46 protein-coding genes and 1 pseudogene (1 of these 47 cut by a window edge) are annotated in these 53,001 nt (G+C 46.2%); 41 read left to right on the top strand and 6 right to left on the bottom strand.

Going from position 1 to position 53,001, the window contains the following annotated elements; all coding sequences use genetic code 11:
- The 31 genes and pseudogenes from DW033_RS16775 to DW033_RS16625 all read left to right on the top strand — a co-directional run.
- On the top strand, positions 1-987 hold a 987-nt coding region (locus DW033_RS16775), incomplete at its 5' end, for a transcription termination/antitermination protein NusG (protein ID WP_233554224.1).
- 31 nt (positions 988-1,018) lie between these two features.
- Positions 1,019-1,408 (top strand): hypothetical protein, encoded by a 390-nt coding sequence (locus DW033_RS16770; RefSeq protein ID WP_041525567.1) that lies wholly within the window; start codon positions 1,019-1,021, stop codon positions 1,406-1,408.
- Positions 1,409-1,954: 546 nt separating this feature from the next.
- Entirely contained in the window at positions 1,955-2,101 is a 147-nt protein-coding gene (locus DW033_RS24720; RefSeq protein ID WP_172580097.1) for a hypothetical protein, read from the top strand.
- A gap of 8 nt (positions 2,102-2,109) precedes the next feature.
- Positions 2,110-2,754 carry a sugar transferase gene (locus DW033_RS16765; RefSeq protein WP_011966417.1) on the top strand — a complete coding sequence of 215 codons (645 nt, stop codon included), beginning with the start codon at positions 2,110-2,112 and terminating at the stop codon, positions 2,752-2,754.
- A 51-nt stretch (positions 2,755-2,805) separates the two neighbouring features.
- Entirely contained in the window at positions 2,806-3,567 is a 762-nt protein-coding gene (locus tag DW033_RS16760) for a DNA-binding domain-containing protein (protein WP_011966416.1), read from the top strand.
- A 239-nt stretch (positions 3,568-3,806) separates the two neighbouring features.
- A complete protein-coding gene (locus tag DW033_RS16755) occupies positions 3,807-5,246 on the top strand; it encodes a lipopolysaccharide biosynthesis protein (RefSeq protein WP_011966415.1) in 1,440 nt (479 codons plus the stop codon).
- Positions 5,243-6,469 carry an EpsG family protein gene (locus DW033_RS16750; protein WP_011966414.1) on the top strand — a complete coding sequence of 409 codons (1,227 nt, stop codon included), beginning with the start codon at positions 5,243-5,245 and terminating at the stop codon, positions 6,467-6,469. Before DW033_RS16755 ends, DW033_RS16750 begins: the two co-directional genes overlap by 4 nt.
- Before the next feature lie 70 nt (positions 6,470-6,539).
- On the top strand, positions 6,540-7,229 hold the full coding sequence (locus DW033_RS16745) for an IspD/TarI family cytidylyltransferase (protein WP_122382957.1): 690 nt from the start codon (positions 6,540-6,542) through the stop codon (positions 7,227-7,229).
- Entirely contained in the window at positions 7,226-8,269 is a 1,044-nt protein-coding gene (locus tag DW033_RS16740) for a galactitol-1-phosphate 5-dehydrogenase (RefSeq protein WP_011966412.1), read from the top strand. The genes DW033_RS16745 and DW033_RS16740 overlap by 4 nt, the downstream gene beginning before the upstream one ends.
- Positions 8,262-8,933, top strand: coding sequence for a ribulose-phosphate 3-epimerase (locus tag DW033_RS16735; protein ID WP_122145806.1), 672 nt, complete (start codon positions 8,262-8,264; stop codon positions 8,931-8,933). The genes DW033_RS16740 and DW033_RS16735 overlap by 8 nt, the downstream gene beginning before the upstream one ends.
- A gap of 6 nt (positions 8,934-8,939) precedes the next feature.
- Positions 8,940-10,118 carry a CDP-glycerol glycerophosphotransferase family protein gene (locus DW033_RS16730; protein ID WP_011966410.1) on the top strand — a complete coding sequence of 393 codons (1,179 nt, stop codon included), beginning with the start codon at positions 8,940-8,942 and terminating at the stop codon, positions 10,116-10,118.
- 7 nt (positions 10,119-10,125) lie between these two features.
- Positions 10,126-10,800 carry a hypothetical protein gene (locus DW033_RS16725; RefSeq protein ID WP_147423681.1) on the top strand — a complete coding sequence of 225 codons (675 nt, stop codon included), beginning with the start codon at positions 10,126-10,128 and terminating at the stop codon, positions 10,798-10,800.
- Between the two features lie 810 nt (positions 10,801-11,610).
- Positions 11,611-13,068 carry a B12-binding domain-containing radical SAM protein gene (locus tag DW033_RS16715; RefSeq protein ID WP_122145807.1) on the top strand — a complete coding sequence of 486 codons (1,458 nt, stop codon included), beginning with the start codon at positions 11,611-11,613 and terminating at the stop codon, positions 13,066-13,068.
- A gap of 15 nt (positions 13,069-13,083) precedes the next feature.
- A complete protein-coding gene (locus DW033_RS16710) occupies positions 13,084-13,836 on the top strand; it encodes a glycosyltransferase family 2 protein (RefSeq protein WP_057326348.1) in 753 nt (250 codons plus the stop codon).
- Positions 13,837-14,066: 230 nt separating this feature from the next.
- Positions 14,067-14,246, top strand: a pseudogene (locus DW033_RS16705) (AAA family ATPase); the annotation flags it as partial.
- 185 nt (positions 14,247-14,431) lie between these two features.
- Positions 14,432-15,550 (top strand): acyltransferase family protein, encoded by a 1,119-nt coding sequence (locus DW033_RS16700; protein WP_121773229.1) that lies wholly within the window; start codon positions 14,432-14,434, stop codon positions 15,548-15,550.
- Positions 15,551-15,557: 7 nt separating this feature from the next.
- Positions 15,558-16,694 (top strand): acyltransferase family protein, encoded by a 1,137-nt coding sequence (locus DW033_RS16695; RefSeq protein ID WP_122382955.1) that lies wholly within the window; start codon positions 15,558-15,560, stop codon positions 16,692-16,694.
- A 27-nt stretch (positions 16,695-16,721) separates the two neighbouring features.
- The gene (locus DW033_RS16690; protein ID WP_008771936.1) at positions 16,722-17,933 is read left to right on the top strand and encodes an L-serine ammonia-lyase; all 1,212 of its coding nucleotides are present in this window, start codon (positions 16,722-16,724) and stop codon (positions 17,931-17,933) included.
- Between the two features lie 39 nt (positions 17,934-17,972).
- A complete protein-coding gene (locus DW033_RS16685) occupies positions 17,973-18,977 on the top strand; it encodes a glycoside hydrolase family 43 protein (RefSeq protein ID WP_036614350.1) in 1,005 nt (334 codons plus the stop codon).
- 132 nt (positions 18,978-19,109) lie between these two features.
- Positions 19,110-19,739, top strand: coding sequence for a TetR/AcrR family transcriptional regulator (locus DW033_RS16680; protein WP_005856435.1), 630 nt, complete (start codon positions 19,110-19,112; stop codon positions 19,737-19,739).
- Positions 19,740-19,776: 37 nt separating this feature from the next.
- Complete coding sequence (locus DW033_RS16675; protein ID WP_122382958.1) at positions 19,777-21,063, top strand: TolC family protein; 1,287 nt, start codon at positions 19,777-19,779, stop codon at positions 21,061-21,063.
- Positions 21,064-21,090: 27 nt separating this feature from the next.
- The gene (locus DW033_RS16670; protein WP_048927395.1) at positions 21,091-21,981 is read left to right on the top strand and encodes an HlyD family secretion protein; all 891 of its coding nucleotides are present in this window, start codon (positions 21,091-21,093) and stop codon (positions 21,979-21,981) included.
- A complete protein-coding gene (locus DW033_RS16665) occupies positions 21,959-22,879 on the top strand; it encodes an ABC transporter ATP-binding protein (RefSeq protein WP_226768337.1) in 921 nt (306 codons plus the stop codon). Before DW033_RS16670 ends, DW033_RS16665 begins: the two co-directional genes overlap by 23 nt.
- A gap of 185 nt (positions 22,880-23,064) precedes the next feature.
- Positions 23,065-23,799, top strand: a complete 735-nt coding sequence (locus DW033_RS16660) for an ABC transporter ATP-binding protein (RefSeq protein WP_005856443.1) — start codon at positions 23,065-23,067, stop codon at positions 23,797-23,799.
- Positions 23,800-23,802: 3 nt separating this feature from the next.
- Positions 23,803-24,888 (top strand): ABC transporter permease, encoded by a 1,086-nt coding sequence (locus DW033_RS16655; protein ID WP_122379722.1) that lies wholly within the window; start codon positions 23,803-23,805, stop codon positions 24,886-24,888.
- A 3-nt stretch (positions 24,889-24,891) separates the two neighbouring features.
- The gene (locus DW033_RS16650) at positions 24,892-25,983 is read left to right on the top strand and encodes an ABC transporter permease (protein WP_008771944.1); all 1,092 of its coding nucleotides are present in this window, start codon (positions 24,892-24,894) and stop codon (positions 25,981-25,983) included.
- A gap of 63 nt (positions 25,984-26,046) precedes the next feature.
- On the top strand, positions 26,047-27,366 hold the full coding sequence (locus tag DW033_RS16645) for a gluconate:H+ symporter (RefSeq protein ID WP_057318793.1): 1,320 nt from the start codon (positions 26,047-26,049) through the stop codon (positions 27,364-27,366).
- Between the two features lie 18 nt (positions 27,367-27,384).
- The gene (locus DW033_RS16640) at positions 27,385-27,906 is read left to right on the top strand and encodes a DUF4833 domain-containing protein (protein ID WP_005856451.1); all 522 of its coding nucleotides are present in this window, start codon (positions 27,385-27,387) and stop codon (positions 27,904-27,906) included.
- A 40-nt stretch (positions 27,907-27,946) separates the two neighbouring features.
- Positions 27,947-28,420, top strand: a complete 474-nt coding sequence (locus DW033_RS16635; RefSeq protein WP_005856453.1) for a RidA family protein — start codon at positions 27,947-27,949, stop codon at positions 28,418-28,420.
- 3 nt (positions 28,421-28,423) lie between these two features.
- Positions 28,424-29,527: a D-TA family PLP-dependent enzyme gene (locus DW033_RS16630; protein WP_008780489.1), complete on the top strand. Its 1,104-nt coding sequence runs from the start codon at positions 28,424-28,426 to the stop codon at positions 29,525-29,527.
- Positions 29,528-29,574: 47 nt separating this feature from the next.
- A complete protein-coding gene (locus DW033_RS16625) occupies positions 29,575-30,657 on the top strand; it encodes a dipeptidase (protein WP_005856457.1) in 1,083 nt (360 codons plus the stop codon).
- 116 nt (positions 30,658-30,773) lie between these two features.
- Here the strand turns inward: DW033_RS16625 and DW033_RS16620 are convergent, their stop codons facing one another.
- Entirely contained in the window at positions 30,774-32,318 is a 1,545-nt protein-coding gene (locus DW033_RS16620; RefSeq protein ID WP_036614327.1) for a HAMP domain-containing sensor histidine kinase, read from the bottom strand.
- A gap of 196 nt (positions 32,319-32,514) precedes the next feature.
- On the opposite strand from DW033_RS16620, the gene DW033_RS16615 reads away from it, so the two are divergent.
- Positions 32,515-34,386: a glycoside hydrolase family 127 protein gene (locus DW033_RS16615; protein WP_122382954.1), complete on the top strand. Its 1,872-nt coding sequence runs from the start codon at positions 32,515-32,517 to the stop codon at positions 34,384-34,386.
- Positions 34,387-34,401: 15 nt separating this feature from the next.
- On the opposite strand, the gene DW033_RS16610 is transcribed toward DW033_RS16615, so the two are convergent.
- Entirely contained in the window at positions 34,402-35,289 is an 888-nt protein-coding gene (locus tag DW033_RS16610; RefSeq protein WP_005856470.1) for an AraC family transcriptional regulator, read from the bottom strand.
- Positions 35,290-35,383: 94 nt separating this feature from the next.
- On the opposite strand from DW033_RS16610, the gene DW033_RS16605 reads away from it, so the two are divergent.
- The 7 genes from DW033_RS16605 (at position 35,384) to DW033_RS16575 (ending at position 46,672) form a co-directional block, all read left to right on the top strand.
- Complete coding sequence (locus DW033_RS16605) at positions 35,384-36,805, top strand: rhamnulokinase family protein (protein ID WP_048927389.1); 1,422 nt, start codon at positions 35,384-35,386, stop codon at positions 36,803-36,805.
- Between the two features lie 38 nt (positions 36,806-36,843).
- Positions 36,844-38,103 carry an L-rhamnose isomerase gene (locus DW033_RS16600; RefSeq protein WP_122382953.1) on the top strand — a complete coding sequence of 420 codons (1,260 nt, stop codon included), beginning with the start codon at positions 36,844-36,846 and terminating at the stop codon, positions 38,101-38,103.
- Positions 38,103-39,128, top strand: a complete 1,026-nt coding sequence (gene rhaT, locus DW033_RS16595; protein ID WP_085931216.1) for an L-rhamnose/proton symporter RhaT — start codon at positions 38,103-38,105, stop codon at positions 39,126-39,128. The genes DW033_RS16600 and rhaT overlap by 1 nt, the downstream gene beginning before the upstream one ends.
- Positions 39,129-39,139: 11 nt before the next feature.
- Positions 39,140-39,940 carry a rhamnulose-1-phosphate aldolase gene (rhaD, locus tag DW033_RS16590; protein ID WP_005856479.1) on the top strand — a complete coding sequence of 267 codons (801 nt, stop codon included), beginning with the start codon at positions 39,140-39,142 and terminating at the stop codon, positions 39,938-39,940.
- Positions 39,941-39,943: 3 nt separating this feature from the next.
- Entirely contained in the window at positions 39,944-41,692 is a 1,749-nt protein-coding gene (locus DW033_RS16585) for an alpha-L-rhamnosidase C-terminal domain-containing protein (RefSeq protein ID WP_122382952.1), read from the top strand.
- A 20-nt stretch (positions 41,693-41,712) separates the two neighbouring features.
- Positions 41,713-44,310, top strand: coding sequence for a family 78 glycoside hydrolase catalytic domain (locus DW033_RS16580; protein ID WP_122382951.1), 2,598 nt, complete (start codon positions 41,713-41,715; stop codon positions 44,308-44,310).
- A gap of 142 nt (positions 44,311-44,452) precedes the next feature.
- Complete coding sequence (locus DW033_RS16575) at positions 44,453-46,672, top strand: alpha-L-rhamnosidase C-terminal domain-containing protein (RefSeq protein WP_122382950.1); 2,220 nt, start codon at positions 44,453-44,455, stop codon at positions 46,670-46,672.
- 8 nt (positions 46,673-46,680) lie between these two features.
- On the opposite strand, the gene DW033_RS16570 is transcribed toward DW033_RS16575, so the two are convergent.
- Genes DW033_RS16570 through DW033_RS16565 form a run of 3 tightly spaced genes read right to left on the bottom strand, consistent with a single transcriptional unit; the run spans position 46,681 to position 48,473 of the window.
- A complete protein-coding gene (locus DW033_RS16570; protein ID WP_233554222.1) occupies positions 46,681-47,409 on the bottom strand; it encodes an esterase family protein in 729 nt (242 codons plus the stop codon).
- Positions 47,309-47,785 carry a hypothetical protein gene (locus DW033_RS24955; protein WP_233554221.1) on the bottom strand — a complete coding sequence of 159 codons (477 nt, stop codon included), beginning with the start codon at positions 47,783-47,785 and terminating at the stop codon, positions 47,309-47,311. The genes DW033_RS16570 and DW033_RS24955 overlap by 101 nt, the downstream gene beginning before the upstream one ends.
- A gap of 46 nt (positions 47,786-47,831) precedes the next feature.
- Entirely contained in the window at positions 47,832-48,473 is a 642-nt protein-coding gene (locus tag DW033_RS16565; RefSeq protein WP_122382949.1) for an HU family DNA-binding protein, read from the bottom strand.
- 411 nt (positions 48,474-48,884) lie between these two features.
- On the opposite strand from DW033_RS16565, the gene DW033_RS16560 reads away from it, so the two are divergent.
- Complete coding sequence (locus DW033_RS16560) at positions 48,885-50,165, top strand: ATP-binding protein (RefSeq protein ID WP_122382948.1); 1,281 nt, start codon at positions 48,885-48,887, stop codon at positions 50,163-50,165.
- A gap of 72 nt (positions 50,166-50,237) precedes the next feature.
- Here DW033_RS16560 and DW033_RS16555 read toward each other — a convergent pair whose 3' ends face one another.
- Positions 50,238-50,651 carry a hypothetical protein gene (locus DW033_RS16555; RefSeq protein ID WP_122382947.1) on the bottom strand — a complete coding sequence of 138 codons (414 nt, stop codon included), beginning with the start codon at positions 50,649-50,651 and terminating at the stop codon, positions 50,238-50,240.
- Positions 50,652-50,990: 339 nt separating this feature from the next.
- Here DW033_RS16555 and DW033_RS16550 point away from each other — a divergent pair, with 339 nt between their 5' ends.
- On the top strand, positions 50,991-53,001 hold the 5' portion of the coding sequence (locus DW033_RS16550) for a hypothetical protein (RefSeq protein WP_122382946.1). It continues 1,346 nt past the right edge of the window; the window shows 2,011 of its 3,357 coding nt (coding positions 1-2,011); it begins with the start codon at positions 50,991-50,993; its stop codon lies off the right edge, out of view.

Here is a 53,001-nt window from a genome sequence, read left to right as displayed (position 1 = left end):
GACAGGATCAGCCCCGCTAAAAGCTTGGATGCCGAGCTTTCCCGGCGCAAGCGTCGTGGGGAGACGTTGTTCGAGTATTTCGCCCCCTCCTATGTGGAGGTGAGGAAAGTGGATGGCAAGATGGTCAACACGAAGCGGCCCCTGCTGTTCAACTACGTGTTTATCCGGTCCTCGGTGGAGGAGATCTTCCAGATGAAGCGCACGCTTCCCCTATACAATTTCCTTCCCCGGGTCTCTTCCGGAGGCATGACTCATTTCCCTTATCTCTCGGATAGTGAGATGGGAAACTTGCGTTGGGTGGCGGAATCTTATTCCAACGAGCTTCCGGTGTATGTGCCGGACAGCAATCGCCTGCTAAAAGGTGATCGCGTGCGTATCACGTCCGGTTATTTTACCGGTATGGAGGCGGAGGTGGTGATCCAGCCGGGTGGCGGGCATAAAGATGTCATGGCGCGTATCCTCGATTGCATGTGGGTCCCCTTGTTGGAGGTGAAGCCGGGCGAGTATGAGCTGATCGAGCTGAACACCAAGGGCAAGCACGCCTATACGCACCTGGACAACGACCGCTTGCGGGAGGGCTTGCACGACGCATTGGGCCGTTATCACACCTCCGGTAGCGTGGCTGAGGAGGATACCCGCTTGGCGTGTGAGGTATTGAGATCCTACGGTTCGCTCCGTGCGGAGACGGACGTGATGCGTTGCAAGATCTACTCATTGCTTCTTTCTGCCTACAAGTTGTTGGGCGATGAGGAGGAGTTCACACGTTTACATGACACGATGCGTGGTATGCTCCCGGTGGTGAAAGCTCCGCAATCCCGTGCCTTGTTGCTGGTGACGCTCTACGGTTGCACGGACAGCGCCCTTTACCGGCAGATGGCGCATGAGGTGGTGGATCCTTGGCGGGGTGAGTCCTCGCCCAAGAAAAGCAAGTTATCCTTGATCCGCCGGCTGGACGATTGCGATCGCTGGCTGAGACATAATGAATAATGAATAAGGAATAATGAATAATTCAAAAACCATGTCTTCCCTTCCTTCTGGCGTTCGTTTGGTGGCGTTGCTGAACGAGCATTTGGGTGATATCATGAGCCGCGAGCGAACGAACACTGCTTCCATCCATTTGTATTGCACGGGTCCTTATTGGGTGGCGTTCGAGTGCTCAGCCTATCAGTTGCGCCGTGCGTTCCCGGACAGCGAGGTTACGCCGATGCGCTTGTTCGGCTACCCGTTTCCTGTGGTGATGGTTTCCGTGACGGATCGTTCGCTCCGTGCGTATGCCCGCAAGCACATCTTGCGAAGAGACGATAAGGATTACAAACAGTTGACCGTCCCCGGGTTTTCCCTGTCTGATTACCAAGGCTGGCATAAGAGAGAGGTGGAGGGATTGCCATTGCTAAGCGAGACCGTATGAGTGTGGCATACGTATAAGGGCATCGTTTTACACGTATATCGACGTCGCCCCACACATATATCGGTGTAGGCCTATACGAACGTAGGCGTGAGTCGATGCCGATATACGTACGGGATGGAACCGATGCCGGGGAAAACAGGTGCAAGTAATGCAAGTAATGCAGCACCTTTTTCCCACACACGCACGTGTACATTATATATGTCGAATCAAACTTTCATACGGCTATCCAGCGTTTCTCATCCGGATCGTTCCATGCCTTGTTTGCGATCGTTTAGTGTAAAATTCTTGTTCTATATCTTGTTTTATATAATGTACGCACGTGTGTGGGAAACAGGTGCTGCATTACTTGCATTACTAGGGCCTATCCATAAGGACATAGATGTATAAAAATAATAACAAACCAGACATGTATCACAGACAATCATTTCCCCGTTTGGGCGATTACATCGCCACGGTTTTACAAGTCACCAGACTGACCAAGTCCATTATCCGCATAAGCGGAGGCATTGGCAGTGACACTTACAATTCTTTTAAAAAGGCAAGGACATGCACTTTAGCGTTTACTATCGTTTGGTAGATCTCCTTTGGGACCATCTGTCGGACGAGGAACTTTTCCGCCGTCTGGCACGTGAGGCCTTGGAGCGGTATATCGATTACAAGAAAGAGGAGGAGAAAAATAGAGGAAAGGAATAAATTAAGCCATGCTTATAAAAGAGAGTGTTGATAAATCTACTGATTTTATCCCGGATGGGATGACCGCCTTCGAGCGTAACGTGAAGCGTATAGGGGATTGTCTTTTGGCCTTTATCGCCTTGGTCGTATTCTCCCCCTTGTTCTTGATCTGCTACATCGCCGTGAGGCGCGAGGATGGCGGCCCTGCCATTTTCAGGCAGGAGCGGATTGGCCGTTTCGGCCATCCGTTTCATATCTATAAGTTCCGCAGCATGCGTTTGGACGCAGAGAAGTTCGGCCCCGCCCTTTACAAGGGAGGCGCTGATCCCCGTATGACGCATGTGGGCAAGTTCCTGCGCGAGCATCATTTGGACGAGCTTCCCCAATTATGGAATGTATTCATCGGTGATATGGCCTTCATCGGTCCCCGTCCGGAACGGAAGTTCTACATCGACCAGATCATGGAACGTGATCCCCGCTATCGTTTCTTGTACCAGATCCGTCCAGGGGTGACCTCTTACGCCACGCTCTACAACGGCTATACGGATACGCTGGAGAAGATGCTCCGCCGCTTACGCTATGACTTGTTCTATCTGGAGCACCGCTCGTGGTGGTTCGATTTCAAGATATTGGTGAAGACGTTCTTGAACATTGCGTTCGGGAAGAAATTCTAGATAAGGATAACCGAGGAGAGCAATTCTGCCCTCCTTTAAATCAAGAATACCATGAAGAAAGTATTGAAAGGCTGGCTTATCGACAATTCGGTGACCACTGACAATAAGACCGATAAGATCTTGTTATTGGCTTCGGCCGGAAGTTTAACTTTGGATGATGTGCTGGAGGAGATGTACAAGCAAGACACGGGGTTGCGCCCGGAGACGCTTCACCATTCAGTGACGCTCTATCACCGTGTGCTGATGGACTTGATTTTGAACGGTTACAGTGTGAACACGGGCCTGTTCCGTGCCGTTGCCCAACTGACCGGCGTGATCGAGGGCGGTGTGTGGAACAAGGAGAGAAACTCCATCTACGTCTCTCTCACGCAGGACAAAGTGCTGCGCGAGGAGATCGCCAAAACCTCGGTTGAGATCCTCGGCGAGAAGTCGAACATCATGTACATCCTCGAGACTGAGGATAAGAAGACGGGCTTGAAGGATGGTAGCGCTACGGCGGGCCGCAACTTCTTCGTGCGCGGCGCCATGCTAAAAGTGGTTGGCGACGACGAGTCGGTAGGCGTTACGCTGACCAATGCGGCGAAGGCTGTCACAAAATTAACGGACGATCTGATCACGATCAATAATCCCTCCTCGCTCACGTTGCTCCTGCCGGCTGATCTGGCGGAAGGTGAGTATACGCTGACGGTGACGACGCAGTATTCCACATCAAACCGTCTCTTGAAAACGCCCCGTAGCGTAAGCGTGCCGGTCTGGATCGGTGGTCGCCCTGCTGATGGCGGTAGTGATAGCGAGAGTCCGGACGAGATTTAAAGGAAGGGGCACGGCGAGCCTTCTCTCTTCATAAAAAGGGATTGGCTCGCTGTATGATCCCTTCTCCAGCCTTGTATAACCATCTTATGCAGTGCTGTATGAAGCCCTTATGCAGGGTTGAATGATGGGATTATACAAAATAGGTTGGTGTAGATGTTTCAAGTAACTTGCTCTAAATAAAGAAGTGCTTTATGTTATAAGGTGTTTTTATTGGAACAAATAGGAGATATAGTGATTATATGTCAGAATCCATAAAAAAGAAAGCATTGCGAGGTGTCGCATGGAGTGCTGTAGAGAAATTCCTTCGGCAAGGTCTCATGACATTGTTCTCAATCCTTATTGCTCGTCAATTATCACCGTCTGATTATGGTTTGGTTGCGATGCTTACAATTTTCTTGGTGGTGGCGCAGGTCTTTGTGGATTCTGGTTTCGTGGAGGCTCTTATTCAGAAACAAGACAGGACAGAGGTTGATTTTTCCACGACGTTTTGGTTCAATATAGGGGTATCATTATTGATATATGCCGTATTGTTTTTGTGCTCACCCTTCATCGCCAGTTTTTATGATGAGCCTCTATTGGAGGAATTATTGGTATGGATGGCCTTGATATTTGTTATCAATGCGTTCCGTACGGTGCAACAAGCGAAATTGAATATAGCGATGGATTTTCGTAGACAAGCTTGGATTTCTATTATCGCCATATCTGTGAGCGGATGCGTGGGGATTTGGATGGCTTATCATGGTTTCGGTGTCTGGACATTGGTGTGGCAACCGCTTTTACAGAATTTCTTGAATGTGGCGTTGCTTTGGGTATCGGCGGGTTGGATGCCCTCATTCGTTTTCTCCATCCGTTCCTTTAAGGGATTATTCGGTTTTGGATCGAGATTGTTGATGAGTCGGACTTTGCATGCTATTTATGCGAATGGAAGTTTTTTGTTGATAGGAAAGTTTTATTCATCAGCAGCGACAGGTTTGTATAGCCAGTCCACACAGATGACAAGTTTTGTCCCGACGGCTGTTAACGATGTTGTAGCCCGTGTAGCCTATCCGATAGAGTGTGAGCTGCAAGATAATGAAGAGGAGTTGCAACGGCGTTTTTTCCAGATGCTGCGCATGACTTGTTTCGTCCTTTTCCCGTTGATGATGGGATTGGCTGCCCTGGCGGAGCCGGTGGTGCGATTATTGTTGACGGACAAATGGATAGAGACTGTTCCCTTGATACGTATTCTTTGCTTCGCTTGGATTTGGTGGCCGGCCTCGAACATGAGCTGGCAGTTGTTGAACGCAAAGCACAGGAGTGATTATTGTCTGAAGGCAGAGATAATAAAGAAAGTGATCGCTATCTCTATCTTGGTATTTTCCCTCTTTTGGGGTATCAAGGTGGTTTGCATAGGAATGTTGCTCTATTATGTGGCAGATGTCTATGTGATCACTGTATTTTCGGCACGTGTACTGCCCGGAGTGACCTTCGCATCTGAAATGAAGTCCATGCTGCCGATACTGGCGTATGCGGCGGTCATGGGTACGGGCGTTTACCTGTTAGACCATATGATAAGCTCCGATGCGGTGTCGCTCGCCGCGGGAACAGCCGCAGGGATCGTGCTTTACATGGCGGTAACGTTGCTTACCGGATCCCGGGAGGCTTGGTATCTATTGGAAATGATAAAGAAAAGGCGATGATATACCTGATTGTTTTCATTTACCTGCTGTATCTGTCTGTCCGCTATGATATTCTTGGGCGGGAAGATTATAGGTGGACGCATTACAGGATAGCTGTAACTCTGCTGATACTGGTGGCGGGGCTTCGCTGGAGGGTAGGCTCAGATACGGTTTCGTATGCGTCTGATTTTTATTTTAGTCATGACTTGTTCCATTTGGAATGGAGCGATTTTGAATCAGTGATGAAAATGCCGCTATGGGTTCTGTTGCAAGCGACCTGCAAGACGATTTGGAACGATTTTTTACTGTTCCAATTTGTTGTGGCGGCTTTCGGTATAGGGATGATAGCATATTTCATAAAAAAAGTGTGTCCCTCTCTATGCTTTTTCATACTTCTCTGTTTTTTCATAGGCCGTTATACGGCTACGAGTATGGAACATATGAGAGGATCCTTATCCATCATTTTTTTCTTGTTGGGTATATTAGCCGTCAATGACGGGAAAACCAAGAAGTTCCTGCTATATTTCTTGGTTGCAGTCCTGTTTCACGTGTTCACGATTTTCGCGGTTTTCCTGTTTGTTATCGGTTACTACCTAATTCCACGAAAGCCTGCTATTTACTGGCTCCTTTGTGTAGCGATGATTGTCCCGATACTTGTCGGAAAGGATTTTATGACTCCTATAGCAGAGGGTGCGTCATTGTTTCTCCCCAGTGAAGATATGGCTTCACGTATAACAGCGTATGCCACAAGTGAGTGGTTTGGAAACAAAGACTTGAGTATAATCAACTATGTGTGGATGGTTGCGCAGTTGATCGTTTATGTATTCATGCTTCATAAAACGCAGGTGATATATCCCCAGTATATCCGCTTGAAGCAAGATCTGTTTCAAACGTGTGTATGTATAGCTCTCCTATTGGTATGTGCAAGATACAGCCTTATGATCCTGTATAGAATGGTTGATTATTTCTATTTCTTCACGCTTTTCTTATCCGTCATGTTCGCCAAAGGGATATTGATCGACCGTATTGTACGCAGACAGAAAATCCTTGTTTTCTGTGTATTACTCCTATTCCCTCTGTTTTTTGGAGCTAAAGCTTGGTTGAATGAAGATATTATAGGAGGAAGCTACACTTATTCACGTTATTATCCATACAGTTCCGTATTTGATAAGTCCCTTGATCCTGAAAGAGAAAAACATCATCAGTTAAGAGGGAGTGGATGGTCGGTGGAAAATGATTATTAGATTATTTTTTAATAATGTTGCGTTTTATTTTATTAGATAGTGTTGTTCTTGTATTTATTATAAAGTGATTATGACTAGAAATGTTGCGATAATATTATCCGGTGGATCTGGATCTCGTATGGAGTGTGATATACCTAAACAATATTTGAAGATACATGGAAAAATGATAATATCTTATAGTTTAGAATGTTTTGTGTGTAATAAGCACATAGATGGCCTTATTATCGCTATAGATCCGAAATGGAAACGAATTCTGGAAGATGAAACTAATAGTTTTGATATCCCTATTCATTTTGCTATTTCAGGAGAAAGTCGGCAATATACGATATTCAATGCGTTAAAGGTGGCAGAAATGTTTTATGCCCCATCTGATATTGTTATTATTCATGATGCAGCACGCCCACTTGTAACAGATGTACTTATTGATGAATGTATCAATGTATGCCAAAAATATGATGGGGCTATGCCTGTTTTACCAATGAAGGATACGATATATGAAAGTTATGATGGGCTGAGCATATCTTCTGTCCTTAATAGAGATATATTATTTGCAGGACAAGCTCCTGAAGCTTTTAAATTAGGGAAATATATAAATGCTTGTGAGTCTATGAATAGGGAAGAATTGTTACTGGTGAGAGGAAGTGCAGAAATAGCTTATAAGGCAGGAATGAAAGTAAAGTTAATAAAAGGTGATGAACGAAATTTTAAAGTAACGGTACCGGAGGATTTAGTTCGTTTAAAATTATTGTTGGAAAAATGAAAGCAAATGTGTTATTTGGTATAGGTGATTTAAAGTATACGAATATACCACTGCCTAGATTAAAATCAGATGAAGTATTAGTTAAAGTTAAGGCGGCTGGGATTTGTGGATCGGATATTGCTAGAGTATTTAAAACTGGAACATATCATTTTCCTACTGTTATAGGTCATGAATTTTCAGGTGTAGTTAGTGATATTGGAAGTTCAACATATTTATCTTGGTTGGGTAAGCGAGTGTCTGTTTTCCCTTTGAAACCTTGTTTTAAGTGTAATAATTGTAAAAATAAGGAATATGAATTATGTTCGAATTATGATTACTTAGGATCAAGATGTAATGGGGGTTTTGCGGAATATGTTGCTGTTCCTGTTTGGAATCTCTTGGAGATTCCGGATTGCGTTTGTTATGAAGAAGCGGCTATGCTAGAACCAGCAGCGGTTGCCTTACATGCATTAAAACGATCTGGTTTTAAAAAAGGAGATACAGTTGTTGTTATCGGTCCAGGAACAATTGGGATGATATTATCTCAAATGGTAAAACTTTTGGGAGCATCAAAAGTGGTATTAGTAGGTAGGACTCAAACAAAGTTGGATTTTGCAAAGACTTATGGGGTAGAGAATATCTGTAATTCTACTACTTCAGATGTATCTGAATGGGTATCAAGGAATATAGATAGCTCCGGAGCCGATATTGTTTTTGAGGGGACTGGGGCATCTATGTCGTTCAATACTAGCTTGAAAATAGTGAAATCTTCGGGTACTATTGTTGCTTTAGGTAATCCAATTGATGATATGACTTTAGAGAAAGATTTTTATTGGAAACTATTGCGAAAGCAATTGCAGATTTATGGTACTTGGAACTCTAGTTTTGGCATCAATGATAATGATTGGACTCAAGTTTTATATTGGTTGGAGAATGAAAAATTGGATCTCAAAAGATTGATTACCCATCGTTTGGATTTTAGCCAGTTAATGGAAGGCTTGATGCTTATGCGTGATAATTCTATTTATTCAAATAAAGTAATGTTGGTAGATCATGAATAGAATATCTAAATTATCCGTTTCGCTTATGTGTGCTGACTTGGTAAACTTGGAGCGTGACATCCATATTTTAGAAGAAAATGGAGTTGATTATTTACATGTAGATATAATGGACGCTGCATTTGTCCCAAATCTTACATTTGGTCCTGATATGGTTAATTCTATTCGAAAGATTACGAGTCTTCCAGTTGATATTCACTTGCTTATGGAACATCCTCGTACAATTATCCGTTCAATGGACATTAGAGATGGGGATATTGTATCTATTCATAGTGAATGTAAAGAAAGTGTTTTGGAGAATGCGGCTTTTATTAAACAGAGGGGTGCGAAATTTGGATTAGCCTTAAATCCGGATACTTCTATAGATGAGGTACGTAAATATCTCCCTTATGTTGATGTTATATTATTGATGCTTATTGTACCCGGATTTGCTGGAACAATGATGATTCATGGAATGATGGAAAAAGTAGGTGAAACTCGTCAATATTTGGATCAACATAATTATGGAAATGTAGAAATATGTGTAGATGGAAGTGTCAGTACTGAGAGAGCGAAATATATGCGTCAATTGGGAGCCTCTATTTTCGTGGGAGGAACAGCCGGAATTTTTAAACAAGGATGTATTCTACAAGATACGATTCCTTTATTTATGTCATATATAAAATAGTAATTTATGATACTTAAGCTTTGTGTAAAAGAAGTCTTACGATTTCTCTTGCGTGTATTCTATGTGTTTAGAGTAAAGTCAAATAGGGTGTTATTTGAAAGTTATTCAGGTGAAAGAATTTGTTGCAATCCATTTTATATTTATGATAATATTGAGAAAATAGTAGGTAGTAATGTTGAGATTGCTTGGAGTGTTAAGCCGAAATGCAATAATGAATATGCTGATATTAAGTGTGTTAAGAGATTTTCTTTAAGTTATTTTAAATATTTAATGACTGCAAAAGTTTATATAACAAATATTGGAGGATATGATTATATTCCTTTTCGAAAGACCCAAATAGTTATTAATACTTGGCATGCAGGAGGAGCGTATAAGAAAATAGAAAAAGATTTTTATGACATTGGAAGATGTCAGTGGTTATATAATAGATCAATTTTGCATTTCTCTAAGGCTACTTCTTATTTTTTATCATCGAGCTATTCTACTACAAAATGTATGAGTTCTGCGTGGAATTTGCATGAGGATAAATTTGTTAAATTAGGATTACCTAGAAATGATGTGTTTTTTAGTGCTCAAAAAATGAATGAATTGTCAAATTGTATTCGTGATAGATTTAATATTAAACAATCTGATTTTGTCGTATTGTATGCACCAACTTTTAGAAACACGACATCAAGTCCGTCTTATGATTGGAGTTTGAAAGAAAATGAATTATTGGAAGCTGTAAAAAAACGCTTTGCTGCAAAAAGAGTCATTCTATTTTTAAGATATCATATGTGTTTATTTAATAGTCTTTCGTTTAATTCAAAAATGCATGAATATACGTCCACTGTAAGAGATGTTTCAGACTATCCAGAAATGCAAGATTTGTTATGTACTGCAGATATGTTAATAACAGACTATTCATCGAGCGTTTGGGATTATTCATTTACCTATCGCCCTTGTTTTCTTTTTACTCCTGATTTAGAAGAATATAAGAAAAAAACAGACTTCTATACACCTATAGAAGAGTGGGGATTCCCTATTTGCAAGACAAATGAGGAATTGAGAAAACAGATAGAGGCTTTTGATGAGAATAAGTTTAAGCAAGCTATGATACGACATCATGAAAATCTAGGTTCTTATGAGAAAGGGACAGCCACAGAGGAGGTCGCTAAAATTATACTTTCACATATTGATCACTAACTTTATTATGAGAGTTAAAGAATTATTACAAAGTGTCCTTTGTAGATGTGTGATAGAATCGGATCTGAATCGGATAAAGAAAGCGATCAATAAATACTCTGTGATTTCTTTTGATATTTTTGATACTCTTTTACAAAGGAAAGTATCAACTCCTTCAGATGTATTCGACCTAGTGGAAAAAGAATATAATAAATTGAGTTCAATTCCGATTCGGGGCTTTAAGCAAATAAGAATAGAAGCTGAATTGAAATCCAAAAAACAATCTTTAACTGAGGAAACGAATATCTATTCCATTTATAATATGCTACCTTACGATAAAGAGGTAAGAGATTTGTTGCTCCAATTGGAATTGAAGATAGAACGCATTGAGCTTTCAGCAAGGCAGGAAATAAAAGCCTTATATGATTATGCTGCCTTTTTAAGGAAAGAAGTTATTATTATTTCGGATATGTATCTTCCTGTTGGTTTTATAGAAGAAATATTATATGCCAATGGTTACCGGTATCATTCTAAATTATATGTTTCATCTGCTACTGGTGTATTGAAATCTACAGATAATATGTTTCGGTTTGTTTTGAAAAATACAGGCTATAGAACTCAGGATGTTCTTCATATAGGAGATAATATATTGGGAGATTATATTTGTCCTAAATCATTAAAAATTAAATCTATATGTATTTAAAGTACTTTACGTTGTTCTGCGTCCCCTTGGTCTATTTGTTTCGGACAAGGCCTCATGCGGTCGTATCGTTGTTTTTTACCCATCTGCTGCCCATCGTCTTTTTGTACGGAATGCAAACGGGTTTTACCGTTCAGACGTTGGCTTTGTCATTATCAACGCTGCTAATAGTAGAATGTGTGTATGAAATAGGCTATATTCAGAATGATACGGAGACAGTCAAAAGGGATGACAGTCCGACATGGAGACTCAACGGGACGGAACTGGATTTTTATTATCAGCATAAGCGAGTGGTGTATATTTCCCGTATTATCCAGACAATTGCATTTTTAACGATGCTCCATTTCTTTTTCCCCCATGCGCACACTATCTATTTTGCCGTGGGGTTATTGGTGTTGCTCATCTCGTTCTTGCTGTACAATAGTCTTAGTGGATATGTAAAGATGTTTTTGTACTTCATTCTTTCAAGTTTGCGTTACATTATCCCTTTCCTGTTGTTTCCCGAGAACATATCCGTTTCTCTATTAGTGTTATTATTGCTGATACATTCATTTGTACGAACATTAGAGTTTAAATCGTCCAAGCCTCCTTATATAACAACCAATATTTGTTTTCGGAAATATATTATCCGCTACGATGTATCCAGATTGTATGGATTCAGAGTCATCGCTTATTTTCTGCTGCTTTTGGTTTCAGCTGTTTTGTATAGAATCTCATTCTTCCCTTTTTACTATTTACTGATTATGCTTTATGTTCTGTCATTCAGAACAGCGATATATATGTTTAACAAACTAAGAACCCGATAGATTTATTATGAACATCTATTTCATCAATCCCCCTTTCAAAGCCGAATTCGGGAAGTTCTCCAGAGAATCCCGTAGTCCGGCAATTACGAAAAGTGGGGCTTTATATTATCCTCTATGGCTGATTTATGCGGCTTTGTATTCAAGCAAACAGGGACATAATGTCTCTTTTTTGGATGCTCCAGCTAAACAGTTAAATGAGGAACAGTCTTTAAACATTATTCGGAAGACGGATAATGAGCATTCATTGTTTGTTTTAGATACAAGTACGCCTTCCATTAAAAGTGACGTTGCTTTTGCCGGGAAGCTGAAGGCATTGTATCCTCACTCGTTTGTCGTGCTTGTGGGGACTCATCCTTCGGCTTGCGCAGAAGAGACGTTGGGTTATTCGAATGCGGTGGATGCGGTCGCTATTGGGGAATATGATTGTATCGTGAATGAGCTAGCGAATGTTCTGGACGCAGGAAAGGATCTGCGGGAGGTTCGAGGGCTTTGTTTTTGGGACGGGAAGGAGTTTGTACGAATTGCGCATATGCCACCGATGAAGAATTTGGATGATCTTCCTTTTGCCTCACAATTTATCAAGGAACATTTAAATGAGAGGGATTACTTTTTCGCTGCTGCCACATATCCCTCTATCCAGATATTTACCGGGCGTGGATGTCCCTTCCGTTGTAATTTCTGTGTCTATCCGCAAACGATGCATGGGCATGTTTTTCGGGCACGATCCGCAGAGAATGTGGTGGCCGAGTTCGAATACATTGCCGCTAATTTCCCAGATGTGAAGGAGGTAGTAATCGAGGATGATACATTTACAGCCAATAAGAAGCGAGTATTGGACATTTGTCGTTTGTTAGTGGAAAAGAAATTGAATAAACGGTTGAAATGGTTATGTAACGCTCGTGTGGATCTTGATTTGGAAACGATGTTGGCTATGAAAAAGGCCGGATGTCGTTTGATTATTCCGGGTATAGAGAGTGGTAGCCAAAAGATATTGGATAACATCAAGAAAGGAACGAAGGTGGAATATTTCTATCAGTATGTTGCCAACGCTAAAAAGGCGGGCTTGTTGATACATGCTTGTTATATGGTCGGTAACCAAGGCGAAACCCGGGAAACCATGGAAGAGACTCTTCGGTTAGCGTTAAGGTTGAATACGGATACCGCCCAGTTTTTCCCGTTGATACCTTATCCCGGTACGGAGGCTTATCAGTGGGCGAGGGAAAATAACTATATAGAGACGGATTATGAGAAGTATTGTTTGCCGGATGGTACACATAACACCGTATTGTCTTTACCGGATCTTTCCGCAGGGGAAATGGTTGATTTCTGTAATAGGGCACGGAAGAAATATTATTTACGTGCCAGTTACATTTTACACAGGCTGAGAGTCGGTTTGCGTAATCCTTCAGACTTGAAACGTTCGCTTAAGGCATTCGCTAAGTTGAAACGTTATTTATTCAAATAATCATTTGTATTTAACGTGTTGCCTCTTGTATCCATTATAACCCCGTGTTATAATGCGGCTCCTTTTATATCCCAAGCGATTGAGTCCGTATTGGCTCAATCGTTTGGGGATTGGGAGATGATTATTGTGGATGATTGTTCTAGTGATGATTCACTCTCAATCATTCAAAAGTATGCGAGAATAGATTCCCGTATTCGATATTTACGGACGGATAAACCATCCGGTTCGCCTACGTTACCCCGTAATATGGGAATAAAGGAAGCGAAAGGACGGTATATTGCTTTCTTGGATAGCGATGATATATGGTTACCGAATAAGCTAAGCGATCAGTTAAAAGTCTTTGAGAAATCTGAGGTCGCTATTGTTTTCTCTAACTATGAGAAAGTAAGTCTAGGCGGAGAGCGATGCGGGCGTGAGGTAATAGCTCCTTGTGAGGTTGATTATCCTTTGTTATTGAAAGGGAATTGTATAGGATGCTTGACAGCCATGTATGATTCAGCCTTGACGGGAAAGATATTTTTCAAGGAAATTGGGCATGAGGATTATGTATGTTGGCTTTCTATCTTAAAGCAAGGGTATAAAGCGCAGAACACAAATACGGTGACGGCTCTTTACCGAGTTAGTGACCATTCGGTCTCTTCGAATAAATTAAAAGCCATGCGTTGGCAGTGGAACATTTTGAGAAATGAGATGGATTTGCCGGTGTATAAGGCTGTTTATTATTTTATTCATTATGCGATTAGAGCTTTTGCTAAGGCTATGAGGTGATCTTACTCAGTGAAATATTTGTATGCCTTAGATCTAGTGCTTACTCATAGACAAACTGTCTTGTAAAATAGAGGGCGATATTCTACTTCCAGCTTATGGAAAGTAAAATATCGCCCTCTATTAGTGTAGAAAAAATTGAGTATTTCATAGAATGAAAACTATAATCGGAGACTTGTTCCGGAAAAAAGTTCTATCTTTGTTCAACAACAGGTGTGGTAAGAAAAAAGGTTATGACGACTATGCGTAAATTACCGATAGGAATACAGAGTTTCGAAAATATTCGGAATGAGAACTATTTATATGTGGATAAGACTGCCTTGATTTACCAATTGGTGACGAAAGGTAAGCCTTACTTTCTGAGTCGTCCTCGCCGTTTTGGGAAAAGTTTATTGATATCTACGTTAGAAGCGCTATGGTTTTCTGAACTTTATAACTCCTTTTTATTCATCTATATCTGATGAGGAAAGAGGCGTACGCTGAAAAACTGGAGGCTAAATGCGAGGGGAAAGATTAGGAGCGTCTTTTATGTCAAACCCCATTCGTATGTAAGTGAGTTTGAGTATATTTGTGTTGACTTTAAATGTAAATAGATTATATGGAAAAACAAAAACAACAACCCCAGCGGTTGCAATCATTGGATGCCCTTAGGGGTTTTGACATGCTCTTTATTATGGGCGGTGCTTCTTTATTTGTCGCTTTGGCGACATTGTTTCCGAATCCTTTTTTTCAGGCGATAGCCGGGCAGATGGAACATGTGGAATGGAACGGATTGGCGCATCACGACACGATCTTCCCATTGTTCCTTTTTATTGCGGGTATCTCGTTTCCGTTCTCACTAGAGAAGCAACGAGGAAAAGGTATGACGGAAGGGGCGATTTATAAGAAGATCGTCCGTCGGGGGATTACCTTGGTTTTCTTGGGATTGGTATATAACGGGCTATTGTCGTTTGAATTTGACCACCTGCGTTGCGCAAGCGTGCTGGCGCGTATCGGGTTGGGATGGATGTTCGCGGCCTTGTTGTTTGTCCGTTTCGGTTGGAAAGCGCGTGCAGGGATAACGGTTCTTATCTTGGTTGGCTATTGGCTGGCGATGGCTTTTGTGCCTGTGCCGGACGCCGGTGGAGCGGGGCCGTTCACGCTCGAGGGAAACTTGGTAGGGTATATTGACCGCCTGTTTCTTCCCGGACGTTTGCACGAGACTGTTTTTGATCCGGAGGGTTTATTCTCCACCGTTCCCGCAATTGCCACGGCAATGTTGGGTATGTTCACCGGTGAATGGATTAAGTTACGGAAAGAGGGGCTGACCGACCGAAAGAAAGTGCTTTGTTTAGTAGGAGCGGGAGCTGTATTGTTGATCGTCGGCTTGTTATGGAGCTTGGTCTTCCCTATCAATAAGAAGCTATGGACAAGCTCTTTTGTCTGTGTGGTAGGTGCTTATTCCGTTTGGATGTTTGCTTTGTTCTTCTATATCATAGATGTATTGGGGTGGCGTAAATGGACCTTGTTTTTTACCGTGATCGGCATGAACTCTATTACGATCTATTTGGCACAGCGTTTCATCCGTTTCTCCTATACTTCCGAGGCTATATTCGGAGGGTTGGCGAAATTGATGCCCGAGACCGCCCAGCCTTTGGTTAGCGCTATCGCATATATCGCTGTTTGTTGGGGATTCTTGTATTTCTTATATCGCCAACGTATTTTCTTGAAAGTATAATAGACGGATGGAGAAGAAGAAATTAAATCGGTTGGAGTCATTGGACGTACTCCGTGGCTTCGACCTTTTTTGCTTAGTGGTGTTGGAGATGGTGTTGCATCCGCTGGCCCATGCGATCGATATGTCTTGGTTTAATTCTTTTATGTGGGGATTCTCGCATGTGGAATGGGAGGGATTCTCTACGTGGGATCTCGTGATGCCCTTATTCTTATTCATGGCGGGAGTTTCCATGCCTTTCTCTTTGTCTCGTTATAAGGATATGCCCGATAAGATGGCGGTATATCGGCGGATCGGGAAACGGGTGCTACTGCTTTGGGTCTTCGGTATGATGTGCCAAGGTAATTTATTGGCTTTGGACCCGGACCGGGTTTATTTGTATTCAAATACTTTGCAGTCGATCGCTATGGGGTATTTGATTGCTTCTTTGTTATTCTTGCATGTAGGGATACGGGTACAGATCGGTATAGCGGCGGCTCTTTTATTAATCTTTTGGGGAGCGATGGAGTTTATTACAGTCGGTAACTATGGGGGAGGTTCGTGCACACCGGATAGTAATTTGGCCGAATGGATCGATCGCACCGTACTGGGACGTTTCCGGGATGGGGCGACGGTGGAGAACGGGGAGGTGATATTCGCTACTTGGTATCGTTATACATGGATACTGAGCAGCTTGAATTTCGGGGTAACCGTCTTGACCGGGTTGTTCGCCGGATATATCCTAAAGAACAAATTATATTCCGAGCGGCTCAAATTACGGATGTTATTCGGTATTGGTCTGGGTATGGTTATCGCCGGATGGCTTTGGGGTATCGAGCTTCCTGTTATTAAGAAACTGTGGACCAGTTCGATGGTATTGGTGAGCAGTGGGTACTGTTTCTTGCTTATGGGGTTGTTCTATTATTGGATCGACTATAAAGGGCATCGAAAGTATACGACTTGGCTGAAAGTGTACGGCATGAATTCAATATTGGCTTATATGCTTACTAACGTGGTAAGTTTTAGGTGTATCGGCGAATCCTTGTTTTTCGGAACCCAGCAATATTTAGGAAATTATTATCCGGTGCTCATTGCCATGTGCAATGTATCGGTAATTTATGTACTTTTGTATGCGTTTTATAAACATAATATTTTCCTTAAAGTATAGAAACAAGAAAACTTAGATCGAAGAAAGATGGAATCAATCAAACAAATATACCGGATGGGTCATGGCCCTTCAAGTAGTCATACTATGGGGCCGATGCGTGCGGCACAAATGTTCTTGGAACGTAACCGGGGCGCTGTTCGTTTTAACGTAACCTTATATGGTAGTCTGGCGGCTACGGGAAAAGGCCATATGACGGACGCAGCTATTCTTGAGGTATTACAGCCGGTCGCGAAGACAAATATTACTTGGGAACCCAAGACTTTCTTGCCGTTCCACCCGAACGGGATGTTGTTCGAGTCGTATAATGAGAGTGGCGAGGAGCTGGATACGTGGACCGTATATAGTATCGGCGGGGGAACCTTGGCGAACGAGTCTTTCAATGAGTTGAGGACGGAGCAAGTATACGATATGCATACGATCAAGGAGATACAGGCTTGGTGTGAGAAGACTGGCCATTCCTATTGGGAATATGTCGAGCAGCACGAAGGCCCTTCTATCTGGGATTATCTGGCTGAGGTATGGGAAGTGATGCAGGATGCGGTTCGTCGTGGCCTGGAAGCGGAAGGCATCTTGCCGGGAGGTTTGGGCATTCGTCGTAAGGCTTCCGATTATATGATCCGTGCGAAAGGTTATGGCAGCAGTATCAAGAGCCGGGGAATGGTGTATGCCTATGCCTTGGCGGTGTCTGAGGAGAATGCGTGCGGTGGGAAGATCGTGACCGCTCCGACTTGTGGTTCTTGCGGTGTAATGCCTGCGGTCCTTTATCACTTGAAGGAGACGCGTGAGTTCCGTGATTCCCGTATATTGCGTGCGTTGGCTACGGCAGGCTTGTTTGGAAATGTGGTGCGTACGAATGCCTCCGTATCGGGGGCAGAGGTAGGTTGCCAAGGTGAGGTTGGCGTGGCTTGCGCTATGGCTGCCGCTGCCGCCAGTCAGTTGTTTGGTGGTACGCCCGCGCAGATCGAGTATGCCGCCGAGATGGGATTGGAGCATCACTTGGGATTGACTTGCGATCCTGTTTGTGGCTTGGTACAAATCCCTTGTATCGAGCGAAACGCTTTTGCTGCTGCCCGTGCGCTTGACGCGAATACGTTCTCGAACTTCTCCGACGGAAAACACCGGGTAAGTTTTGATCAGGTGGTTGAGGTGATGCGCCAGACAGGTAATGATTTGCCCAGTCTTTATAAGGAGACCTCGGAAGGTGGTTTGGCGAAGAACATGGAGAACTCGAATAATTAAAAGATACTATTTGATTTACTAATAAATAATCTACTATTGATGATAAACGGAAAGAAAAGCCTGTTTTACACAGTATTGATGGCCGGTGCCTTGATGTCCTGCGGCGGTCCTAAACAGGCTCCAAGCGAAGAGGTAGCGAAGAGTGGTAATCCTGTATTCGAGGGTTGGTACGCCGATCCGGAGGGAATTATTTACGGGGATACCTATTGGATTTACCCGACTACGAGTGATTTATATGAGAAGCAAACCTTCTTCGATTGCTTCTCTTCCAAGGATTTGGTGAATTGGACCAAGCATACCGCCATTCTTGATACGGCAGAGGTGAAATGGGCGAAGATCGCTATGTGGGCTCCTTCGGTAATCAACAAGGACGGTAAGTATTATCTTTTCTTTGGGGCGAATGACGTGCACGAGGGAGAGATCGGAGGCATCGGTGTTGCCGTGAGCGATCGTCCGGAAGGGCCTTATAAGGATTTGCTGGGTAAGCCGCTGATCAACGAGATCGTGAACGGGGCGCAGCCGATCGATCAGTTTGTTTTCCACGACGCTGACAATGATGAGTATTATATGTATTACGGTGGTTGGAAACACTGCAACATGGTACGCTTGAATAAAGACTTTACCGGACTTATACCGTTCGAGGACGGAACGATTTATAAAGAGGTAACTCCCAAGGATTACGTGGAAGGCCCGTTTATGTTTAAGAAGAATGGTAAATATTACTTCATGTGGAGTGAGGGTGGTTGGACCGGACCGGATTACAAGGTCGCTTACGCCATCTCCGATTCTCCTTTTGGCCCGTTCAATCGTATCGGGGAGGTCTTGCGGCAAAATTTCGATATCGCCAACGGAGCGGGTCACCACTCGATCATGCATGTGCCGAATTCGGAAGATTACTACATCGTGTACCATCGCCGGCCGGCCGGGGTCAAGACACGTGACCACCGGGAGACTTGTATTGAGAAGATGACGTTTAACGAGGAGGGATTGATCAATCCTGTGGAGATTACGACCGAAGGAGTTGAGGCTCGCACGATCCAATAATTATTTAAGAAGGATTACATAGCAAGAAAACTTAGGTTTTATTTGCTATGTAATTTTTTTATACTACTTTTGACGCATGTGTCAAACTATAATGACAAACGATAGTGACAAAACAAAAAATAACATTTAATTATGGAAGCGAAAGACATGAATGAGATGGAGCCTCGCATCATAGAAGCGGCGAAGCGAGTGTTTGTCCGAAAGGGGTACGAGGCGGCTACCATGAGTGACGTGGCGGCAGAAGTGGGTATTGGCAGGACGGCCTTACATTATTATTATAGGACGAAAGAGATTCTGTTCGACGCTATTTTCGGACAATTGCTTTCTTCATTGTTGCCGAACATCGATCGGGTTTTGGATGAGAAGAGTACGATGCTGGAGAAAATGCCGGTGATCGTTGATCTGTATATGGGAATTGTTCGTGCGAACCCGATGTTCCCGAATTTTGTGGTGGGCGAGTTAAACAGAGATCCGGAACGTTTATTCCAGACCGTGCTGAAAGATCCGAAAAAAATACAGCCCATCTTGCGTCTTCGTCGTCAGATAGAGGAGGAGATGGACAAGGGGCTTCTACGGAAGATGCCGGTCATAGATTTGGTTTCGACCTTGGTGAGCCTAGTGGTCTTCCCGTTGTTGATCCGCAAGCCACTAGCGGCGGCTTTTTTGGATAACGATATGGGGCGGTTTGAGGAATATATGGATAGGCGCAGGGATTTGATCGTCGAGGTAATAACCCAGCTGATGGTCCCGGATGCCAGATGATGGATTTGTTCAATTTAATAAACATATCATAGAGTATATGAGAGGTGTATATGTATTATTGTTAATTAGCCTGTTGGGTTATGCCGGAAGGGTTAGCGGACAGGAATCGGTCACGATCACCCAATGTTACGAGTGGGCGAGGGCGAATTATCCGCAGATTCATCAAATGGGTTTGATCGATCAGACGGAGCGTTATAGCTTGAGTAATGTGGGCAAGGCTTGGCTTCCCCAGCTTTCGGTAAGCGGTAAGGCAAGCTATCAGAGCGACGTGACGAAGTTGCCTTTGGATGGCGATAAGATCTCCTCGCTTCTTCCCGGCTTTGAGATCCCTAGCTTGAGCAAGGATCAGTATCAAGTCGTGGCGCAGGTGGACCAGACGATTTGGGACGGCGGTAGCACCCGTTCGGCCCGTGCCTTGACTCGTGCCGAGGCGATCGCCAACCGGGAGCAGTTGGAAAGTGAGTTGTATGCGCTGAACGACCGGGTGAATCAAATCTACTTCGGTTGCCTGCTGCAAGACGAGTTGATACGTCAGAACGCTTTGCTTCAAAAGGAGTTGCAGGTCAATATCGAGCGTATCAAGGCGATGATGGACAATGGCGTGGCGAATCAATCGGATCTGGAAAGTATGGAAGTGGAACTGCTGAATGCCCGCCAAAATGAGATTGAGCTAAGAGCGTCTCGCACGGTATATCGGCAGATGTTGGCGACCTTTATCAATAAACCGTTGACGGATCAAGTCGTCTTGAAGACTCCGGAGTCACCCGAGCGTTCATTGTCCACGCAAATCAACCGTCCGGAATTACGGGCCTTGGATGCTAAGAGCGAATGGATTGAGACGCAAAACAAGCAGGTAACGGCGGGCTTGATGCCTCGTATCGGAGCTTTCGTACAAGGTGGTTACGGACGGCCGGGCTTGAACATGCTGGAGGATAGTTTCGAGCCTTATTATGTGGCCGGTGTCCGTCTTTCTTGGAATCTGGGGAAGTTGTACACGCTGAAGAACGACCGGAGGAAGATCGAGGTAAGCCGTCGCCAGATTGATGTGCAACGGGAGACCTTCTTATTCAATACCCGCCTGCAACTTTTGCAGCAAAACACGGAGATAAAGAAAATGACGGACCTGATGCGTGCCGATGACGATATCATCCGTCTGAGAACAAGCATCAAGCAGGCGGCGGAGGTGAAGCTGGAGAATGGCGTGATTTCTGTCACGGACCTAATCCGGGAGATCAACGCCGAGGACATGGCCCGGCAAACCGCCGCGGCGCACCGTGTACAGCGCTTGATGACTATTTATAATTATATGTATACAACGAATTAAATAGAGTATGACAAATACAATTGATTTATGAGACATTTGATTTTTATCAGCTTATGTAGCCTTCTATGGACGGCTTGCGGTAATACAGACAATGATTTTGACGCTTCCGGTACCTTTGAGGCAACCGAGATCTTGGTATCTTCGGAAGCCAACGGAAAGATCATGGAACTGAATATCGAGGAGGGCGATCGCTTGGATGCCGGCGCCATCGTGGGTTACGTGGATAGCACCCAGCTTTTTCTGCGGAAGATGCAACTCTCTGCCAGCCTTCGCTCGGTAGATATTCGCAAGCCGGATATCCGTAAGCAGATCGCTGTCTTGGAACAACAAATCGCCACGGCTAAGACCGAGCAACAGCGACAGGAAAACTTGGTGCGTGCGAAAGCGGGTAACCAAAAGCAACTGGACGATATCGTGAATAACATCAAATATCTCCAGAAACAACTGGATGCCCAATACTCCTCCTTAAGCAAGACGACGGGAGCTGCCGACGCCGAGGCGGAGGGCCTGCAATACCAGATCATGCAATTGGATGATCAACTGATGAAAAGCCGTATCCTCAATCCCCAGACCGGTACGGTATTGGTGAAATACGCCGAACCGGGAGAGGTGACGGCGGCAGGCAAACCGCTTTACAAGATCGCCGATACGGACTTGCTTTATCTCCGTGCCTATGTGACGGCGGATCAGTTATCCCACCTGAAACTAGGGCAATCTCTCAAGGTCTTCGCCGACTATGGGAATGATCGCCGGGAATACCCCGGTACGATCACGTGGATCTCCGATAAATCCGAGTTTACCCCGAAAGGTATCCAGACGAAGGACGAACGGGCTAATTTGGTATATGCCATCAAGATCGCCGTCCGCAACGATGGTTATCTGAAGATCGGGCAATATGGGGAGATTAAATATGAATAACGAGATTCATATAAATCATATCACCAAGCGTTATGGCGATGTCGAGGCCTTGCGGAATCTGTCGCTGGAGATCGGCTCCGGTGAGTTGTTCGGGTTGATCGGTCCGGATGGGGCGGGAAAGACCACCCTGTTTCGTATCCTGACCACGTTGTTGCTGGCCGATAGCGGTACCGCCTCTGTCTGCGGCTTGGACGTGGTGAAAGACTTGAAGGAGATCCGTCGGCGGGTAGGATATATGCCCGGCCGCTTCTCGCTCTACCAAGACCTGACAGTAGAGGAGAACTTGAACTTCTTCGCTACGGTCTTCAATACGACGATCGAGGAGAACTACGATCTGGTACGGGATATCTATAGTCAGATAGAGCCGTTCAAGCATCGGCGGGCGGGGAAGCTGTCCGGTGGTATGAAGCAGAAGCTGGCTTTGAGTTGCGCCTTGATCCATCGTCCGGATGTCTTGTTCTTGGATGAGCCTACGACGGGGGTCGATCCTGTCTCCCGCTCTGAGTTCTGGGATATGCTGGATCGTCTGAAACGGCAAGGCATTACGATACTTGTCTCTACGCCTTATATGGATGAGGCCTCCCGTTGCGACCGTATCGCTTTGGTGCGTTCTGGGGAATGCCTGTCTATCGATACGCCGGTAGGTATCCGTACCTCATTCGATAGGCGGCTATACGCGGTGCGATGCGCATCGATGTATAAGTTGTTGGGAGACTTGCGGGAGTTCCCGGATACAAACTCGTGTTTCGCTTTTGGAGATGCTCATCATCTTACGTTGAGGAGGGATGGGGAGGATGTCATGAGGCGATTACAGGAATATCTGAAAGGCAAAGGTTACGCGGACGTAAGCATCGAACGCCTTGAGCCAAGCGTTGAGGATTGTTTCATGGCCTTGTAAGAGAGGGGATGTGTCGCATTTCCCCAAGATTCGACCTCGCGTCGGGTGCGAAGTCGAATCTTGGAAAAATACGGGGCTTGCGTCGGGCGCGAGGTCGAATCTCGGGGAAATGCGGGGCCTCGCGTTGGGCGCGAGGTCGAATCTTGGGGAAATGCGGCATTGTAATTATGAAATAAGGATAAAAAATGAAAGCGATAGAAGTAAAACAACTGACCAAACGTTTCGGCACCTTCACCGCCGTCGATCATATCAGTTTCGAGGTGGAGCCGGGCGAGATATTCGGCTTCCTCGGGGCAAACGGGGCAGGGAAGACCACCGCCATGCGTATGCTCTGCGGCCTGTCGGTCCCGACATCCGGCGAGGCCCGGGTAGCCGGTTTCGATGTCTACCGGGAGAGCGAGTCCATCAAACGGAATATCGGATACATGAGCCAGAAATTCTCCCTATACGGCGATCTAAAGGTATGGGAGAATATCCGTCTCTTCGGCGGTATCTACGGTTTGTCTAAACGGCAGCTGTCCCAGAAAACGGATGAGTTGCTGGATATCCTCGGGCTGGAAAAGGAGCGGAACACCTTGGTCGATTCCCTGCCCTTGGGCTGGAAACAGAAGCTATCCTTCTCCGTGGCGATCATCCATGATCCCAAGATCGTTTTCTTGGATGAGCCTACCGGAGGCGTCGATCCCGTCACCCGCCGCCAGTTCTGGGAGTTGATCTATGAAGCGGCTGCCCGGGGGATCACGATCTTCGTCACCACCCATTATATGGATGAGGCGGAGTATTGTAACCGTGTCTCCATCATGGTAGACGGAAAGATCGAAGCGTTAGACAGTCCCTCCGCCTTGAAACGGGATTTTAAGACAACGAATATGAACCAAGTCTTCCACGCCTTGGCTCGAAAAGCAACGAGAGGAGAATAAACGATGAAACAATTCATATCCTTTGTTAGAAAGGAGTTCTATCACATTTTCAGGGACGCACGCACGACAATGATCCTCTTGCTCATGCCCGTTATCCTGATCATCTTGTTCGGATATGCCATCACGACCGAGATCAAGCGTGTGCCGATCGCTATTTTCGACCAAAGCCGGGATGAGCTGACACTGAAGATGGCAGACCGCTTGAATGCCAGCGAGTACTTCGAGCTGTATACGACCGTCGATAGCTATGAGGATGCCGGGGCCTTGTTTCGGCAAGGAAAGGTACACGTCATAGTTGTCTTCCCCCCCGGGTACGCTTCCACGGCCGATGCCCAAGTACAAGTCTTGGCGGACGCTACCGATCCGAACGAGGCCACGCAGCTAATCGCCTATTGCTCGGCGATCATCGCGGAACAGTTGAAAGGCGAGTCGGCGGTTGAGGGTAAAGCCGTGACCCCGGTTACCTCTTTGCTCTACAACCCTCAAATGAAAGGCGCCTACAACTTCGTTCCCGGCGTGATGGGCTTGATCCTTATCCTTATATGCGCCATGATGACCTCGATCGGCATCGTGAAAGAGAAGGAGATGGGAACGATGGAAGTCCTGCTGGTCTCCCCGTTGAAACCCATCTACATCATTCTGGCCAAGGCGATCCCATACCTATTGCTGAGTATGGTGAATATCGCTACGATCTTGCTACTATCCTATTTTCTGCTGGACGTTCCGATAAAAGGCAGCCTGCTGTTGCTGGTTTCCGTGTCCATCCTGTATGCGATCGTATCCCTCTGCCTGGGCCTGCTGATCTCCACGGTAGCCGATACCCAGCAGGCGGCTATGTTGATCAGCGGTATCGCCTTGATGCTTCCGATCATGTTGTTGAGCGGCATGATGTTCCCGATAGAGAATATGCCGGATATCCTGCAATGGTTCTCCCATATCGTTCCGGCCAAATGGTATATCATCGCCGTGAAGGACGTGATGATCAAGGGGCTTCCCGCCGTGTCGATCTTGAAGGAGATCGGGATATTGTCGTTCATGGCGGTCGTGCTGGTGTTCTTGAGTGTGAAACGTTTTAAAATACGATTATAAGCTATGTTACGATATTTGTTAGAGAAAGAGTTCAAGCAGATCCGTCGGGACCGGTTCATGCCGAAGATTATCTTCATCATCCCGATCATGCAGTTGATCATCTTACCTTTTGCCGCTAATTTCGAGATGCGAAATATTAACCTTAGCATCGTGGACAACGATCATTCCGTCACCTCCATGCAATTGGTAGATAAGGTACTATCCTCCGGATATTTCCGCCTGACAGACCGGTCGGATCGTTACGACGAGGCGCTGACCTCGGTGGAGAGCAATGAGTCCGATATCATTCTGGAAATCCCCTCTGATTTCGAGCGGGACTTGGGTAAGGAGGGCAGGGCGGACGTGATGATCGCCGCTAACGCCGTGAACGGAACTAAGGGCGGCTTGGGTAGCTCCTACCTCTCCTCGATTATACAGGATTTCAATAGGGAGAAAGGTTTCGCCTCTATGGGATCGGGCAGGGGAGTGGCTTCGATTAACCTGTTCAATCCCCACTTGAGCTACAAGATCTATATGGTTCCCGGCATCATGGTATTCTTGCTGACGATTATCGGGGGATCGATCTCCGCCTTGAATATCGTGAGCGAGAAGGAGAAAGGGACGATCGAGCAGATAAACGTCTCGCCCGTACCCAAGTCCCTGTTCCTGCTGTCGAAGCTGATCCCTTTCTGGGTGATAGGCTTTGTCCTGCTGACGGTGGCGATCCTCATCGCTTGGCTGATCTACGGCTTGGTGCCGGAGGGGAGTTTCGGGGTGATCTATTTGTTTGCCGCCGTATATTTGATCGCTTTTACGGGATTTGGCTTGGCGATCTCCTCCTTCTCGTCCACACAGCAACAAGCGATGCTTACGGCGTTTTTCTTCTTGATCATTTTCGCCTTGCTAAGCGGATTGTTCACGCCGATCAGCAGTATGCCGGAATGGGCGCAGAAGATCACGCTGGCGAATCCGGTGCGTTATTTCGTGGAGGTGATGCGTATGGTCTATTTAAAGGGGAGCGGCTTTGCCGATTTACGGGGACATTTTGTGATTGTCTGTCTATTTGCTGTTTTTTTTAATCTGTTAGCGGTAATTAGTTATCGTAAAAAGGGGTAGTTCGGAAATAAATGTTTTCTTTGTATCCCGTTTACGGATTATAAACTAATACAGCGAAAAAACATGTCATTTATCATTGTCGTACTTTGTTTGGCCTTATTGATTGTCTTGATATCCTACTTTAAGGTGGATGCTTTCATCGCGTTTCTGATCTCCTCTATCTTGGCGGGCATCGCTTTGGGCATTCCGTTGGAGAAGCTGCCGGACTCGGTGAATAACGGTATCGGGAGTATCTTGGGTGGGTTGACGTTGATTATCGTATTAGGCGCTATGCTAGGCAAGTTGGTGGCCGAGAGCGGAGCGGCACAGAAGATCGCTTCCGTGATGGTGTCGCTTTTTGGTACTAAGCATATACAATGGGGGCTGATGGTGACAGGCTTTGTCGTGGGTATTCCGTTATTTTATGGGATCGGATTTGTGTTGTTGGTGCCATTGATCTTCTCGATCGTGTATAAATACAAGCTTCCGGCGGTCTATATCGGGTTGCCGATGTTGGCGGCGTTGTCCGTGACGCATGGATTCCTGCCCCCGCATCCGTCTCCGGTAGCCTTGGTGGTACAATTCAACGCGAATATCGGCCTTACGCTGATCTACGGTTTATGTTTGGCGATTCCGGCTATCATTATCGCCGGGCCGGTGTTCGGCAGTCGGTTGAAACATATAAAATCCGGTCCGGTCACGTTGTTCGAGCAGAAAGAGGATAGCGGGAGATATAGCATGCCGGGCAAGGCGAATAGTTTTATCAGCGCTACGTTGCCTGTCTTTTTACTGATTATCGTGACGGTTATTCCTTATTGCTTTAAGGATATGGGCGAGATGGCGAGCGGGATAGTCTCTTTTATTGGTGCTCCTTCCATTGTAATGCTGATCGCCTTGTTGTTCGCTACATATACGCTGGGCATCCGGCAGGGACGTAGTATCAAGTCGGTTATGGCAGTCTATGGGGAGGCCGTGAAAGATATCTCTATGATCCTTTTGATCATCGCGGGTTCCGGTATCTTCAAGCAGATCATGGAGGATAGCGGGGTAAGCAATGAGCTGGCGACAAGTCTGGAGCAATTGCCCGTTCATCCGTTGATCTTGGGTTGGTTGATCTCTGCCGTGATCCGTTTGTGCGTGGGATCGGCTACGGTGGCGGCGTTGACGGCGGCGGGCGTGGTGATGCCTTTAGTTACGCAAACGGGTGCGAACCCGAACTTGATGGTTTTATCTTTAGGAGCGGGTAGCTTGATGTTCTCGCATGTCAACGATTCCGGCTTCTGGATGTTCAAGGAATATTTTAACCTAAGCATAAAGGATACGATCTGCTCATGGTCTATCATGGAGACGATCGTGTCGGTCGTAGGATTGATCGGGGTAATGATCTTAAATTTGATTGTATAACAAAAGAATGATTGAGCAATGAGAAAGAGATGGCTGCTTAGTATCGTTATTATGCTTTTCCCTTTCGTCGCCTCGTTTGCGGCGGACCCGGAGGAAGGTACTTATCCAACGGTCGGGAGGCTTTTTCATATAGCACGAAGCGTGAATAAGAACTTGGTTTGTTACGATGTGAATCTGAGGGATGGTAAGCTGGATACACATGATCCCTTGAACGTTTATTGGGTCAATCGGGAAAAGCATCCGGGGGAAACCAATGGCTTGAGCTATATCCAACGGAAAATGGCTTATGGGTATAAACTGATCTCGGCGAGTGATAATGCTTGTGTATGCTCATTGACCGCTTATCCCTCCCGCCAGTTGACGATTACCAAACGTGATTCCCGCTATGTATGCTACATAACGATCAACAACCAACAGGCGATTCTCCAATCCCTCTACGTTAAAGCCAGCTCCAAGAATCCTTTAAGCGTCGAGTATGTAGAGCTACAAGGAATCTCTGTCGCCACGAATCAACCGGTAACGGAAAGAGTCAGGAAATAGATCAATATATTTTTTTACTAACATATAAATGAAAGAAATTATGAGCATGATTAACGCAGATGAGAATTTTGAGAAATTAGGGTTGACCTTACCTCCCGCACCGGCTCCGGCCGGAGTTTACAAGCCTTGTGTGATAGATGGCAAATACCTGTATCTTTCCGGTCACGGGCCTGTGCGGAATGATAAATCCTTGATCATCGGACGTATCGGTAAGGACTTGACGATGGATGAAGGCAAACTCGCCGCCCAGCAAGTAGGACTTACCATGTTGGCGACCATCCAGGCGAACCTTGGTAGCTTCAACAAGATAAAGAGAGTGATCAAGGTATTGGGTATGGTAAATTGTACGCCCGATTTCGGAAAGCATCCTTATGTGATCAATGGCTGTAGCGAGTTGTTCGCCGCCGTATGGGGGCCGGATAACGGTGTAGGTACCCGTAGCGCCGTAGGATTCGGTTCTCTTCCCGATAATATTCCTGTAGAGATAGAGGCTTTGTTCGAATTATACGAATAAGCCATGGACGATTGGTACGTCATAAGTAATGTAGACCGGATAGACTCGCCAGCCTTGGCGTTCTATCCGGATCGTATTTCCGGCAATATCGAGTTGGCCAAGAGGATCATAGGCGATACGAACCGGCTTCGTCCGCACGTGAAGACGAATAAGGCGGCTGAGGTATCCCGCATGCTGCTGGATGCCGGAATCCGGAAGTTCAAGTGCGCTACGATTGCCGAGGCCGAGATGCTGGGGCATATGAATGCCCCCGATGTATTATTAGCCTATCAGCCGGTAGGCCCGAAGATTTCCCGCTTATTAGATTTGATAAAGGCATATCCCGCCACCCATTACTCCTGCTTGGTAGATCAAGCGGAGAATGCCCGTGCGATCTCGGCTCTTTGCGAGGCCGGGAATATCACCTTGGATGTCTTTATCGATCTGAACGTGGGAATGAATCGTACCGGAGTCCTCCCGGAGAGAGCGGAGGCGCTGGTGGATGCCATCCTGCCGCTGAAGTCTCTGCAGATTATCGGGTTGCATGGCTACGACGGACATATACATGACGCGGAGCTATCGGTACGTTGCCAAGGCGCGGATGCAGCGTACGCCTTGACCGAACGTGTGTTCCGGGAGATATCCCGCAAGTTTGCCTATCCATTGGTAAAGGTGATGGGAGGTACTCCTACATTCCCGATGTACGCGAAGCGGAAGGATTGCGAATGCAGTCCCGGCACGTTTGTGTTCTGGGATTGGGGGTATGGAAACGCTTATCCGGATATGCCGTTCAAGGTAGCTGCCTTATTGATAACTCGGGTCATTTCCGTGCTGGATGAGCATCATGTTTGTGTAGATCTTGGTTACAAGGCGGTAGCCTCGGAAAGTCCTTTGCCCCGTGTGTTTTTCTTGAATCATCCGGAGGCGAAACCTATCTCCCAGAGCGAGGAGCATCTGGTCTTGGAAGTCCCGGACAGTCGGCTCTATCCATTAGGTTCCGTATTCTATGGCATTCCCGTTCATATTTGTCCTACGGTCGCTTTATACGACAAGGCTTATGTGATCCGGGATCGTGAGGCGATCGGCGAATGGCCTATCATTGCCCGTTCACGTCGCATCACCTATTAACGGTAATCAAATTTTCAATTATCAATTATCAACTCTCAATTAATAAAATGAATAAGCCATTTATTATCGACGCCCATCTCGACCTTAGCATGAACGCTTTGGAGTGGAACCGGGATTTGCGTGAACCCCTAAAAGAAATCAATCGGAGAGAAATCGGTATGACCGATAAGCCCGACCGTGGAAATGCCACTATATCGTTTGAGGAACTGCGTAAAGGAAACGTCGGGTTAGTAGTCGCCACCCAGATCGGTCGCTATGTAGGGCCGGATAATCCACTTCCCGGTTGGCATTCCCCGGAACAAGCTTGGGCGCAGACCCAAGGCCAACTCGCTTGGTATAAGGCGATGGAAGAGGAGGGCCAGATGGTCATGATCCGGGATAAGAAGGCCTTGGAAGCGCATCTGGCTCTTTGGAAAGACGGTGAACCCGCCGACAAGAAGCCGATCGGTTATGTATTAAGTATCGAGGGCGCCGACTCGTTCATCACGGTGAATCATGTGGAAAGGGCGTATGCTTATGGCTTGAGGGCGGTTGGCCCGGCACATTACGGCCCCGGAAGATATGCCAACGGTACGGATTCTACCGGTCATCTGAATGCCATGGGGAAAGAGTTGTTGCGTACCATGGATCGCTTGGGTATGATTCTTGACGTGACCCATTTATGTGATGAGGCTTTCTGGGATGCATTGGATTTGTATAAGGGACCGATTTGGGCGAGCCATAACAACTGTCGGGCCTTCGTAGATCACAACCGCCAGTTTAGCGACGAGATGATCAAGGCGTTGATAGAGCGTGGCGCCGTGATTGGTATCGCCCTAGACGCTTGGATGATGGTACCGAACTGGGTGCGAGGCGAGTCTACTCCAAGAGGCATGAACTGTGGAATGGAGATTATGGCGAACAATATCGATCATGTCTGCCAATTGGCCGGAAACGCGAACCATGTGGCTATCGGCAGTGATCTGGATGGTGCTTTCGGTACGGAGCAATGCCCGTATGACCTAGTAACGATCGCCGATCTCCAAAAGATATTCCCGATCCTTCAATACCGTGGCTTTACGGACGATGCTATCAACCGTATCGCCTCTGGTAACTGGATTGAGTTCTTACGGAAGCATTTGCCGGAATAAGCTACTGCAACCCGGGTTGCAGTGATACCGCGATGCGGATGCAGTGTTACTACAACCCGGATTGCAGCGTCACTGCATCCGCATCGCGGTAAAAAGACAAACACGGTGAGTCTATTTTATATCTGCAATACCAAGACGAACCGGCATCCCTTCTTATATTCCTTATCGATAGATAGGGTTCCGTTTAATTTACTAGCCATCAGTGCGCAGATGGGTAATCCCAAACCATCGCCTTGCGCTAGATCCTTCGCCTCATTGAATGGCTTGAATAAGTTCTCTTTTAGATCATCCGGTATGCCTGTACCATTATCGGTAATGATAAATTGGCAAACATGAGCGCCTTTCCGTTTAAATTCCAGACGGATGTTACCGCTGGAAGTATATAATGCGGCATTCTTTAACAAATGTAATAAGACTTGCTCCAGATGCTCGGCGTTCGTCTTAATCTCCAATTGGGGCACGTCTGTTACGAGATTGACCTCCGGCTGAATATCCCCTTTAACCTTCTCCACGATTTTCTTACTGAAGTTTCCTACATTAAAAGAACTAACCTCATACGGTTCCATCAACGTATTCTCCAAGGAGGAAAGCTCTTGGATATGAACCGTAAACTGTTTCAAAGCCTCTACCCGTGTCCATACATCCTCGGCCTGCTTCGGAGCTACCGCCTGTAATTCTTTGGCGGATGCGCTAAGCTTGTTCAAGGTAGGCTCCATCTGAACCGATATGTTTTGGATGAATTGGGCTTGTTGTTCGCTATGCTCGTTTGTCGTCTGGATGATTTTCTTTAATTTCTTGTTCAGCACAATAAAGCGTAATAGAAGGAATCCTAAGAAAAGTAAGGCAGCTATCAGGATTACCACGAATGTGATAAGTCCGACAATCATATATTGCTTAACAGACAATTTATCGTCTTTCTCCTGTATTGTCTGTAGGCTCTGATCGTATTTTTGTTGTAATGCCCCTAGTTTATCCTCTGCCGTAAGAGCTTTTACGGAATCCGTCCATACGATGTATTTGTCGTAGGTACGTTCCATCAGTGGGGCGTTGTTTGCCTTACGAGCGATAGAGATCAGGTTCCGGTAGCAATCGTTCACCTTCTCGTATTCTTTTTTCTCCTTATACTGGTTGATCAGTTTCTGGAAAGCAGCATCCCCCTGCTCGTTTTGCCCGAACGTATAATAATAACCTGCTTGGGTATATAATAAATTGTTCGATAACTTCTCATCGCCCGCTTGGCTGGCCAGATTATCTAATGTATTGAGTTGAACTTGCGCTTGGGCGGCGTTCTTTAGCTTAATATACATTTCCAACCGCTCTTTCGTTACTTGGAAGCGTTGCTCATAGAGCGATTTCTGCAACTTCTGTTCCTCGGTTAAGATGAATTGGTTCATCTGGCGGCAAAGATCGAATGCCTCTTGGTAATAATTCTCGCGATAATATAGATAAGCCGCCTGCGTACCGGCATCGATCGCCTGTTTGTAATCACCTTTTTGGGATAAGCTCTTGTAAGCTTGTAAAAAAAGATAACGAGCTTTGGTGTAGTCTTTTTTTTCCAGGCTGCTTTGTGCCTGTGTCATAAATTGATTCGTCGTGTTTTGCGCCTGTGTGACAGGGTAGAAACAAAGCATAAAAGATAGTAAAAGATAAATGACCCTCATAACTTAAATTTTTTTGAAGTAAAAATATGTATTTACTGGGATTCATACAAAATATATCAGGGGAAAAATAATAGATATTTTATTTTAAGATACGATTTGTGTGTCAATATTCATATTTATTTTGTCAATTCTGAAAGTTCCGAACAAGTGGAATGTGCTATCTTTATCACATTTATTAACCTTAAGAATTGTGTTTATGAGTATATCCGTATTAACAAAAGGCATGTCGTGTCTATTCTTTTGTTTTTGTGTTTGTTGTATGAATGCGCAAGTAAGAAACACTGATCCTGTACGTCACTTGAGGATATCCGGTTATTTGGGGCAACGGATCGACGCTTGTATCGAGTATCGAGTGAAAGCTCAAGATGTGGATCATTTGGTGGAACCTTTCCGGCATAAGGAAGAGACCTCGCGCTGGCAATCGGAATTTTGGGGAAAATGGATACAAGGGGCGATCGCCTCATACCGTTATGATAAAGATCCTGAGTTGTACAAGATTATTAAGAATGGAGCGGAATTGTTGATGGAAACCCAATTGCCGAATGGATATATCGGTAACTATTCCGAGGAAGCACAGTTGAACCAGTGGGATATATGGGGGCGAAAATACACGGCTTTAGGTTTGATCGCTTATTATGACTTATCCGGGGATCGAAAAGCTTTGGATGCCGCCTGCCGGGTGATCGACCATTTGATGACGCAGGTGGGACCCGGAAAAGTGAATATCGTGACGACCGGTAATTATATAGGAATGCCAAGCTCTTCGGTACTTGAGCCGGTGATGTATCTGTATAATCGTACCCGGCAAGATAAATATCTGGATTTTGCCAAGTACATCGTAAAGCAATGGGAGACTCCGGAAGGCCCTCGATTGATTAGTAAGGCGATTGCGGATATTCCTGTCGCCGGACGTTTCCCACATCCAAAGGTTTGGTTCTCTCCGGAGAATGGACAAAAAGCATATGAGATGATGTCTTGTTATGAGGGCTTGTTGGAACTTTACAAGGTCACTAAGAATCCATTATATTTATCTGTGGTGGAGAAAACGATGAATCATATAATCAATGAGGAAATCAATGTGGCCGGTTCTGGTAGTGCGTTCGAGTGCTGGTATGGAGGCAAGGCGTTACAGACCTATCCTACTTATCATACGATGGAGACTTGTGTGACGTTCACGTGGATGCAGATTTGTGACAGGATGCTCGGACTAACCGGAAATTCCTTATATGCGGACCAGATCGAGAAGGCTATGTATAACGCTTTACTAGCCTCGCTGAAAGCGGATGCCTCTCAAATAGCGAAATACAGTCCGTTGGAGGGCTGGCGGCATGAAGGAGAGGAGCAATGCGGTATGCATATCAATTGTTGCAATGCGAATGGACCTCGTGCTTTCGCGATGATTCCGCGGTTCGCTTATCAGGTAAACGGCAGACGTATCGATGTCAACCTATATGCGGCTTCGAGCGTGGAGGTAGAGTTGGATAAAAAGACGAGGGTGTCGATGACGCAGGAGACGGACTACCCGATAGATGGGCAAATCCGGATTGTGGTGGAACCGGAGAAGACGAGTGATTTTACGATCGCCTTGCGTATCCCGGCGTGGAGTGAGCGAACTGTGGTGTCTGTCAATGGTGAGCCTTTAACGGATCTGTTGGCTGGAGCATACCTACCGATTCATAGGACTTGGGAGAAAGGGGATGAAATTACGGTGGAGTTGGATATGCGGGCTCGCTTGGTGGAGCTGAACGAGGCTCAAGCGATCGTAAGAGGCCCTTTGGTGCTGGCTAGAGATAGCCGCTTTAAGGATGGAGATGTGGATGAGGCTTCCGTGATCGTCAGCAAGGATGGTTATGTGGAATTAACTCCGGTACAAGCCCCCGATTTCGCTTGGATGGCTTTTACCGTTCCTATGGTTTTAGGAACGGATTTGGAAGGAAACGGCAAGGCTCGCCCGATTCATCTGTGCGATTTCGCATCAGCTGGTAATACGTGGAATCAGGCAGAACGTTATAGAGTGTGGCTACCAAAAACATGGAATGTCATGCGTACGCCTTATAAACCTTATTGAGCGGTTCACTCCAGCTCAATGTGTCCGATCCCTGAACTCCGAGGGCGTAACCCCTTCTTTCTTCTTAAAGAATGTGGAGAACTGGCCGGCATTCTCGAAATGCAGGCTATAGGCGATCTCGGAGATCGTCAAAGGGGTGCTAGTCAGAAGCTCTTTCGCACGAAGGAGCTTCTGTTGTAATTGATATTGGGCGGGGGAGACGCCGGTGTATTCCTTAAACATCCGGCGAAACCATGAATAACCTAAACCAAGACGGGCAGCGATCTCTTCCGGACTTAATGGGTCCTCGATGTTCTCCTTCATTAATATACGTGCCTCGTTGATTTTATCTACGACATAGGTGTTCGTGAAGGAGTTGTTCTTTTCCTTATAATATACGGAGCCTAATATATGAAGCACGATACTGGAGATCATCTGTTGGTAACCGGATTTCTCCTCCGAGGCGAACTTCAGTATATCCTCATAAAGTCCGACGATCGTAGCGCTCAGCCCGATCCGGTGTAGCGGCTCTTCCTTGGTAAAGAATTTCTTCTCCACACGTTTATCGATATGAATGCCCCGGAAACCTACCCAATACTCATCCCATCCCGTTTCCCGGTCCGGATAATAACTATGCCATTCCCCGGGGAAAAGGAGGATCATCGTCCCTGCGTTTATCTTTTGCGATTTACAAGACTGGGAGGAAAAGTACCCGCTACCTTTCGTTATATATACCAATTGATACTCATTCAGGATGCGCCCGGTCTGAGGCTTGAAATTATACTTCTCCGGATGCCGGGAAAGCGGATAGGCGCAACCCGGCGGGATGAATTGATATCCGACCGTCGTGACGACGATTCCCCATTCCTCATCCGTAGCGCTGATCGTCAAGTAACGTAGTAAATCATTCCGCAGTTCGTTCATGTCAGATTTGAAAGGTTTAAAATCATTTTCGTAAGCAAATATAGCAATAATGCTTCTACTTTTGCTTTCGTCAAACAAATAACTTTGTTAAGCCATGAAGGAATATAATTTTCTAGCCTTTGATATAGGGGCTACCAGTGGACGGGCCGTGCTCGGGACCTTAAAGGATGCCAAATTTGAAATGAAAGAGATCCATCGGTTCCCGAATCCGATGGTGGAATTACACGGACGGTTTTATTGGGATATCTATCATCTTTATACTTCTCTTATAGAAAGCTTGACGATATGCGCCCGGCAAAGAATCCGGTTGCACTCGATCGGAATAGATACATGGGGGGTGGATTTTGGGTATGTGGCTTTGGATGGCTCTTTGTTGGGCTTACCTCGTGCTTACCGAGATCCTTATACGGACGGCGCTCCCGAGGACTTTTTCAAACGGATTCCCAAGGAAGAGGTCTATAAGCGGACAGGTATTCAAGTGATGCCGTTTAATAGCTTGTTCCAGCTTTTCAGGGCGGGGCAAGACTCGTTTATACCGCAGGAAGTGGCGGAAAAGATATTATTCATACCGGACCTTTTGGCTTATATGTTGACGGAGCGTATGGTATGTGAATATACGATCGCTTCCACGTCTCAATTATTGAACCCGGAAACCCATAAATTCGATTACAAGCTCTTGGAGGCCGTGGGTGTATCTCCTACTTTGATGTGTCCGGTGGTGATGCCGGGGACGTTGATCGGGCGGTTGAGCGAGTCGATCGCCCGTAAGACAGGAATCGGGGAAATCCCGGTAATCGCCGTGGCTGGTCACGATACGGCGTCGGCGGTAGCCGCTGTTCCTGCTTCTTCTCCTAATTTCGCTTACTTGAGTAGCGGTACTTGGAGCTTGATGGGTATCGAGGTGGAGAAGCCGATCATCAACGAGGTCTCTTTCAAGAATAATTTCACGAATGAGGGGGGTATCGAGGGTACGACTCGCTTTTTGAAGAATATTACAGGTATGTGGATCTTGGAACGTTGCCGGGAGCAATGGAAGCGGTCCGGATTGGATTATTCGTACGATGATATGGTTCGGATGGCGGAGTTGAGCGAATTTACTTCTTTGATCAATCCGGATGATCCCCGTTTCGCCAATCCAGAGAATATGCTACGTGAGATCACGGCCTATTGTGAGGAAACCGGACAGGCTGTTCCCGCTTCGGACGCCGATTATGTACATTGTATATTTTATAGCTTGGCGAATCGTTATAAAGAGGTGCTGGAAATACTCAAACCGATGTCGCCACATCCGATCGAACGATTGCATGTGATAGGTGGTGGCTCTCGGAACGATCTGCTGAATCAATTGACAGCCAACGCTATCGGTATTCCCGTATTGGCAGGCCCGTCTGAGGCGACAGCCATTGGAAATTGCTTGATACAGGCTAAGTCGGCAGGATTACTGACGGATTGTTGGGAGATGCGAAGACTGATAGCCACCGCATTCCCTCCCAAGGAATTTTATCCGGAAAGGTGATACACTTTCAAATCATATAAATTTAAAAACATCATACCATGACAAAAGACAGTTTAATTCAACAGGCATTTGAAGTAGCGGCAGAACGTTATGCGGTCGTAGGTGTAGACGTTCGTAAAGCATTAGAGGATATGAAGAAAATATCCCTATCCCTGCATTGCTGGCAGGCCGATGACGTAAGTGGTTTCGAGAACCAAGGCGGCTCCTTGACCGGTGGTATACAAGTGACCGGCAATTATCCGGGACGTGCCCGTACTATCGACGAGTTGCGTCGGGATGTATTGAAGGCGAAATCCTATATCCCCGGTAATCATCGGCTTAGTCTGCATGAGATCTACGGGGATTTCCAAGGGGAGAAAGTAGACCGTGACGAGGTAGAACCCCATCATTTCGAGAGTTGGATACAATGGGCGAAAGAGAATGATTTTAAGTTGGACTTCAACAGTACCTCTTTCTCGCACCCTAAAAGCGGAGATTTGACCTTGGCGAACCCCAGCGATGATATCCGTAACTTCTGGATCGAGCATACGAAGCGTTGTCGCTGGATCAGCGATGAGATGGGTAAAGCCCAGAACGATCCTTGTATGATGAACCTTTGGATACATGACGGGAGCAAGGAAGTACCGGCCAGCCGCTTACGTTATCGCCGTATCTTGGAGGAATCGCTGGATGAGATATTCGCTACCGAATATAAATGGATGAAAGATTGTATCGAGGCGAAACTCTTCGGTATCGGTCTGGAAAGTTATACGGTAGGTTCCTATGATTTCTATTTGGGTTACGGGGCGAAAAAGAACAAGATCGTTACCTTGGACACCGGCCATTTCCATTTGACGGAAAGTATCGCCGACAAGGTTTCCTCGTTATTGCTGTTTACGCCCGAGATCATGTTGCACGTAAGTCGTCCGATCCGTTGGGATAGCGATCATGTCGTGATCTTGAATGACGATGTGCAGGATTTAGCTCGTGAGATCGTGCGTTGCGACGCCTTGGACCGGGTACATATCGGTTTGGATTATTTCGACGCTACCATCAATCGTATCGGTGCTTATGTCATTGGTAGCCGTGCTACGCAAAAAGCCTTTATGCTCGCTTTGCTGGAGCCGATCGCCTTGCTTCGCCAGTACGAGGATGAGGGTAAGTATTTCCAGCGTCTTGCCTTGCAGGAGGAAGCGAAGAGTCTGCCTTGGGGTGCGGTTTGGGATATGTATTGTCTGCAAAGTGGGGTCCCCGTAGGAGAGTCTTATATCGCTGAGATCGAGAAATATGAGTCCGACGTTACCTCAAGACGGAAATGATAGAGATCGGGATCGGGTTGTTGATCATCGCGATCGGCAGTTTCGGGCAGAGTAGCTCGTACGTGCCGATCAATAAGATCCGGGATTGGAGTTGGGAAAGCTTTTGGTTGGTGCAAGGTATCTTCGCTTGGTTGGTTTTCCCTTATCTCGGAGCGATGTTGGCGGTACCGGAAGGGAGTACCTTACTGGAGCTATGGTGTTCGCCGGGTAGCTTGGGAGCGGTTATCTATGGCATGCTCTGGGGTGTCGGCGGGTTGACTTTCGGGTTGAGTATGCGTTATCTGGGCGTAGCTTTGGGACAGAGCATCGCCTTGGGTACATGCGCCGGTTTCGGTACGCTCTTCCCGGCTTTGTTTGGTGGAACGAATCTGTTTGAGGGAACCGGATTGATCCTGTTGACCGGTGTTTGCATTACCTTGGCAGGTATCGCCGTGATCGGTTACGCCGGAAGCCTGCGGGCCCGGAATATGAGTGAGGAGGAGAAGAAAGCGGCGGTGAAGGATTTTGCCTTGACTAAGGGCTTGGCGGTAGCCTTGCTTGCCGGCGTGATGAGCGCCTGCTTCAATTTGGGTTTGGAATCGGGAAACGAGGTGCTGGCGAAAGCGAAAGAGGCGGGAGCTAGCGATCTGTTCGCCTTGAATCCCGTGATACTGTTGGTTACTTTGGGCGGCTTTTGTACGAACGCTGTGTATTGTATTTTCCAGAACGTGAAAAACGGGACGGGCAAGGATTATTTCTCGGTATCGGGAGGTACATTGCTGAATAATGTCTTATTTTGCGCTTTGGCAGGCGTGCTTTGGTACTCGCAGTTCTTTGGACTGGGGATGGGAAAGAGCTATTTCTCGGATTCCCCGGTTATGCTGGCTTTCTCGTGGAGTATCCTGATGTCGTTGAATGTTATTTTCAGTAATGTCTGGGGCATCTTATTAAAAGAATGGAAGGGCGTGGATCGCCGGACGATCGTGGTATTGATTACCGGCATGTGTATCTTGATCCTTTCCTTATTATATCCGAATATAGTTTAATTAAAATAGACATGATAATACTAAGAAACAATGAACGCCTGATGGCGGAAATAGATCGTATCGCCGAGGTCGCCGGCTATTTGTGGACCAAGGGTTGGGCTGAGCGAAACGGCGGGAATATATCGGTGAACCTGACTACTTTATTGAGCGAGGAGGAGAAGGCGTTGCCGGCTTTGGTTTCCTCGATTCCCTTGCAAGAGGCGATGACGGCCTTATGCGGGCACGTCTTTTATGTGACGGGTACCGGAAAACGGATGCGTTACGTGGCGAAAGATCCTTTCGCCAACGGCTCTTTGATCCGTATCGCCGCCGATGGGAAATCGTATGATATCCTAGCGGAGCAACCGATCCCACCGACTTCCGAGTTGCCTTCCCATTTGTTGATGCACAATTTCTTGCGTGCGAAGGGACGGGATAACCGGGTGGTATTGCATACGCATCCGACGGATATTATCGGCATGACGCATTGTAAGCCGTTCTTGGATTCGGAGAAGATTACCCGCACGTTATGGAGTATGATCCCGGAATGTCGGATTATCGTGCCGAAAGGGGTCGGTATCGTTCCTTACGAGATACCGGGCACTTTGGCGTTGGCGCACGCTACGATCCGTCAGTTGGAGGAGCACGACGTGGTGTTCTGGGAGAAGCACGGTATCCTTGCCGTCGGTGAGGACCTGATCGAGTGCTTCGATGCGATCGATACGTTGAGTAAATCCGCCCAGATCTATTTCAGTGCCCGCATGACCGGTTACGAGCCGGAAGGTATGACGGATCAGCAATTGGATGACTTGGTTCCGGCTTTTGGACTCTAGCGTATGCGAAAGAAATTAATCATTCTATTCATAGGGATCGGTTCGTTCACGTTGTTCGCCCAGCAGCGAGACCATCGGACACGGGAGTATATCGCCCCGGTCCGTATTGTCTGGCAGCAAGATAGTTCGCGAATTACGGGAGCGAACCATTTGCTTGTTCCGGGCAACGGACAGTCGGATTTGGCGAATAATCGGTTGTGTGTGTTGAAAAGTACGCCAACCGAACATCCCGCTTTGCTGCTTGATTTCGGGAAGGAGTTGCAAGGCGGCCTTCAGCTGGTGACCGGTATGCCGCCGTCTCACGATCCGGTTTCCGTACGGGTTCGTTTCGGCGAGTCCGTTAGTGAGGCTATGTGCGAGATAGATGGCGCGAACGGGGCGAGCAACGATCATGCGATGCGGGATTTCGTGGTATCGCTCCCTTGGCTGGGCGTGCAGGAGATCGGTAATTCCGGTTTCCGTTTCGTGCGTATTGATGTATTGGGTGATTCTACGGAGTTGCAATTAAAAGAGGTCCGTGCGATCTCCACGTTCCGGGATATTCCTTATCTGGGCTCTTTCCGTTGTAATGACGAGCGGTTGAACCGGATCTGGAAGACAGGTGCGTACACGGTCCACTTGAATATGCAGGAATATCTATGGGACGGCGTAAAACGGGATCGTCTCGTCTGGGTGGGGGATTTACATCCGGAGGTAATGACGGTCAGTACCGTCTTCGGTTATAATGAGGTGGTTCCTAAGAGCTTGGATTTGATTCGGGATATTACGCCGCTGCCTAGTTGGATGAACGGTATCAGTTCGTACTCGATCTGGTGGTTGTTGATTCAGCGGGATTGGTATTATTACCAAGGGAATCTTGCGTATCTGCAAGAGCAACGCTCTTATATGACTGCTTTGTTGCGTCACTTGATCTCGAAGGTTGACCCAAGCGGACAAGAGAGACTGGATGGGAACCGTTTCTTGGATTGGCCTTCCAGTGAGAATACACCCGCTATCGATGCCGGCCTTCAATCGCTGATGATACAAGCCATGCGTGCGGGAGAGGAGTTATGTACCGTTTTAGGCGAGGATGCGTTGGCTTCGGAATGTCGTATGGTAGCTTCCAAGGCTATTAAGTTTTCCCTTCGGAAGAAATCCCGGTTCCCTTCGGAGAAAGATCGGATTACGCCCGGGGATAAACAGGCCGCCGCCTTGATGGCTCTGGCGGGTATCATGGATGCTAAGGAGGCGAACGAGCGTTGCTTGGCGGTGGACGGGGCGAAAGGCTTCTCTACGTTTTACGGGTATTATATGCTACGGGCGATGGCGTTGGCTGGTAATTACCAAGGTGCGTTAGATGTGATCCGTACGTATTGGGGAGCTATGCTGGATGTAGGTGCTACGACGTTTTGGGAGGATTTCAATATGGAATGGCTTCCTGACGCAGGGCGTATTGATGAGCTGGTCCCCGCTGGAAAGAAAGATATTCATGGAGATTATGGGGCGTATTGCTATCAAGGTTTCCGCCATAGCTTGTGCCATGGATGGGCTTCGGGTCCCACATCGTGGTTAAGCGAGTACGTATTGGGCGTACAAGTGGTGGAACCGGGTTGCCGTACGGTACGTATCATCCCACATCTGGGAGATCTCGAATGGGTGGAAGGTACGTTCCCCACGCCTTATGGGGTGATCGAGATCCGGCATGAGAAAGGTGCGGACGGTAAGGTGATAAGCCATATCAACGCTCCTGAAGAGATACGAGTTACCCCGTAGCTCTTATACTTAGTTGTAGAATGTATATAATTATAGAATATATGAAACAAACTATTTGCATCTACGCTTTCGCCGCCCTCTTATTAGGCGGTTGCAAAAGCAATAATGAATTAACGATACCTACGAATCTCCGTACGGAATACCTTACGGAGCCTATCGGCTTGGATACTTCGTCTCCTCGCTTTACATGGGAATACTCCGGAAATGAGGAGGGCTTTAAGGCTTCCCGCTATGAGGTGCGGATCGGTACGAGTCCGGACGACTTGCGGCCCTATGCGGAAGGAATGGCCCTGAAACCTCATACCCGTTATTACTGGAATGTTACGGTATGGGATGGTGAAGGGCGTCCGTGCGCTACCTCGGAGACGGCTTCTTTCGAGACCGCTAAGTTCGATCCCTCGGATTGGTCCGCCTCTTGGATTACCGATCATAAGGATAAGGAGTTCGAGCCTGCCCCTCTGTTCCGCAAGTCTTTCCCGGTAGGCAAGGAAGTGAAGGATGCCCGTGTGTACATAGCATCTGCTGGGTATCATGAGCTATTCATCAATGGCGAGCGGGTCGGAACGAATTATCTGGACCCGGGGTATACGCATTTCGATAAACGTATTTTGTACGTGACGCATGATGTTACCTCTTTGCTGAAGCAAGGCGACAACGCCGTGGCCGCTGTTCTGGGAAACGGCTGGTACAATGAGCAGTCCGTGGCGGTCTGGAATTTTCATGAGGCACGCTGGCGGAATCGTCCCCGCCTGCTATGTGAGTTGCGTATTACCTATACGGATGGTACGACGGAGGTGATTGGTTCGGACGAGACTTGGAAGACTTCCACCGGGGCCTATACCTATAATAATATATACAGCGGCGATAAATTCGATGCCCGGCTGGAAGAGGCCGGATGGAAAACCGCTCATTTCGACGATAGTAAATGGGAAGCGGCACTTCCGGCGCAGGCTCCGGCACCTCTGTTGGTAGCCCAGCAAATGCCGGGAATCCGTATCACGGAAGAGGTGAGGCCCGTGTCTATGAAACGTTTCTCCGATCAGTTATATGTATATTCTTTCCCGAAGAACATGTCCGGCCTTTGCCGCTTGAAGGTGAAAGGTGAGGCGGGAACCCGTATCACGTTAAAACATGGTGAGTTGTTGAAGAAAGATGGTCGCTTGGAGCAAGGCAATATCAATGTATATTATCATCCTGTCAAGCCGGACGAGGTATTCCAGATGGATGTCTTTACCTTGAAAGGTACGGGAGAGGAGGAGATTTTCATGCCTTCCTTCTCTTATCACGGTTTCCAATACGTGGAGGTGGAGAGCAGCCGTCCCGTTACTTTAACGGAAGAGAACTTGACCGGCTTGTTTATGCATACCGATGTCCGTCCGTCCGGTTCCTTCGCTTGTTCGAATCCTCTATTGAATAAGATATGGGAGGCTACGATGCAGGCTTACCGCAGTAATCTGCACAGTATCCCGACCGATTGTCCGCAACGGGAGAAAAATGGCTGGACAGCCGACGCGCATATCGTGATCGACCTCGGTTTGCTGGGCTTCGATGGTATCACGCTTTATGAGAAATGGATGAATGATATTATCGATAACCAGCGTGAGGCGGGTGAGATTTCCGGTATCATTCCTTCCAGCGGTTGGGGATATGGCGAGTGGCCGGGTCCGGTTTGGGACGCTGTCATGTTCATCATCCCGAACGCCTTGTATGATTATTATGGCGAGTCTCGCAGTATAGAACGCTTATATCCTACGATGCTGCGATATCTGGATTATTTGAAGACGAAAGAGAAAGACGGTTACTTGCCTTTTGGCTTGGGTGACTGGGTGTATTGGAAAGCTACGACGAATAATGAATATACCTCTACCGCCTACTATTATCTGGATTATAAGTTGATGGCTCGCTTCGCCTCTTTGCTGGGCAAGGACGCCGCTCCTTATCAAGAGAAAGCGAATACGCTCAAATCCTTGATCAACCAGAAGTTCTTCAACGCCGAGACCGGTGTGTATGCCGAAGGGACCCAAACGGCGCAAGCCTTGGCCTTGTATCTGGGACTTGTACCGGAAGGAAAGGAACAACTCGTGGCGGATAAGCTGCGTGAGGTGGTAGAGGGAAATAACTATTTCTTGGATTTTGGTCTATTAGGCAGTAAGACCGTTCCGGCCATGCTTACGAAATATGGCTATATCGAGGATGCCATGAAGATGATCACGAAGACCGAGGCACCTTCTTGGGGATATTGGGTAGAGACGATGGGTTACTCCACATTGCCGGAGACGTGGACACTTAGTCCGAAGTTTGCCGACGCTTCCTTGAACCATGTCTTTATGGGAGATGTCTCCGCTTGGATGATGAACCAGCTGGCCGGTATCAATCATGACGACTCGGCTCCGGGCTTCCGTCATATCCGTATCACGCCTCATTTCGTGAAAGAACTGGATTGGGCGAAAGGTGAGTACCATTCCGTACGCGGCCGTATCGCCAGCGAATGGAAACGGGAAGGGGATAAGGTTATGCTTACCGTGACGATTCCGGCTGATTGCTCCGCCGATATCGTGGTAGGCGATCAGACCGAGACCGTATCCGCCGGTACGCATACGTTTTCATATCCGGTGTGATAAGAACCGTATGACTTTAGTAAGCCGGTAATGACATCGCCTATATTGGCTTATTTTACCTAGTTGTAGAGACGGGGCGTGCCCCGTCTCTACAACTGGGGATTTCGAAAGCAAATAATTGAGAACCTTAAAGATTAAACGTATGAACAAGCTACTTCTTGCTCTTCTATTGTTTCTCCTATCTTTCAGCTGGATAAAAGTGACTGCCTCGGACAGTTGTCCCGCTGCCTTCCCTTGGAAAGCCCAATGGATCAATACCGAGCGTTGCCAAAGCGCTACGAATACTTGGTTGATCTACCGTAAATCATTCGCTGTGACGGATGTCCCGAATCAACTCATCGCCCGTATCGCCGCCGATTCCAAGTATTGGCTTTGGATCAACGACCAACTGGTTGTCTTCGAGGGTGGCTTGAAAAGAGGACCTTCTCCTTCCGGGACTTATTACGATCCGGTAGATATCGCCCCTTACCTGACAAAAGGCTTGAACACCATCGCTATCTTGCTCTGGCATTTCGGGAAAGACGGTTTCAGTCATATCAACAGTGGGAAAGCAGCTTTGTTATTCGAGGCGATCGCTCCGGGACTGGAGATCGTCTCCGACGCGAGCTGGCAGTGTGCCTTGTATGAGGCCTATCAAAATACCGAGGCCCCTTTCCCGAATTACCGTATGCCGGAGAGTAATATCCGCTTCGATGCCCGTCAAGCGATAACAAACTGGAACCGTACGAGTTTCGAAGGTTCCCTTCCGGGGGCGGTCTGCGTCGGTAAGGCGGGGAAAGCTCCTTTCGGGGAGCTGGTGGAACGTCCGATACCCCAGTGGAAAAACAGCGGCCTGTTATCCTATGTATCCGTCCGGGAATCCTTGAGAGGTGATACCCTGTTCTGTCGTTTGCCCTATAATGCCCAGATCACTCCGTATCTAAAAGTAGAGGCGGAAGCCGGAAAGACTATCCACATCCGGATGGATAATTACGAGGGAGGAAGCGAGCGTAATGTACGTGCCGAATATATCACCCGTGAGGGTGAGCAGGAATACGAAAGCTATGGCTGGATGAACGGCCATGAGGTCTATTACATCATCCCCGAGGGCGTGAAGGTGCTGGATGTGAAATACCGTGAGACCGGTTACAACACGGACCTCGCGGGCTCTTTCCATTGTGACGACCCGTTCTACGACGAGCTTTGGCAACGTTCTGCCCGCACCTTATACATAACGATGCGTGATAATTATATGGACTGTCCGGATCGTGAACGTGCCCAATGGTGGGGCGACGAGGTGAATGAGCTAGGCGAGGCTTTCTACGCCCTTTCTCCGTCCGGGCAGAAACTAGCCGTAAAAGGCATCCATGAATTAATGAATTGGCAGCGGGAGGACGGAACGCTCTACGCTCCGGTTCCGGCGGGTAATTGGGATAAGGAGCTTCCTTTACAGATGTTGGCGTCTATCGGTTGGTACGGTTTTTATACGCAATATTATTATAGTGCCGACAGTAGTTTCGTTCCGGTGATATACGACCGGATGCGCCGTTACCTGCACGAGGTTTGGCAAGTCGATAAGAGTGGCTTGGTGATCGAGCGTCAAGGCGCTTGGAGCTGGGGCGACTGGGGCGAGCACGTCGATATGGGTGTATTGACCAATTGCTGGTATTATCTGGCCTTGAATGCGGAGCGAGCCTTCGCCCTGCAACTCGGCAAGGATAAGGATGCCGATGAGATCTCCCGGATGATGCGTAGCATAGAACGTTGTTTCGACACGAAGTTCTGGACAGGTTCCGCCTATCGCTCCCCCGGCTATAAAGGGGAGACGGACGATCGCTCCCAAGCCATGGCGGTTGTTTCCGGGCTGGCCTCGAAAGATAAGTATCCGGCGCTGACGAAGGTGCTTAAAAAGGAGTATCACGCCAGCCCTTATATGGAGAAGTATGTCCTAGAGGCCCTTTTCCAGATGGGCGAGCCGGCGTTTGCCTTGGAACGGATGAAGCAACGTTACACCCGTATGCTGGATTATGCCGAATACACGACCTTGTTCGAGGGATGGGGCATCGGAGCCGAGGGCTTCGGTGGCGGCACGATCAATCACGCTTGGAGCGGTGGCCCGCTTACCTTATTGAGCCAGAAGGTCTGCGGTATCGAGCCAACCTCTCCCGGCTTCCGTACCTTTAAGATCTCGCCTCAATTGGGTTCCTTATCGGAAGCCTCGGCCAGCCTAGAGACTCATTATGGAACCATCCAAGTAAGTATCAAGAAGAAAGGCAAGCGATTGAAGTTCGATCTCCAAATCCCGGAAGGCACCTCCGCCGAACTGATAAGACCGAACGGCACTCGCAAGCATCTCGACTCGGGACACCATTGGGTGGAGTAGGTCGTGTCTTACTTAAACAGCTGTTGCGCCATGTTATATAAATCATGGCGCCATACATACCAAGTATGTCCGCCGGGCATCTCGCTATACTCGTACTTGATGCCCGCAGCGTCGAACAGTTTCAGCATCGCTTGGCCATTCTTGTAGGCGATATCCTCCGGGCCTCCCTGCGTGAAATACAACTGACGCACGGTCTTGTTGAAGTCGGCGGCTATCTTCTTTAGATAAACGGCTTTCTTGGCGTAATTGTCCGTGTCGGTAGCGAACCATCCGGAACTAAGCACCCACAGGTACCCGAAATGATGATAATGATCCAATCCAACCTCAAGTGTCTCCAGACCACCCATGGAAAGGCCCGCCAACGCCCTATGATCCTTATCGGTCAATACCGGGTAATTAGCCTCTATAAAAGGAATGATATCGTTCATCAAATCTTTCGCGAACAAAGGGACCTCACCCTCCAAGCTCTCGGTATGGATCGTACCGTTGGGCATGACCACCACCATCGGTTGCATTTTCCCCTCGGCCATCAAGTTATCAAGGATCAATCCAGCGGCACCTACCGTAGGCCAAGCGTTGTCATTATCGCCACCGCCATGGATCAGATACAATACAGGCAATTTGCCGGACATCTTCTCATAACCGGCCGGTGTCCATACATGCAAACGGCGCATGGTGTCCAACGTCTTCGATTGGTAATAACGTTCCGCCATGGCCCCATGCGGAACATCCTTCATGGCGAAGAAATCCGTCCCCCCCCTTGTTTACCTCCAGCAAAGCGGAAGTCTCGGAAGACAAGGCACCCTTCGGATCATACACCCGTACGCCATCTACCACGAACCAATAACGATAAATGCCATCCTTCACGCCCGGCACCGTGGCAAACCAAACACCATTCTCCGCCCGGGTAGCCTCATGCATGGCGATATCGCCCATCACGCTCACCTTCTTGGCCTCGGGAGCGTAAATACTCATTAACAGGTCACCCTTATCCAACACACGTACCGACTGTAGCGTATCATTTGGTGTAGGTTCATGCTTCCACTGAGCGGATAGAGGTAATACTTGGCTTAACAGACATAGTATCAACAATATATTCTTTATTTTTTTCATAAATAATATGTTTTAAGATAATAAGACAAAGGTAATCATTTTCAAATTAGCGATCGCCCTCTGTTTTCCTGCGGACATACACCCGGTGGCTTCCATAACCCGATATGGTGATTCCACTCGCCGGGTCGCTACTGAGGCGTAGTAGCTCACGGTTTGCGCTACTACGTTTTAGTCCGGTGACAGCCATGTAGTCTTGTATGCGCAGGAATGGATGTTCATCCAGGTAATCCAATGCCCGTGTTCGGCGCTCCTCTTCGGTGAAGGGCGATTTCCGGACACGGCTGATACCTCCCCGTCTTAAATCGCAACGCAGGTTAGTTTCCTGTACCAGTTCCTTGTCGGCCCGGTAGTTGATACCATTCACCTCGATGCTCCGTGCGTTACGCTTCGGTTCGTCACCATCCAGCGAGTCGATCTCCTTGTCCTTCGCTACGCCTAGGCGGGGCGTGAACGTACCGATGCCATCCAACGTGACCGACTGCCCTTCCGCCATGCAATAGGCCAGATGTTCCGCTACTGTCGTCATCACCTGTATTACGCTACCCCTGCTCAAGCCCGATCCGGGGTAGGTGATCCGTTCCACGAAATCCTCCATGTCCATGTTCCGTTGTATCTTCATCCGATAATACACCGGCTTTTCCCCCGTCCCGTTCAGGTCGCACATCTCTTGCTTGATATATTCTGCCATAACTGCTACTAGGTATAATTGTTTGTATCTTCAAGTTAAAAACATTCTTCTTACTATATACAAATATACTAACTACTTGATCTATTTCCAAATTATCACCGTGGAATATATAGACCACGTCGTGATTTGTATATTCCACGTCTTGATCTGTACAGACCACGTCGTGGTTTGTAGAATTATACAGTATGCGAACAAGAATCCATAAGCTATCGAGCAAGAATTCATATAGGAGTAGAGCGTTTTTTGCTTAGGGGAGTAGAGGGTAGACAGGTAGGTAAAAGAACGTATGCCGCGTAAAAATGTACGTCCGTATACCTTATATCCGCGTATTTATGTATATTTGTATGGCGAATTGGTGCTGAAAAATGTGATGATTAGCTATATTTATCCGCGTAAAAATGTTGTATTCATATGGAAAGAACTGTTTTAAAGGAACTTATTGAATGGAAAGAAAGAGCGGACAGAAAACCTCTTATCCTTAATGGTGCCAGACAAGTGGGCAAGACTTGGTTACTCCATGAGTTTGCCAGGCTTGAATATAAGAAAGAGGCTTATGTCGTATGTCGTAAGAACAATCTTGCCCGGCAGCTTTTTACGCAGGACTTTGATGTGGAAAGAATTTTGCGTGGTCTCCGTGCCATGACTTCGGTGGATATTACTCCGGGTGATACGCTCGTCATTTTGGATGAGGTACAAGATATTCCGGAGGTATTGGAGGCGTTGAAGTATTTTAAGGAGGAAGCTCCGGACTACCATATCGCGGTGGCGGGTTCGCTTTTGGGAATTTCTTTGCATGAGAATGTATCATATCCGGTAGGTAAGGTTAATGTCATCAACCTGTATCCTATGAGTTTCGAGGAGTTTCTTATGGCGAAAGGAGAGAAAGAGGCCTGTAAACTACTTATGAGCCGTGACTATGGGATGATGAGTCTGTTGCATGAGAAGTATGTGGATCTTCTCCGCCAGTATTATTATGTGGGAGGCATGCCGGAGGCTGTTTCCAAATACGTGGAGACCGGAGCTTTACGGGAGGTAAGGCGTATCCAGCAGGAGATTCTCCAAGGTTACGATCTTGATTTCTCGAAACATGCGCCCAAAGAGCAAGTGCCGCGTATCCGGATGGTTTGGAACAGTGTGCCGTCTCAATTATTCAAGGAGAATAAGAAGTTTATCTATGGCGCTTTACGTAAAGGCGCGAGGGCCAACGACTTTGAGTTTTCCATACAATGGCTTGTCAATGCGGGTTTGTTGTATAAGGTACCTCGATGCGCAAAACCCGAGTTGCCGCTCGCCGTGTACGAGGACTTATCGGCTTTCAAGCTTTATATGGTAGACCTTGGCTTGATGGGAGCGATGGTCCAGACCGATCCTGCGCAAGTCTTGATAAAGAATGATATATTCAAGGAGTATAAGGGTGGACTAACTGAGCAATACGTTTTGCAACAGATGAAAAGCAAAGGCGTGTCTCCCATTTATTATCATACGGCGGACAATTCGCGCCTAGAGCTTGATTTCATCATCCAGCGGGGAGCGGAAATGATCCCGATAGAAGTGAAGGCCGAAGGAAATGTCCGGGCTAATTCCTTGATGAACTTATTGGACAAGGTACCAAGCCTGCATGCGGAGCGATATTCCATGCTGCCTTACAAGGAGCAAGGCAACCTGACGAATATTCCTCTTTATGCGGTATGAAGTAGCAAAGGGCTGATCCCGGTTATCATCATCGCCTACACCCAAGGCGATGACGATACGGGAAAGCATTATCTACTTGCCTTTCTGTCGCTTGGTGACTGAGAATTTAGAGTATTTCTCATATTTGGAGCCTTTGGAGAATATATCTGGCATATGTCTCGCCGCAAACCGTAACTTCTCCTCATCCGTATGGAAATCCTTTCCTTCGCAATATTTCTCTATGTCTTTGGCAGCCTCAAGAAAAGCGTCCTTTTGGGATTCGGTTACGATCGGTAGCTCCGTTGAGTCCGCCTCTATTGCGTTTCTCGGATCTGCCGGTGCGATCAAAAAGACCTTTTCGTTACATTCCCCCATCTTGATGTGAAACTGCACGTATTGCTCATCGGTAAGCTCAAGGAAATCTTCTTCTTTAAGGATAAATCCATATTGGAATGTTAACTGCATGGCCTGCCCGCCCCAACCGAATAGTAAATCAAAAATATCCATAGCGTAAATTTTTATAAAGTTATTAATGTTCTAGTATGAAACCTAGGCTAAGGTTTGGGGCAAAGGTAATAGATATTTTGTTTGATAAGGCGTATTTGTGGGTATTTGTAGGGGGGAGATGATGGAAATTCGCTATATTTGTGATGTTTCCATCATGTCGAATCCATTTGTTTTTAGGTGTGGTGGGATGGTGCGTAACATAATGTTTATCTTTATGAAGGGAATAATCACCATTGCATAAGCTTCGTACTTGTAATAAGGTAATGAAATGGGTTATTTGTCCGAATACGATTATTTTGAATTTTGTATTTATTTAAAATGTGATAGGAGTGGTGTATTATGAAGATGTTATATCCATCTAAAGAACAATGGCAGGGCATTATCCAAGAGGGTAAATTTGTAATAGATGAATGCCCTAATCTACATTTGTTACCATGTAATATAAGCCAGAATGGAGAAAGATCTGTAGTTTTTAAGATGCAGGATAGCTGTAATGGTAAATATTACGCATTGAAATGCTATATTTCTGATACTATTAATAGGGCAATAAACAAGGGGGATGAGATTAATGAAAAACTATCAATGATAAGAAAAAAAAATTATAACTCTTATGTGAATTATTTTGAGTACAATGAGCAACCTTCATATCTTGTGGACTTTAGATATGTGACAATTACAATTGATTCAATTATATATCAAGGGAATGTCCCGGCTGTATTAATGGATTGGATTGAGGGAGTAACGCTTGGTGATTGTCTGAAAACGCTAAATGTATGGATTCCGAATCATTTAGAAAAGTTGAATATTATCTATTTGAGGTTTATACAAGTTGTGTCTGATTTATTTACAAAAGATTTTATTCATGGTAATTTATCTTTCGATAATATTATAGTTCAAGAGGATAATGATATAAGATTGGTTGATTATGATAATTTGTATATGCCATTTAAAGGTGAGCAACAGAGATATTTTAGTGTTGCTGGGATATGTAAGTTTTTTTTAACAGCGGAAGAAAGTGATAAATATGAAATTTATTTTGATTTGCTATTTATTATTAAGGCAGTTGTCTATTTAAAATGTAAATTATTAAATAAGGATGTTTCTCTGTTTGAAGAACAAGTTTTGAACGGAATCTATTGTAAAAAAATCGGTATAAGCGATGAGCTATTATTGTTGTATGGGAATATTGATGTGAAAGTTTTAATGGCTTTATATTATAAGATTATATATGAACAAGATGTGAATTCTGTATTGTTTGTATCAGCAGCATTAGGTGTAAATTTAGAGAATATACAACTTATAGACAATTATAAAGCGTTAGACAGAGAGTCTGATTTTTTGAAAAATATATGTCTTACTCAGAAATTCTCTTTTCAAGAACTTTTAATTTATAAAAAAATACTCGGTTGGAGTGAGATCAGTAAAAATAAACATATAGAGTGGAATGATAAGACGATAAATGCTCTAAAAGAATGTATTGATTGGCCAATATTTGTACAAGAGCAAGATCTTTGTTTTCTTTCTGAAAAAAGGAAGAACTTTTTAAAATTAGGATGTTTGTGGGTTGATAGATATTTTAAGGCTCTTGATCTTTGGTATTTTGAACATGGTAAAGAAAGTATAGATGCTCCTTATTTAAAGCGAGAGATGTTTTGTTGGTTTTGGAACTTTATAACAGAACGGTTTGATGAAGAAGGTGACTATTGTTATTCTATTAATGCAATAAAACCAATACTCTGTAAATATTGGATTAATGCATCTATGAATTATAGAGAGTGGTATTTAAAGCGTGTAAATAAAGAAAAATTCTATCTGCCAGTTGAATTTATAGTGGCTTTTTCAATTGATGATCTAATTCCTATTATTCCTGCACCAAATGATAGTTTTAATTTATCTAAAATAAAGCCATCTTGCTTACCTTTAAATAATTTTTCAGATGACTTATTTAAACCTTTAGATGACATACCTAGTCCTTTAGATGATATGTGTGATGATTTAGTGGAATATTATGATCAAAAATGGAAATTTATTGAAGTTAAAGGTGTCGTTAAATACTATGGCGATGGTGGTGGGGCAGATGGTGAATGCTATAAAACTATAGAAAGTGAAAGTGTAAATAAATTAATTGTTAGTTATCTATGTCTAGATGAACAAGTGCATGTTAATTATGAATTAGTCCGTTTTTGGATGGAACAAAAAACTTTAGATGTTTTTTGTTGGAAAAATTTATCGGCGAATAGAATGTTTATCAAGACGGAAGATATAATAAATATATTTTCGGATTACTGGGATTGGTCTATCCTTTGTGATAGTGATAATATACCACAAGATATTTGGTCTATATATTTCT

Source organism: Parabacteroides sp. AF39-10AC (genome assembly GCF_003635405.1).
Classification (GTDB): domain Bacteria; phylum Bacteroidota; class Bacteroidia; order Bacteroidales; family Tannerellaceae; genus Parabacteroides; species Parabacteroides distasonis.
The sequence above is the reverse complement of the archived record's forward strand: the minus strand, read 5'-3'. Positions and strand labels throughout refer to the sequence as shown.

Bases quoted from the DNA above. Each gene is read 5' to 3' on its own strand.
- DW033_RS16770 (WP_041525567.1), top strand. From the start codon at position 1,019: ATGTCTTCCCTTCCTTCTGGCGTTCGTTTGGTGGCGTTGCTGAACGAG.
- DW033_RS24720 (WP_172580097.1), top strand. From the start codon at position 1,955: ATGCACTTTAGCGTTTACTATCGTTTGGTAGATCTCCTTTGGGACCAT.
- DW033_RS16765 (WP_011966417.1), top strand. From the start codon at position 2,110: ATGCTTATAAAAGAGAGTGTTGATAAATCTACTGATTTTATCCCGGAT.
- DW033_RS16760 (WP_011966416.1), top strand. From the start codon at position 2,806: ATGAAGAAAGTATTGAAAGGCTGGCTTATCGACAATTCGGTGACCACT.
- DW033_RS16755 (WP_011966415.1), top strand. From the start codon at position 3,807: ATGTCAGAATCCATAAAAAAGAAAGCATTGCGAGGTGTCGCATGGAGT.
- DW033_RS16750 (WP_011966414.1), top strand. From the start codon at position 5,243: ATGATATACCTGATTGTTTTCATTTACCTGCTGTATCTGTCTGTCCGC.
- DW033_RS16745 (WP_122382957.1), top strand. From the start codon at position 6,540: ATGACTAGAAATGTTGCGATAATATTATCCGGTGGATCTGGATCTCGT.
- DW033_RS16740 (WP_011966412.1), top strand. From the start codon at position 7,226: ATGAAAGCAAATGTGTTATTTGGTATAGGTGATTTAAAGTATACGAAT.
- DW033_RS16735 (WP_122145806.1), top strand. From the start codon at position 8,262: ATGAATAGAATATCTAAATTATCCGTTTCGCTTATGTGTGCTGACTTG.
- DW033_RS16730 (WP_011966410.1), top strand. From the start codon at position 8,940: ATGATACTTAAGCTTTGTGTAAAAGAAGTCTTACGATTTCTCTTGCGT.
- DW033_RS16725 (WP_147423681.1), top strand. From the start codon at position 10,126: ATGAGAGTTAAAGAATTATTACAAAGTGTCCTTTGTAGATGTGTGATA.
- DW033_RS16715 (WP_122145807.1), top strand. From the start codon at position 11,611: ATGAACATCTATTTCATCAATCCCCCTTTCAAAGCCGAATTCGGGAAG.
- DW033_RS16700 (WP_121773229.1), top strand. From the start codon at position 14,432: ATGGAAAAACAAAAACAACAACCCCAGCGGTTGCAATCATTGGATGCC.
- DW033_RS16695 (WP_122382955.1), top strand. From the start codon at position 15,558: ATGGAGAAGAAGAAATTAAATCGGTTGGAGTCATTGGACGTACTCCGT.
- DW033_RS16690 (WP_008771936.1), top strand. From the start codon at position 16,722: ATGGAATCAATCAAACAAATATACCGGATGGGTCATGGCCCTTCAAGT.
- DW033_RS16685 (WP_036614350.1), top strand. From the start codon at position 17,973: ATGATAAACGGAAAGAAAAGCCTGTTTTACACAGTATTGATGGCCGGT.
- DW033_RS16680 (WP_005856435.1), top strand. From the start codon at position 19,110: ATGGAAGCGAAAGACATGAATGAGATGGAGCCTCGCATCATAGAAGCG.
- DW033_RS16675 (WP_122382958.1), top strand. From the start codon at position 19,777: ATGAGAGGTGTATATGTATTATTGTTAATTAGCCTGTTGGGTTATGCC.
- DW033_RS16670 (WP_048927395.1), top strand. From the start codon at position 21,091: ATGAGACATTTGATTTTTATCAGCTTATGTAGCCTTCTATGGACGGCT.
- DW033_RS16665 (WP_226768337.1), top strand. From the start codon at position 21,959: ATGGGGAGATTAAATATGAATAACGAGATTCATATAAATCATATCACC.
- DW033_RS16660 (WP_005856443.1), top strand. From the start codon at position 23,065: ATGAAAGCGATAGAAGTAAAACAACTGACCAAACGTTTCGGCACCTTC.
- DW033_RS16655 (WP_122379722.1), top strand. From the start codon at position 23,803: ATGAAACAATTCATATCCTTTGTTAGAAAGGAGTTCTATCACATTTTC.
- DW033_RS16650 (WP_008771944.1), top strand. From the start codon at position 24,892: ATGTTACGATATTTGTTAGAGAAAGAGTTCAAGCAGATCCGTCGGGAC.
- DW033_RS16645 (WP_057318793.1), top strand. From the start codon at position 26,047: ATGTCATTTATCATTGTCGTACTTTGTTTGGCCTTATTGATTGTCTTG.
- DW033_RS16640 (WP_005856451.1), top strand. From the start codon at position 27,385: ATGAGAAAGAGATGGCTGCTTAGTATCGTTATTATGCTTTTCCCTTTC.
- DW033_RS16635 (WP_005856453.1), top strand. From the start codon at position 27,947: ATGAGCATGATTAACGCAGATGAGAATTTTGAGAAATTAGGGTTGACC.
- DW033_RS16630 (WP_008780489.1), top strand. From the start codon at position 28,424: ATGGACGATTGGTACGTCATAAGTAATGTAGACCGGATAGACTCGCCA.
- DW033_RS16625 (WP_005856457.1), top strand. From the start codon at position 29,575: ATGAATAAGCCATTTATTATCGACGCCCATCTCGACCTTAGCATGAAC.
- DW033_RS16620 (WP_036614327.1), bottom strand. From the start codon at position 32,318: ATGAGGGTCATTTATCTTTTACTATCTTTTATGCTTTGTTTCTACCCT.
- DW033_RS16615 (WP_122382954.1), top strand. From the start codon at position 32,515: ATGAGTATATCCGTATTAACAAAAGGCATGTCGTGTCTATTCTTTTGT.
- DW033_RS16610 (WP_005856470.1), bottom strand. From the start codon at position 35,289: ATGAACGAACTGCGGAATGATTTACTACGTTACTTGACGATCAGCGCT.
- DW033_RS16605 (WP_048927389.1), top strand. From the start codon at position 35,384: ATGAAGGAATATAATTTTCTAGCCTTTGATATAGGGGCTACCAGTGGA.
- DW033_RS16600 (WP_122382953.1), top strand. From the start codon at position 36,844: ATGACAAAAGACAGTTTAATTCAACAGGCATTTGAAGTAGCGGCAGAA.
- rhaD (WP_005856479.1), top strand. From the start codon at position 39,140: ATGATAATACTAAGAAACAATGAACGCCTGATGGCGGAAATAGATCGT.
- DW033_RS16585 (WP_122382952.1), top strand. From the start codon at position 39,944: ATGCGAAAGAAATTAATCATTCTATTCATAGGGATCGGTTCGTTCACG.
- DW033_RS16580 (WP_122382951.1), top strand. From the start codon at position 41,713: ATGTATATAATTATAGAATATATGAAACAAACTATTTGCATCTACGCT.
- DW033_RS16575 (WP_122382950.1), top strand. From the start codon at position 44,453: ATGAACAAGCTACTTCTTGCTCTTCTATTGTTTCTCCTATCTTTCAGC.
- DW033_RS16570 (WP_233554222.1), bottom strand. From the start codon at position 47,409: ATGAAGGATGTTCCGCATGGGGCCATGGCGGAACGTTATTACCAATCG.
- DW033_RS24955 (WP_233554221.1), bottom strand. From the start codon at position 47,785: ATGAAAAAAATAAAGAATATATTGTTGATACTATGTCTGTTAAGCCAA.
- DW033_RS16565 (WP_122382949.1), bottom strand. From the start codon at position 48,473: ATGGCAGAATATATCAAGCAAGAGATGTGCGACCTGAACGGGACGGGG.
- DW033_RS16560 (WP_122382948.1), top strand. From the start codon at position 48,885: ATGGAAAGAACTGTTTTAAAGGAACTTATTGAATGGAAAGAAAGAGCG.
- DW033_RS16555 (WP_122382947.1), bottom strand. From the start codon at position 50,651: ATGGATATTTTTGATTTACTATTCGGTTGGGGCGGGCAGGCCATGCAG.